This is a genomic window from Shewanella sp. 4t3-1-2LB (assembly GCF_017368415.1).
GTDB classification, from domain to species: domain Bacteria; phylum Pseudomonadota; class Gammaproteobacteria; order Enterobacterales; family Shewanellaceae; genus Shewanella; species Shewanella fodinae.
Genome location: NZ_JAFNJD010000032.1, coordinates 1 through 52,679 on the forward strand (window position 1 = coordinate 1; position 52,679 = coordinate 52,679).

The 52,679-nt window shown below is 49.1% G+C and carries 32 protein-coding genes and 1 tRNA gene; 18 read left to right on the forward strand and 15 right to left on the reverse strand.

The genetic code is table 11. The features are described from left to right. Positions 1-163: 163 nt before the first annotated feature. Complete coding sequence (locus J3L11_RS12440) at positions 164-1,045, reverse strand: DUF3530 family protein (protein WP_207571191.1); 882 nt, start codon at positions 1,043-1,045, stop codon at positions 164-166. A gap of 99 nt (positions 1,046-1,144) precedes the next feature. Further along, positions 1,145-4,051 (reverse strand): RNA polymerase-associated protein RapA, encoded by a 2,907-nt coding sequence (gene rapA, locus J3L11_RS12445; protein ID WP_207571192.1) that lies wholly within the window; start codon positions 4,049-4,051, stop codon positions 1,145-1,147. 305 nt (positions 4,052-4,356) lie between these two features. Here rapA and J3L11_RS12450 point away from each other — a divergent pair, with 305 nt between their 5' ends. From J3L11_RS12450 to J3L11_RS12460, 3 genes are all read left to right on the forward strand, one after another. After that, a complete protein-coding gene (locus J3L11_RS12450) occupies positions 4,357-5,751 on the forward strand; it encodes a PhoH family protein (RefSeq protein WP_133037317.1) in 1,395 nt (464 codons plus the stop codon). 117 nt (positions 5,752-5,868) lie between these two features. Next, positions 5,869-9,561, forward strand: a complete 3,693-nt coding sequence (locus J3L11_RS12455; protein WP_207571193.1) for a response regulator — start codon at positions 5,869-5,871, stop codon at positions 9,559-9,561. A 64-nt stretch (positions 9,562-9,625) separates the two neighbouring features. Continuing rightward, positions 9,626-12,025, forward strand: a complete 2,400-nt coding sequence (locus J3L11_RS12460; protein ID WP_207571194.1) for a zinc-dependent metalloprotease — start codon at positions 9,626-9,628, stop codon at positions 12,023-12,025. Position 12,026: 1 nt separating this feature from the next. On the opposite strand, the gene J3L11_RS12465 is transcribed toward J3L11_RS12460, so the two are convergent. Then, entirely contained in the window at positions 12,027-13,835 is a 1,809-nt protein-coding gene (locus J3L11_RS12465; protein WP_189616929.1) for a protein kinase, read from the reverse strand. A gap of 206 nt (positions 13,836-14,041) precedes the next feature. Between J3L11_RS12465 and J3L11_RS12470 the strand changes: the two genes are divergently transcribed. Then, entirely contained in the window at positions 14,042-14,386 is a 345-nt protein-coding gene (locus tag J3L11_RS12470) for a hypothetical protein (RefSeq protein ID WP_133037313.1), read from the forward strand. 88 nt (positions 14,387-14,474) lie between these two features. Here J3L11_RS12470 and J3L11_RS12475 read toward each other — a convergent pair whose 3' ends face one another. Next, entirely contained in the window at positions 14,475-15,557 is a 1,083-nt protein-coding gene (locus J3L11_RS12475) for a porin (RefSeq protein WP_189616930.1), read from the reverse strand. A gap of 532 nt (positions 15,558-16,089) precedes the next feature. Between J3L11_RS12475 and tcdA the strand changes: the two genes are divergently transcribed. The 6 genes from tcdA (at position 16,090) to J3L11_RS12505 (ending at position 23,283) form a co-directional block, all read left to right on the forward strand. Next, the gene (tcdA, locus tag J3L11_RS12480) at positions 16,090-16,884 is read left to right on the forward strand and encodes a tRNA cyclic N6-threonylcarbamoyladenosine(37) synthase TcdA (RefSeq protein ID WP_207571210.1); all 795 of its coding nucleotides are present in this window, start codon (positions 16,090-16,092) and stop codon (positions 16,882-16,884) included. 93 nt (positions 16,885-16,977) lie between these two features. Continuing rightward, positions 16,978-18,204 (forward strand): peptidase T, encoded by a 1,227-nt coding sequence (gene pepT / locus J3L11_RS12485; RefSeq protein WP_189616931.1) that lies wholly within the window; start codon positions 16,978-16,980, stop codon positions 18,202-18,204. Between the two features lie 132 nt (positions 18,205-18,336). Next, positions 18,337-18,948, forward strand: coding sequence for a superinfection exclusion B family protein (locus tag J3L11_RS12490; protein WP_133037310.1), 612 nt, complete (start codon positions 18,337-18,339; stop codon positions 18,946-18,948). A gap of 569 nt (positions 18,949-19,517) precedes the next feature. Further along, positions 19,518-19,604: transfer RNA gene (locus tag J3L11_RS12495), tRNA-Leu, on the forward strand. Between the two features lie 714 nt (positions 19,605-20,318). Beyond that, positions 20,319-21,293, forward strand: coding sequence for an alpha/beta hydrolase (locus J3L11_RS12500; RefSeq protein ID WP_207571195.1), 975 nt, complete (start codon positions 20,319-20,321; stop codon positions 21,291-21,293). Positions 21,294-21,573: 280 nt separating this feature from the next. Then, positions 21,574-23,283 (forward strand): FAD-dependent oxidoreductase, encoded by a 1,710-nt coding sequence (locus tag J3L11_RS12505; protein ID WP_207571196.1) that lies wholly within the window; start codon positions 21,574-21,576, stop codon positions 23,281-23,283. A gap of 46 nt (positions 23,284-23,329) precedes the next feature. On the opposite strand, the gene J3L11_RS12510 is transcribed toward J3L11_RS12505, so the two are convergent. The 6 genes from J3L11_RS12510 to J3L11_RS12535 form a co-directional block, all read right to left on the reverse strand. Continuing rightward, entirely contained in the window at positions 23,330-24,946 is a 1,617-nt protein-coding gene (locus tag J3L11_RS12510; protein ID WP_207571197.1) for a glycosyltransferase family 39 protein, read from the reverse strand. A gap of 348 nt (positions 24,947-25,294) precedes the next feature. After that, positions 25,295-27,265: a TonB-dependent receptor gene (locus tag J3L11_RS12515; RefSeq protein WP_207571198.1), complete on the reverse strand. Its 1,971-nt coding sequence runs from the start codon at positions 27,263-27,265 to the stop codon at positions 25,295-25,297. A gap of 188 nt (positions 27,266-27,453) precedes the next feature. Then, positions 27,454-28,263: a class I SAM-dependent methyltransferase gene (locus J3L11_RS12520; protein WP_189616955.1), complete on the reverse strand. Its 810-nt coding sequence runs from the start codon at positions 28,261-28,263 to the stop codon at positions 27,454-27,456. Between the two features lie 19 nt (positions 28,264-28,282). After that, entirely contained in the window at positions 28,283-29,035 is a 753-nt protein-coding gene (locus J3L11_RS12525; protein ID WP_189616956.1) for an ABC transporter ATP-binding protein, read from the reverse strand. After that, positions 29,032-30,018 carry an iron ABC transporter permease gene (locus J3L11_RS12530; RefSeq protein ID WP_242695231.1) on the reverse strand — a complete coding sequence of 329 codons (987 nt, stop codon included), beginning with the start codon at positions 30,016-30,018 and terminating at the stop codon, positions 29,032-29,034. Before J3L11_RS12530 ends, J3L11_RS12525 begins: the two co-directional genes overlap by 4 nt. Beyond that, positions 30,015-31,043: an ABC transporter substrate-binding protein gene (locus J3L11_RS12535; protein ID WP_207571199.1), complete on the reverse strand. Its 1,029-nt coding sequence runs from the start codon at positions 31,041-31,043 to the stop codon at positions 30,015-30,017. Before J3L11_RS12535 ends, J3L11_RS12530 begins: the two co-directional genes overlap by 4 nt. Before the next feature lie 432 nt (positions 31,044-31,475). Between J3L11_RS12535 and J3L11_RS12540 the strand changes: the two genes are divergently transcribed. Further along, entirely contained in the window at positions 31,476-34,580 is a 3,105-nt protein-coding gene (locus J3L11_RS12540; protein WP_207571200.1) for an EAL domain-containing protein, read from the forward strand. Positions 34,581-34,715: 135 nt separating this feature from the next. After that, positions 34,716-36,821 (forward strand): TonB-dependent receptor, encoded by a 2,106-nt coding sequence (locus tag J3L11_RS12545; RefSeq protein WP_207571201.1) that lies wholly within the window; start codon positions 34,716-34,718, stop codon positions 36,819-36,821. Between the two features lie 52 nt (positions 36,822-36,873). Here J3L11_RS12545 and J3L11_RS12550 read toward each other — a convergent pair whose 3' ends face one another. The 3 genes from J3L11_RS12550 to J3L11_RS12560 all read right to left on the reverse strand — a co-directional run bounded on the left by J3L11_RS12550 (position 36,874) and on the right by J3L11_RS12560 (position 40,814). Beyond that, entirely contained in the window at positions 36,874-37,575 is a 702-nt protein-coding gene (locus J3L11_RS12550) for a hypothetical protein (RefSeq protein ID WP_189616961.1), read from the reverse strand. A gap of 61 nt (positions 37,576-37,636) precedes the next feature. Continuing rightward, the gene (locus J3L11_RS12555) at positions 37,637-39,274 is read right to left on the reverse strand and encodes an alkaline phosphatase (RefSeq protein WP_207571202.1); all 1,638 of its coding nucleotides are present in this window, start codon (positions 39,272-39,274) and stop codon (positions 37,637-37,639) included. A gap of 16 nt (positions 39,275-39,290) precedes the next feature. Further along, entirely contained in the window at positions 39,291-40,814 is a 1,524-nt protein-coding gene (locus tag J3L11_RS12560) for an alkaline phosphatase (protein ID WP_207571203.1), read from the reverse strand. A gap of 492 nt (positions 40,815-41,306) precedes the next feature. Here J3L11_RS12560 and J3L11_RS12565 point away from each other — a divergent pair, with 492 nt between their 5' ends. The 6 genes from J3L11_RS12565 to J3L11_RS12590 all read left to right on the forward strand — a co-directional run bounded on the left by J3L11_RS12565 (position 41,307) and on the right by J3L11_RS12590 (position 48,690). After that, entirely contained in the window at positions 41,307-41,921 is a 615-nt protein-coding gene (locus J3L11_RS12565; RefSeq protein WP_207571204.1) for a YitT family protein, read from the forward strand. 256 nt (positions 41,922-42,177) lie between these two features. Further along, positions 42,178-43,902 carry a ubiquinone-dependent pyruvate dehydrogenase gene (gene poxB, locus J3L11_RS12570; RefSeq protein ID WP_189616965.1) on the forward strand — a complete coding sequence of 575 codons (1,725 nt, stop codon included), beginning with the start codon at positions 42,178-42,180 and terminating at the stop codon, positions 43,900-43,902. Between the two features lie 293 nt (positions 43,903-44,195). Next, positions 44,196-45,179 (forward strand): MDR family oxidoreductase, encoded by a 984-nt coding sequence (locus J3L11_RS12575; RefSeq protein WP_207571205.1) that lies wholly within the window; start codon positions 44,196-44,198, stop codon positions 45,177-45,179. A gap of 119 nt (positions 45,180-45,298) precedes the next feature. After that, positions 45,299-45,883 carry a class I SAM-dependent methyltransferase gene (locus J3L11_RS12580; RefSeq protein ID WP_207571206.1) on the forward strand — a complete coding sequence of 195 codons (585 nt, stop codon included), beginning with the start codon at positions 45,299-45,301 and terminating at the stop codon, positions 45,881-45,883. 509 nt (positions 45,884-46,392) lie between these two features. Beyond that, on the forward strand, positions 46,393-46,701 hold the full coding sequence (locus J3L11_RS12585; protein WP_207571207.1) for a hypothetical protein: 309 nt from the start codon (positions 46,393-46,395) through the stop codon (positions 46,699-46,701). Between the two features lie 564 nt (positions 46,702-47,265). Next, positions 47,266-48,690, forward strand: a complete 1,425-nt coding sequence (locus J3L11_RS12590) for a M1 family aminopeptidase (protein ID WP_207571208.1) — start codon at positions 47,266-47,268, stop codon at positions 48,688-48,690. A 106-nt stretch (positions 48,691-48,796) separates the two neighbouring features. Here the strand turns inward: J3L11_RS12590 and J3L11_RS12595 are convergent, their stop codons facing one another. Together J3L11_RS12595 and J3L11_RS12600 are read right to left on the reverse strand one after the other, a co-directional pair. After that, on the reverse strand, positions 48,797-51,835 hold the full coding sequence (locus J3L11_RS12595; RefSeq protein ID WP_207571209.1) for a di-heme oxidoredictase family protein: 3,039 nt from the start codon (positions 51,833-51,835) through the stop codon (positions 48,797-48,799). Positions 51,836-52,169: 334 nt separating this feature from the next. Next, positions 52,170-52,679, reverse strand: a 510-nt coding sequence (locus tag J3L11_RS12600; RefSeq protein ID WP_242695232.1) for a phenolic acid decarboxylase, incomplete at its 5' end; no start/stop codon positions are given.

Consider the following 52,679-nt stretch of genomic DNA (forward strand, 5'->3'; position numbering starts at 1 on the left):
GTTTCTTCAACAACCGTCAAGTGTTCGAGTAAGTCCATCAGGGCTGCTAATTGCGAAATGGGCAGCCATTAGATCACAGCATAGAGCTACAACTCAACACGGGCTAAAAAGTACGATCCCGCCCTGAATTATAGACGGCCACAGACATTTCAGCTGTCGCCTTTTAAGGCGATACTGCTTTTGCGGGATTTTCTTTATCAATTGCAACAATGCTGCTGCCCATTTGATTTATCAGATGCAAACATACGTCATAGGCCGTGGCTTGGGTCAAATCCAGCCCCATAAGCAATTGTCGCGAGTGATACCCGGGGTGGCTGTCATACACTTGCTGTCGCTGTGATTGAGTGGCAAGTGAAGCGCTATTCGCGTCTGGTGATTGTAAATCCAGCACTGGCAGCGGCAAATTGGCCAACAGTTTGGGAATTTGCGCATTTGCATTAGCTTCATCGGCATAGGGATTGATCAGTACCAGCAGATCGGGTGCCATAATGTTGTTGTTACTTAGTAAGTTAAGCACTAATGCTGCAGAAGATCCGGCGGCAATCAGCAATTTTTTACCAGCTAACGCTTGTGACGATGCCTGCAATTGTGTCAATCCTTGCTGCAGATAGTGTTGTTGCGATTGTTGTAATTGCTGCCAGTCAGTATCACTGCGCTTGCGGGTGGTGGCGTTGCCACTGTCTTGCACCTTGCCATCACCGGCTTTGTTGACTTCGGTCGCCTCGGTGGTGAAATTGGGTTCCGCTGGTTGCGGTGGTGGCGTGAGACTGATAGTGGTCCAGCCTAACAGATTCAGTTGTTGTCGCAGATACTCCAGCAACCCTGGTGACATGGCATTATCACCTGGTGCAGGAATGAAGATGGCACTGCCACGGTGTATGCGATACTGCCAATCACGGGTCAACACGGTGACGGGTTTACCATCAATTTGAATCTGACTCGTCTGCTGTTCAGCGTCAGCGGTTGGGTTAGCCTGCACTGTGGGCGCAGCGAACAAACCATAAGCCAACATTAATAGCAGCAGTACTCGGATAAACTTCAGCAACACGATATTCCGCCAGTAAAAAACTCATTATAAGTGCATTGTGGCTGAAACACAGTGCGGTGCACTTAAAAACAAGCCCGCATTTGCGGGCCTGTGTTATCAGACATGGCTGACCAGTACTAGCCGGATGGCATCCAAGCGCAGTTGACAGTTGTCCAAATAGCCATTCAGTTCGGCGATTTGCTGCCGTAAAAATAGCAGTTCTTCGTCGCGGATGTTGGGATTGACAGTTTGCAGAGCTTCTAAGCGTTCTAACTCTGCATGCAGACTCGTTTCCATTTGCTGCCTAGCTTGTTGCAGTAAAGCTGTCATGGCAGTCTGGGCGTGTTGTTCACCTTTCGCCAACAGCGGATGCAGTAGCGGTTGAGAGGCATTGACCAGCTTGCTGCCGATATGGCGATTCACTGGACTTAACTGCCGATCCCACTGTTCATAGGCGACTTTTGCGGCCAGATCGTTGCCGTCTTTGTCCAGTAGCACCCGGATCGGGGTCGCGGGTAGATAGCGGAACAGCTGGCTGGCTTTCGGGGCTGAGGCATCGGCGATGTAAATGAGCTCCAGAAACAGCGTTCCTGCGGGTAATGCCTTGTTTTTCAACAACGCTACACAGGTGGTGCCAGTGTCTGACCCCGTGATTAAATCCAGCCCTGTTTGTACCAGCGGGTGTTCCTGAGTGATCAACGCAATATCATCCCGCGATAAAGCGGTATCGCGCTCGAATGTCACGGTCACACCATCTTCTGGCAAGCCAGGGTAGGTGGGAAACATCATATGTTCACTAGGACGCAAAACAATGGTGTGTTCGCCTTTATCTTCTTGGTCGATACCGATGACATCCCATAAACGAATAACCGCACCGATTAGACCGGTATCGCTATCCATTTCTGCCAGTTGCCAGGCCAGCGCTTTAGCGCGATCGCCGCCGTTGGAGTTCAGTTCCAGCAGTTTATCGCGACCTTGCTCCATGGCCTGCTTCAGCTCTTTGTAACGGCTACGAGTATGATTTAGCAGGTTGGTCATGGCTTCGTCGTCTTCATGAACCAGCAATGGCAGCAGTTCTGCAGCAAACTCCTTGAACAGTATGTGACCAACTGGACAGGTTTGCTCAAAGGCATTCAGCCCTTGGTGATACCAGTTCAGCAACCGTGATTGAGCACAGTCTTCAATATAGGGCAGATGAATATTCACATCGTGCTGCTGACCGATACGATCGAGACGGCCGATACGCTGTTCCAGCAGATCGGGGTTAAGTGGCAGATCAAACAGCACCAAGTGACTAGCAAACTGGAAGTTACGGCCTTCGGAGCCAATTTCCGAGCAAATCAATGCCTGCGCGCCACCTTCTTCCTGTGCAAAAAATGCTCCGGCCTTGTCCCGTTCAATGATGGACATGCCTTCGTGGAATACGGTAGTCAGAATCCCTTCGCGGGTACGCAGTGCTTCTTCCAAACTTAACGCTGTGGCGGCTTGAGCGGCGATGATCAGTACCTTTTTACTGCGATGGTTTTTCAGGAAATCGATCAGCCAGTCAACGCGAGGATCAAATTTCCACCAGGCAGCGGATTGCTCATCAAACTGTTGATACAGTTTTTCTGGTGTTAGCGCCAGTCGTGCCTGGGTTTCATCCGGCAGATTGCGATTCATCATCAGGGCTACGCGCATGGCGGTCTGATACTGTTCTGGCATCGGCTGTGGATAAGCCTGAAAAATACGCTGTGGAAAGCCTTTCACTGAGGCACGGCTATTGCGGAACAACACTCGACCAGTGCCGTGGCGATCCAGCAGTTGTTGCAATAGCTCGTCTCTCGCTTGCTGTTGTTGCTCTGGGGTGATGTTGTCGGCTTGGATTAATTTGATGGCTGGAATGATATCTTTTTCGGCCAGTAGTTCGGTCAGCAGCGCAATCACATCATCAGGCAACTTATGACCGCTGGCGATAGCATCAGCCGCTTGAGCCACCTGTCGATAATCCTGTTCTTCCTTGATGAAAGCTGGATAGTCGTAAAAACGGTTAGGATCCAACAACCTTAATCTGGCGAAATGGCTTTCATGTCCTAGTTGGTCTGGCGTGGCTGTCAGCAACATGACGCCAGGTACTACCTGGGCTAAGGCCTCAACTATCTGATAAGCCTTGCTGGGTTTATCGGCGGTCCATTCCAAATGGTGGGCTTCATCCACCACCAATAAATCCCAGTCAGCATCCAGTGCTTGGTCTAGGCGGCGTTTTTGTTTGAGTAAATCCAGTGAGCAGATCACCAGTTGTTCGGTATAAAACGGATTATCGTGATCGGCAAAGGCTTCGACACAACGCTCTTCATCAAACACTGAGAAACGCAGGTTGAAGCGTCGCAGCATCTCCACCAGCCATTGGTGCCGCAGGGTATCTGGCACCAGAATTAATACGCGCTCAGCACGGCCAGTCATCAGTTGCTGATGGATAATTAATCCAGCTTCGATGGTTTTCCCAAGACCCACTTCATCCGCCAGTAAAACGCGGGGCGCATGACGGCGGCCGACTTCTGCGGCAATCCATAACTGGTGCGGAATAAGGCCAACTCTTGGCCCCTGTAATCCGAGCAATTCAGAAGTTGCCAGATGGTGGCGCAAACGCTGTGCCTGATAACGCACGCCGAAGCGATCAAGACGATCCAACTGACCGGCAAACAGCCGATCCTGCGGTTTGTTAAAGCGGATATTGTGATCCAGCAAGGTTTCGCGTAGCGACACGGCTTCGCCGTTGTCGGTATTGGTACCATGGTAGAGGACTAAACCGTCATGTTCCGCAACCGTCTGGATTTCCAGTGTCCAGCCTTCATGACTTTTGACTTTATCACCGGGGTTGTAGATCACGCGGGTTAAGGGGGCATCATGGCGGGAGAAGATGCGGCTTTCTCCGGTTGCAGGAAATAGCAGGGTGACCATCCTACCTTCCAATTGTACCACCGTGCCTAATCCTAGCTCTGATTCCGTATCACTGATCCAGCGTTGACCTAAAGCAAATGGCATTTTTAACTCTTTTCCTCGGTGCCTAGTGAAGGGCGCGTATGTTATACCAAAGCGATTATAATACCAATCCTGCCGAAGGCGGCTGTAATCGACAGAGGTAGATTTTACTAATGTAAAATTGCTGTTAAAAATTCTTAACGCGAAGCGATTGTCATCCCATAGTAATGGTGACAGTATAAAAACTGAACCTGTCACCGGGGGACGCTTGCCATTCATCCAACCACAGGAGCCTCTTATCTGATACTAGGCGTTACCCGCCCGACAAAAACCACAAAGTCATAATGCAATGACGCTATGGAGGCGCTATGGAACAAGACGACAGAAAATTGTTTGTACTTGATACCAATGTTTTATTGCATGAACCCTTGGCGATATATTCGTTTAAAGAGCACGACGTAATAGTTCCTATGACGGTGCTTGAAGAACTGGACCAGATTAAAGACCGCAAACGCGATGTCAGTCGCGATGCCAGAGTGGCCATCAGGGCCTTAGAAGATACGCTTGGCGGCGATATCACCCCGGAACAAATTATTAGCGGCGTGCCGCTACCCGCACGTGAAGGCCACGGCGATGCGACTGGCACTCTCGCCATCTTCCCCGACCACCAGATTGAGTTCACTATTGGTGCATTACCTGGCGATAACAACGATAACCGCATTATCAATACCGCGCTTTATTTGCAGAAGCTACATCACCCTCGACCAGTGGTGCTGGTAACTAAAGATATCAACATGCGTCTCAAAGCCAAAGGGGCGGGGATGCTGATGGTAGAGGACTATCGTACCGACCAACTGATCGACGATATCCGCTTTTTATCCAAGGGATTTCATGAATTTGAAGGGAATTTCTGGGAACATCTGGACCGGGTGGCGACAGAGCGTCATGGCCGCCAGACAGTGCACGATGTACCGCTTAAAGATCTGGGCGATGATATTTTTTACATGAATCAATATCTGTTGGATCAAGACTCCAACTTCTGCGGTCGGGTGGTTGGCCGTACTGACTCCTCGCTGAGTGTGTTAGATCTTGGACGCGAACGGTTATTGAATATGGAAGCTTGGGGGGTTCGCCCGAAGAATATTTATCAAGGCATGGCACTGCAGGCGCTGTTGGATCCGAGCATTGATATGGTGATCCTGACCGGTCCTGCGGGTTGTGGTAAAACACTGCTGGCGATGGCGGCGGCATTAGAGCTAGTGGTGGAACGCAATCAGTATGACAAGGTGATCGTGACCCGTAATACCCCGGAAATTGCCGAATCAATTGGCTTTCTACCGGGAACGGAGGAAGAGAAAATGGCGCCGTGGCTGGCAGCTATCACCGATACACTGGAAGTGCTGCACAAACATGATGTTAACCCCGCGGGTTCACTCAATTACATCATGGATAAGGCCAATATTCAGTTTAAATCCATTAACTTTATGCGTGGGCGTTCGATTCAAAATTCCGTGGTATTGCTAGATGAATGCCAAAATCTGACAGCCTCTCAGATCAAAACCATGATCACCCGCATGGGCGAAGGCACCAAACTTATCTGTTGCGGCAATTTGGCACAGATTGATTCTAACTATCTCACTGCGGTGACTTCCGGTTTGACCTACATCGTGGAGCGGTTCAAGCAGTTTGAAGGCAGTGCCAATCTTTATCTCAATGGCGTGGTACGCTCGCGGCTTGCTGAATTTGCTGAAGAACAGTTGTAAGTCTTTGTAATCCAGTGTAAGGCCTCTGTGGAGGCCTTTGTTTTCCTTGGTAAGCTGCTATCATAGTGAGAGTTTTCCGTGCTGTTCCCTGTATACAGCCGTTGTGCAAGGGCTAGGATGAAACCGACTGAACCTGAACTCCAGCTAAAATCGCCCATTCAGAAAAATTATAACCGTGCCGTGTTTTACACTTACATCGGGGTAATTGTGCTGGCATTACTGACCGCTTGGGGGTTTTATGAGCGGCAGAAAAGTGAGCAGATGCAGCTACGAGAGGAGCAGGTTGACCGGCATGTGATGCAGATAGACCTGTTGCTGGAGTCCAGTATCCGTGCGGTGAAAAGTCTGCGGGATATTGCCGTAGATCACCTGCGGTTGGCGGAACAGGTGCGCAAAGAGCGTTTGCCACAGTATGAAAAGTTTAATGAAAGCGGTCAGTATTTCACTTTAGAACCCACCTATGCCAGAAGTGGCGATCCCTTTACCAATATGGGGCGCATTACCGGTATCGGAGCTTTGGACGGCCGCAGCGAAAAGTTCTATCAAGAATTGGAGATGCTGTTTGAGCTGTCACTGTCGTTTCCGGTAGCGAAGGAGGCGGCACCTAAAGCATCCGCTATTTATTACATCTCCAAACGACGGATGATGTCCTATTATCCTTGGCCATCGGATGATGTACGTTTTCGTGATGAGCTGTTACATCGCAAACAGTTCCAGTTGGCAACCCCAGAGATGAACCCACAGCGTAGCGTGTTCTGGAGTGAAGCTTATGTGGATTCCGCTGGCAATGGCTTGCTGACCACTCTCGGGGTACCGATTTATCTCGACGATGATTTCATTGGTTCTATCAACCTTGATATGACGTTAGCGTCACTGGCAAGGCAGATTCGCCTATATTTTAAAATGCCGGGGACAGTGATCCTGCTGGATCAGGGCAACAACATCCTGTCTCACAGTGATTTTGACACTTCCAGTATTAACCGCGTGTACCACATCAGCCAGCGTATCCCGGCTGAACTGCACTCCTTACCAGAATCTGAGTTGTTTGATGCCCATGAAGGCATGATCCGCAACGGTTATTACATCTACTCAGTCGCGCTGCATAACGCGCCATGGCGTTTACTGTATCTGCAGAACGTAGACGACATGTTTTCCGATTCCTTTGAGAAGCTGAAAGCTACCTTCTTCCTCGTGGTCTTGGCTTTGTCGATTTTGGTGACCATAGTGCATTGGCAGACCCGCCGCTCATTTGTCAGTCCCGCTTCGCGTTTGTTGAATCATCTAGAAGCCTGCTCGCAATCACCGCAAGAACCGCCGAGTAAGATAAATCGTGACTGGCAGCCTTGGTTCCAGTTAGTGAGCCGGATTTTTGATGAAAATCAACAGTACACTAAACATCTGGCTGAACAGAATAAGCGTCTGGATAAACTGGTGGCACGGCGCACTGAGCGTTTGCGGGAAACCACCGAGCGCCGCGAGCAGGAGTTTGCGTTATTGCGATCGCTTTTGGACTCGATTCCCGAAGCGATTGTATTCAAAGATAAAGAAGGCAAATACCTCGGGTGCAATAAAGCGGCAGAGCGGGTACTGGGCTATACCGAAAGCGAAATGATCGGCTTGTCAGATCGCGATCTGACACCTCCCGAATTATCACAACGCATCCGTCATGAAGACGCCAAAGTCTTGCAGGAACGAACGCCATTACGTTACCAGGAAAAAGTGGAACTCGCTGGGAGACCTGTACTGCTCGACACCTTGAAACTGCCGTTTTATAACCGCCGTGGTGAGTTGCAGGGACTGATTGTGGTATGGCGTGATGTCACCCGCGAATATGAATCTGCAGAACAGTTGCGTTTGTCTGAAGAGCGCTACCATCTGGCGATGGATGCAGTAGAAGATGGTTTGTGGGACTGGTATCTGGATTCAGAACAGCTTATCTGTAATCCGTCTTTCTACACCATGCTGGGATATAAGGCCAACGAGTTCCCCGCATTGATGTCCACCATCGATGAGTTGACGCATCCGGATGATCGACTGCGAGTGCAGGAAACCCGCGAACAGTATCTGCGGGATCCCGTTGGAACTTATGATGTGGAATTCCGCATGCTGGGTAAGGGTGGCAATTATCACTGGGTGCTGGCTCGCGGTCGGGTGGTGGAGTTCACTAGCAACGGTGAACCTAAACGTATGCTGGGCACCAATAAGGACATTACCCGCCACAAGAATACCGAGCTGGCATTGTTGGAAGCCAAAAAAGATGCGGAACTGGCTAACCTCTATAAGAGTGAGTTTCTGGCGAATATGAGCCACGAGATCCGTACCCCGATGAATGCCATTATCGGCATGCTGCAGTTGGCTCAGCGTACCAGCCTGACTCCGCAGCAACAGGACTATCTGGAAAAAGCCGGATTCTCGGCACAGTCACTATTACGGATCATCAACGACATTCTCGACTTCTCAAAAATTGAGGCAGGTAAGCTGGAGCTGGAAAAAGTGCCGTTCCAGTTGGATAAAGTACTGGAACATGCGCTAGATCTTAATGCGCTCAAAGCCCAAGAAAAGGGTATTGAACTGCTGCTCTATGCACCAGTGACTGCTGGATTGCTCCTCAAAGGCGACCCATTGCGACTCGGGCAGGTGTTGGTCAATCTGCTATCTAATGCGGTGAAGTTTACCACTGATGGCGAGATTGAACTGGGCTGCGAAGATGTGGGTGAACGCAATCACCGGATGACGTTGAAATTCTGGGTACGGGATACTGGTATCGGCATTGAAAAGACCAAGCAGGCGCAACTATTTGATGCGTTTGCCCAAGCAGATGGCTCGACCACACGTCAATATGGCGGTACCGGTCTTGGTTTATCCATCAGTAAGCATTTGGTCTCCATGATGGGCGGCGATCTACAAGTGCAGAGTGAGCCGGGGGTTGGCAGTATTTTTACTTTCACCGTCAGCTTTGAAATCGCTGAGGAAGCACCCGTTACGCCGTTAACTGTACCGGAACAACTCAATAATCTGCGTACCTTGGTAGTGGATGACAATCCTTCGGCATTACAGATTTATGCCTCGCAATTGCGTGATTTTCATTTTGATGTGGAAACCGCCGCCAGTGGGCCAGAAGCGTTGTTTAAATTGGCTCAGCAACCTGTTGATCTGTTACTGATTGACTGGAAAATGCCGGAAATGGACGGTCGGGACGTGCTGGTGGCGATGGATGAAATGGTCAGCAATGGCAAAATTAGCAAACGGCCAGTGGTGATCATGATGACTGCTTATGCGGCTGAACCAATGGCACAGGAACTGGGCAGTACCAAGGTGTTTGCTTTGCTGCAGAAACCGTTTAAGTCATCGGCGTTGTTCAATGAAATCGTAGCGGCATTTTGTGAAGCCCCCGAACATAATGCCGTGCAAGAGCTGTCAACAACTGACAATAGTGAACTACGTGGGGTGGTGCTGTTGGTGGAAGATAACCTTATCAACCAACAAGTTGCCTGTGAACTGCTTCGTAGCGGCGGTTATGACGTAGATGTAGCCGAAAACGGCAAAGTGGCGCTGGCAATGGTGGCAGAAAAAACGTATGACGCAGTGCTGATGGATATTCAGATGCCCGTTATGGATGGTTTAACCGCCACGCGAGAGCTACGTAAACAATATTCAATGGAACAACTTCCCATTATCGCTATGACCGCTCATGCCATGTCTGGTGATAAAGACAAGAGCTTAGAAGCAGGCATGAACGCCCACATTACCAAGCCGATTATGCTCAATGAGTTGTTTGAAACACTCAGCCACTGGATACACAAAGCTTGAGATAAGCGGATCAATCCCTTAACTTGGATGCACGGAAGCGAAACAAGCACAGGGGATAAGTGGTATGAAGCCATTTTCGGGATTGTTATGGTGGCTGTTGTTGCTAATGCCGCTGACATTATCGGCGGCGGAAGACAGTGCCAGTGTCATACGTAACAGTGATAAAGCCGAAGGTTTTATCAATTTCTACTTTGATAATGGCAGTGGTCAGCTGTATCTGGAAGCCAATCACCTGAATCGCCCCATGCTGTTGCTAACCAGTCTGCCACAAGGTGCTGGTTCTAATGATATTGGGCTCGATCGCGGCCAACTGGGAAATACCCGGATGGTACAGCTGGAACGGCAGGGGCCTTATGTGCTGCTCAAACAACTCAATACCCATTATCGAGCTGGTAGCAACAACCCTTTTGAGCAGCGTGCCGTCGCCGATGCCTTTGCTGATTCCGTATTATGGCAAGGAAAACTGCTGCCAGGAAAGCGTCTGTTAGTACCACTCAACGAGCTGTTGCTGACAGATCTGCATGGCATTACCCAACAGTTAAGCGCCACTGGGCAGGGGCATTACCATCTGGATCAAAGCCGTTCGGTGATCTTGCCTACCTCCGTTAAATCGTTTGAGCGCAACAGCGATGTGGACGTACAACTGACATTTAGCGCCGATAAAGCAGGCGCGCAAGTGGCCGATGTGGCACCTGATGGGCAAGCGCTATCATTGCAAGTACGCTTCTCTTTCATTGCCTTACCAGAGCCTGGATATCAACCACGAGCCTATACGCCGATGAGTGGGTACCTTGCTGACGAATATCGTGATTACGCCACACCCATTGATCAGGAGATGACTAAACGACTGTTGCTTCGCCATCGTCTGCAAAAAGTGCATCCTGGTCCTGCCCCTAGCGAGGTCATAAAGCCGATAGTGTATTATCTGGATCCCGGCGTGCCGGAGCCGATACGTAGCGCATTATTAGAAGGCGGGCGCTGGTGGAGTCAGGCCTTTGCTGCTGCCGGGTTTCTCAATGCTTTCAAGATGGAAATGTTGCCGGATGACGCTGATCCCCAAGATATCCGTTACAACGTGGTGCAATGGGTGCACCGCGCTACCCGCGGTTGGTCCTATGGCGCGGTGGTGACTGATCCACGTACTGGCGAGATCATCAAAGGTCAAGTGACACTGGGCAGCTTACGGGTGCGACAGGATTTACTGATCGCTCGGGGTGTCACTGCTGGGTGGAGTGACAGGGTCGCCGCCGATAATGCGTCAATGGCATTGGCGCTGGCGCGCATCCGTCAATTAGCGGCGCATGAAATTGGTCATACGCTGGGTCTGAGTCACAATTTTGCAGCTTCCAGCAACGGCAACGCTTCGGTGATGGATTATCCACATCCTTATATCCGTGTGCATGAAGGTCAAATTGATATCAGTCAGCCCTACCGCGAAGGCATTGGTGAGTGGGACAAATTTGCTATCGCCTATGGCTATGGCGATTTTGGTGAGCAAACGGCGACCAGAACAGCGTTGGCTGAATTATTACAACAAGTGCAGCAACAGGGCTTGCGCTATATTGCTGAGGCCGATTCTCGGCAGTCTTCTGCCGCAAATGCTTGGGCCAGTCTATGGGATCGTGGCGATGATCCAGTTGTCGAACTGGAGCGCTTGCAGCAGGTACGTAAGCTAGCGTTACAGCAATTTTCCGGCACGGCGTTACTCAATGGGCAACCTTTGGGGGAACTGGCCGATGCGTTAGTACCGGTATATTTGCTGAGCCGTTATCAGTTGCAGGCGGCAGCCAAATTCATTGGCGGGATTGATTACAGTTATCAGGCAGATATTCACGGCGGCAGTTGGCATTATATGGCACCAGAGATGCAACTACGGGCACTACAGACCCTGTTGGCGGCGTTGGACAGCGATGCGCTATACCTGCCCACCAGTCTCTACGCCAAATTGGTGCCCAAGGCTGGCGATTATCAACGCAGCCGTGAAAGCTTTGCTTCGTCACTCGGGGTGGCAAATGATCCTCAGGCCATGGCTGAGGCGCTCAGTCGGCACGTTGTCAGTTTATTGTTGCAGAGCGAACGCCTTAACCGGATAGCGCAACAAGCTAGTCGTGACAACGAACAGTTGTCGCTCAGCAAGTTACTCGATCAGTTAGCCGCCAAGACATTGCTGGCCGATTTGCCGTCGGGTGATAAAGAAGCAGTAGCAATGCGGGTGAATGCGGTGGTATTGGATGCCGTACTGGATGCGATGGAAAATCCGGCCTCCAGCCCAGAGGTCAGAGCACAACTGCGCGCTAAACTCACCTTCTGGCAGCAGCAGTTCAATCGCAAGGAGAAACGAGTTACCGCTTTTGTCGCCGCGCATTATCAACTGATGCAGAGCGTTATTGAACAACAGGCGCAACAGCCTAGTAAGCGAATGATCTTGAATCCAGTCCCCATGCCCCCGGGGGCACCCATTTGAATCAGCTGCGCTTCGGGTTACGTGGAAAAAATCGTTCTGGGCGCCGCTGCAGATGGGAGAACTCTCGGGTGTTTTTATAGGGGAGCTTCATAAAACCCGAGACGCCCTGACCATGAATTTTGTCAACATGCAGCAGGATCCGGTCAAGGCAGGCGCGAAACTGTGCCTGCTTACGAGGATTGAGCAATCGCAGATAGCTATGAATTTTTAAGTGGGTCGGCAAGGCTTCGAAAATAATACAGCCAGTGTGATGGATTAAGTTAAGCCGTTCCAGCTCCGCCATAATTTCTGCTGGCAGCTCTAGATTTTCATCTGGATCTTTACCATCTTCAAAGTAAGAATGCAGGCGTGACTTATCTTCCAGATTAGGTACATCGCCAATTTCAAAGGGTAACTGCTGACCATCATTACAGCTGAAGGGAATAGCAGCAGAGGCGCGTTCCAGATGCAAGGTATCTTTGGCGTTAAAAAAACAGGCTTTGAAGACGCCGATTTTGCTGATCCCGCGCGCCAGCGTCACCATATTATTCACCGCCTGTAAGAGTGCCGGTTTAAGGGGCGCGTCATACAGCGCCAGATTGGAATCGATATATACGCCCTGTGCCCGCCAATGGATAGCCAGTCCACCAACAATTGGATATTGCCCCAGTCGCCCTACCGCAGCGATAAACCCCTTTTCGGTATCGCCCATCCCCGCAAGAAAATTGCGATAGTATTTTTCTAACTGCACATCATTGGGGAATGGTTCGGCAGAGCCAATGTCGCCTTGATGACTGCGCAGAAACGATTTGCGCGAGCTATAGCTGACCGTTTCCACATCACGGCTCTGAGACTGCACCCACACCGGAATATCCGCTGTTACCTCAACCGCCGCCACTGGCGGCAACAGCAGATAATGACTGTAACGCATACTGCGCAGAAAATAATCACCTGCTTGCTGACGTAATTTAGGGTCATCACTTAGCATTCCCTCCAGCGTGCGTGCCAGTTCCTTAGGTAATCCCAAGCTAGTGGGAGGAATGACCTTGGAGCCAAAACGGCTGGCCTGACCGGACGCCAGCGCATATAGCGTGGCTGCGACACCTTGCTCATCAAAACGTGGGTTGGATAAGGCGCCGTTCAGTTGCTCCTCGCCAATAAAATACACATCGCCCATTCTGGCATTGGTATGCTGTTGGTCGCAGGACAATAACTCCATCACATTAGCACTTGCCGGTTGACCGTCTGCTTCCTGCTGAGCAAATACCGCGGAGCCCCAGTCAATCAGTGACAACTTGTCTTGCTGCGGGTCATACACTAGGTTTGATGGTTTAATATCACCATGTACCAAAGGTCTGCCATGGCGCAGATACAACAGCAGATCCGCCAATTGCCGGGCGATACTGATAATTTCATGTACCGGTAGCGCTCCTATTTGGCGGCAGCGTTGGTCAAGATCCTGGCCAGAAGCGCGCGCCATCACCATGATGCCTTGGCGTCCAACCCGTTCAAATTTGATTAATGCAGGAACGTTGGGGTGGTGCACTTGTGATAACACAAACGCTTCTTCTTCTAAGCGATCCTGAATGTGCTGTGGCAAGGTGATACGAGAAAACTTGAACACATGTTCTTCACCGGAACGATTGCGGCCTCCAAAGACAAAACCGTAGGCACCTTTGCCGATAAGTTCAGGCTCTTCATAGCCAAGCTTTATCAGTTGCTGACGACAAAGGCGGATCCAAGCGCGGTGTTTGCGTGCATCATCGGCCCTAAGCAGATAAACAGACTGCTCTTCTGAAATGTAGAAGTGTTGTAATTCCGGTACTTGCAACGACCATCTCCTACCGCAGTGAAGCTTAGATTATCCGCCCATTTAAACAGCAGTCAAAGTAGGGAACAAACCAATATAAGCGAGATCTATATCAGATTTGCATGTTCCTAACGCATCTGATTATCTGACACTTTGACATACATCAAATATAGCGAAAACAGTCAGGGGTAACCTTTGTCCCATAGACATATCTTAGCGGAGGCGTTATGCCTGAGCCTGACAAGCGTGAACTAATCGCGCTATTTGAATACGCCAGACCTAGAGTGATCCAGTCGATGGAGTTACGTCACTGTCCTCATTCCGGTTTTTTTAATGCCGTCGATGAGCAATGCATTTTCTGTCATCAGGGAATGGAATGTATCTGGATGAACCGTAATGACAGCTTAGTCGCCTTGGAAGAAAAATCAGTGGAAGAATTGAAGCAGCAACTGCTAATTGCTGTCGACTTTGTTGATGCCAATCTGACACCGCATCACTTGTCACGACGTAAATGTGATTGTGACAACTGTACTTGGCTCCGCAAAGTGGAAGAAACTCTCGCTAGGTTCTGATGTTTTCAGGTATTGTTGGTCAATTTTGACCTGTTCTTAATAATAAAAAGGCGACCATCAGGCCGCCTTTTTGCATCCTTAAACAGGATTAGAAGTCGTAACGTACACCTACAGAGAATACGTTGTCGTCATCCAGGTCGATTTTGGCACCATCTTGCTTATAGTCACCAGTGTAGTAAGCATAGTGACCGTACAACATAGTGGTTTTAGCAACTTTGTAGTCTGCACCAACGATGAAGTTAGAAACGCTTACATCACTTACAGAGCGAGTAGCCACGGTATCAGCCTTCATGTTAACACCTGAGATGTTTTTGAAGTAGCTACCGAAACCACCATCATCATAGATGTATTCAGCTTTCAGGTTTACACCGTTCAGATTATAAGCAACGTTAACCAGGTAAGTACTACCATCGATGTCGCTGTTCAGTACGTTTTCAGACTGTTGGAACAACGCACCTACTTTGAATTGATCCAGTTTAACCTGACCAACTACACGGTAGGCATCAATACCATTGATGCCTTTGTTGTAGGCTGCTGCTGCGTAGTAGTTCTGCGCTTTGAAGCCTTTGTCACCCAGAGTGGCACTCAGTGCATACTGGCTGCTGCCATCCCCGGCAGAAGTAGTGGCATTGTTATCATCGAACTGATAGTTAGCGTTCAGAGTCAAAACACCAGCAATTTTTGGAGAATAATACCATACACCGTCAGCTACACGGCTTTGAGCCTGCAGTATACGGTCCATATCCGCGTTGGTGTTACCGAACAGGTCGATGCCGCCTTCAGAATTTTTGAATACGGTATCGTTACGGCCGAATACCGCAGTACCGGCAGCAGTTTTGAAACCAAAGTAAGTGTTACGAGAGTTGAATACGGTAGAGCTACCAGTGTTAGAGGTATTTTCAAAGCCCCATTCCGCTTGGTATACGACTTCTACGCTATCAGAAATCTTTTCGGTGCCTTTAACACCTAACCATGAGAAGTTGTTTTCCAGATAAGTACCGCTCTCACCAACAGTAACGCCAGAAGTATCACCCTGCAGGGTTGAACTATTCTGAGAGTTAGTGAGCATCAGGTCGAAACGACCGTAGAAAGATGGACCATCAGCCAGTGCACCGAAAGAGGCGGCTGCCAGAACAGTAGCTACTGACGCAGAGATAAAACTTTTCTTCATGTATGTGCTCCCTAGAACCTAAGTTCTATTCCATTTATTTATGGTTTTGCTTTTCGTGTTCCTGGGCTAATCCCGGGCTTCCTGCTCAAGATAAAGCTGCGCGAATTCTTACAGTTTTAATTTTTTAATATTGTGGCATTGATCACACTTTATGTCCTGGCGCCACGGAACTTTTTCAAAAAAGTGACAAAAACACCTATTAGCGATTAAAAATTCAGCAGTGATTATTTTTAGCGTAACCTCCTGTGGTATGAGCAAAAACGCATTGGCTTATCAGTATGCCAGCCTGTATCCGATCTTGCCGTTCAACTAAAGGATAAATTAGTAATAGTCGATGTTTGAAAAAAGTAAAATTTTTTAATGAATAAAATCTGAGCGTTAAGAGCAAGCTTGTGATACACACAAGACAGAGACCATAAATTTGTGAAACAATTACAAAACGCAAATGAGTTAACCTATTTAAAACGCAGTTTTGCTTTCCCAATTGCAAACTGCGATCTCTGAGTCTAGGAACGTCATCTTGTCAGTAACAATGATTGAAGCAGATGCTTACCAATTACGCTTTGGTGGTATCGCCAGACTATATGGTGTTAAAGCGTTACAGGTATTTTCTCAAGCCCGTGTGATGGTCATAGGTATTGGTGGTGTGGGCACTTGGGTGGCCGAGGCGTTGGCACGGAGCGGTGTTGGTAACATCAGCTTGATGGATCTGGATGATGTGTGTGTTACCAACAGCAATCGGCAAATCCATGCGCTGGCTTCCACCGTGGGACAGTCAAAAGTCAAGGTAATGGCGGAACGTATTAAGGAGATCAATCCGTTGTGTCAGGTCACCGAGATTGAAGATTTTATCTGCGCTGATAATCTTGCTGAATATCTGCTACCAGCAGGTGCGACGGATTTTGTAGTGGACTGTATTGATGCCGTCAAACCTAAAGCAGCATTGATTGCTTGGTGTAAGCGTAACAAAATCCCGCTGGTGACCGTTGGTGGTGCTGGCGGACAACTCGACCCGACATTGGTATCAGTAACTGATTTGGCGAAAACGATTCAGGATCCATTATTGGCGAAAGTACGTAATCTACTGCGGCGGGAATATAACTTCAGTAAGAATCCCCAACGGCGATTTGGTGTGGATGCGGTATTCTCCAGTGAACAGCTGAAATATCCGCAGCCAGATGGCAGCGTATGTAATAGCAAGGAAGGCGTAACTGGCAGTATGCGTATGGACTGCTCGGCAGGCTTTGGTGCAGTGACCTCTGTTACGGGGACTTTTGGCTTTGTCGCTGCTAGCCGGGTGCTATTGAAATTGGCGCAAAAGGCCTAATTCAGCTAACGCCAAAAATATGATCCAAATCTAATGTAATCAAATTGGTTGTGCTAGAATGCAGCCACTTTATTGCACTAGGGTTACAAAACTATGCAAGAAGCTCTGCTCTCTCGGTTTTTGCGTTATGTGCAATCGGATACGCAATCCGATCCTAACAATTCTGCGATTCCCAGCTCAGTTGGTCAGCATAAATTTGCCGTTGCGCTCAAGCAGGAATTGACTGAACTTGGTTTTAGTGACGTTTTTCTTAGCGATACCTGCTGTCTTTATGCTCGCGTTCCTGCGACTGTGGCTGATACTCCTGTGATAGGATTTCTGGCACACCTAGATACATCTCCAGACTATAGTGGCGCTAACGTTAAGCCGCAGATCATCAGTGATTATCAGGGACAGATCATACCGTTAGGGACAATAGAACAGCTTTCACCGGAGCAATTCCCCGATCTCCTGCATTATATTGGTAAGACGCTAATCACCGCCGACGGCTCGACGTTGCTTGGCGCTGATGACAAAGCAGGTATCGCGGAAATTATCACGGCGCTGCATTATCTGCTACTGCACCCTGAAATTCCTCATGGTGAAATCGCCTTGTGCTTTACCCCAGATGAGGAAATTGGTCGCGGCATACAGGGCTTTGATGTAGAGCACTTTGCGGCACAGTGGGCTTACACAGTAGATGGTGGTGCCGCAGGGGAATTACAGTTTGAGAATTTTAACGCAGCAACAGCCGTCATTACCGCCCGTGGTAACACTTGTCATCCAGGCAGTGCTTTTGGGGTGATGGTGAATGCAACAACTATGGCCTGTCGGTTCCATGCCCGGATGCCGTTGAATGATACCCCCGAGCACAGCTCTGGCTACGAGGGCTTTTTCCATCTGGTGTCGATGGAAGGCACAACAGAACAAGCGAAATTGGTTTATCTAATCCGCGATTTCGACAAGCAGCAGTTTGAGCAACGGAAGCAATGGTTGCGGGATCTAGTTGAGAAATACAACGATGAGTTGACCAGTGGCAGTCTGGAGATTGCGATCTCAGACAGTTACTTCAATATGAAAGAAGCCGTGATGCCCACACCATATATTACCGATATCGCTTGTCGGGCAATGGAAATGGCAGGTGTTACGCCCGATATCAAACCCATTCGGGGCGGTACTGATGGTGCCCAACTGTCCTATCGCGGCTTACCATGTCCTAACTTGTTTGCTGGTGGACATAATTTTCATGGTAAACACGAGTTTGTCTGTTTAGAGTCAATGGAAAAGGCGGTAGAAGTCATCATTAATATCGCTCAACTTACTACACAAAGATACGATTAACCGATAATCCCACCGAATCCTCCTTCGTAAAGCCGATGCCATGTCGGCTTTCTCCCTAAATAATACATTTAACAGTGGCATTTTATTTGCTTGTCAGCTGTCACTGTTATGTTTTTGACACCGGGTATCTTCATGAAGCGATTCAGACTGGCATTGCCGAAAAAAATCAGTATGCGTGGACTGCTGCTGAGGCTATCACTGTGGGGTATGTTGTTGACTACCTTACTGTTGTTTGTCCCTTCGCCATTACTACATCTCGTAAGTCTGGATGAATGGACCATCAATAATGGTCATTATATTGGTCTAGGACTTTTATGTTCATTGGCGTATATCGGTGCGTTGGTTGTCAATTTTCTGCTAGATGAAGCAATTAAATATCTGCAGGGCCGACGAGTGGATGACGCGATAGAGGAAAAAGTCCAACTTCTCGATCCTGCTGAACGGGCATTATTGCGAGAATTCTTTCTGCAAGGCAGTTCGGTGCTGACTATGCCTAAAGATGATCTGGTCGTGCAGAGCTTGCTGCGGAGCCACATTCTGGAATGTATCGGCAATGAACGCCACTACGCGATTCAGGGCCCAACTGCTGACTTCAAAATTTCCATGAAAGCCCGTAAGTATCTCAACCGCAGGATCCTCAGATTACCTGCTGGGGAATTAAGCAAAGAAGATATGCAACACCTAATTAAAACTCGGCCGCAGTTTATCAATAACTTAGCGCAAGTTCGCAAACACGCAGCTTAGTTAATATTTTTCGATAAATAAAAAGGGCAGCGCAATGCTGCCCAAATCACTTCTTAGTGTCACCTTCAGAAGAAAATACGAAAACTAACTCTTAGAAGACTTTACAATCAGTACCCAAGATAGGTAACTGAGGAGTCCAACAGTGCCAAGCAGCACGAGAGTAGACAGTAACCCCAGAGGTGTTGTGAACATTACATCTATATCAAGTAATAGTGTCATTCACTTACTCCTCTTATCGTAAAGTCAGTTAAAAAATAGCCAATGTGCAATGCGGGTAAACTGATCGCGATCAATAAACCACCAGAAATGTGGTTTTCGCTCGAAGCGGTGTGGACAGTATCAGAAGCCGATCAAATTTTTGACGATATTTACCATCGTCGAAGGGGTTAGTTTTTGTGTCATCTGGCCACCATAAAAATGCCTAGCGTTGTAAAATTAATCAGTCAGACAGCATTTTATAGTGAGTGCACTGAAAGGGCTTGCGATTGTATGAAGCACAGGTATAATGCCGTCCGTATCGATGATTACCTATCACCGATACGTGTAAAAACGTGAAAAATCAAATCAGTGCCAGAGTGGTGAAATCGGTAGACACAGGGGATTCAAAATCCCCCGCCCTTAAAAGCGTGACGGTTCGAGTCCGTCCTCTGGTACCATCTCTTCTAGAGAGAACATCTAGAAAGAGCTAACCGACGAAAGTCGGTTTTTTTATGTCTGAAATTTGGTGTACCGGCGGGTTTAAGCTTCAATGCTGTGTTGCTAGCAAACCTGCGAGCACAGGGGATTCGCTTTCAATAACATCGGCCCCGCCCTTAAAAGCGTGACGGTTCGAGTCCGTCCTCTGGTACCATCTCCTAGTGAGATAACAGACCGACGATAAGTCGGTTTTTTTGTATCTGTTTCCAGCACTTATCCTCCCTTTGCGCCCCAATATTTTGGGTACAACTGTACGCAGCATTCATCTTCCGATGTGCTGGTCGGCTCCAAACTTTGCATGAGATCTCAGGATGGCTAATAAGATGCTTTGGGGTGTTGTGCGTCCACAGGGTTTTACTCATCTATAAATGCTGTGCTAGAACTCGCCTAAATTCTCAGTGATGTCACTAATTAAATATCCCCATTCAATGACAGGTCTTAGTGCTTGATGCTTAAATTCGGGCCTGAATCTCTGATTGTTTATGGTTGTGCCCCAAAGCTCCAATATTTAGTCCACTCTAATGGCAAACAACTGCTGTTGATTCAGCGTTGCTAGAGCAAAGTCAAACACAGTGAATAATGTTTTTCTTGCCAGAGCAGCAGGTGCATCTGGTAGTTTTATCGCCAATTTCGTACATTGATTTCGCCTGCCATTTAGACAATCGGAGCGTCAAATGAAACACAGCATCGCACTTATGGCTGTCATAGGTTGTTTAATGTTGTTCTCTCTGCAAACTGTGAGTGCTGGGTCATTGTTAGAGCGATTCAAAGAGCGTCGTGCAGAGCGACTTAATCAAGACAATGAAGCCCTATTTACTGAGAGCAGTGATGCTGCAGCGTTTGCCAATGACCATATCACCGTCCGTCATAACATTGCCTACGGTGACGACAAATTACAGCAACTGGACAGCTACGCCCCACGTCAACTTCAGCAACCTGCTCCCGTTGTGGTAGTGGTGCATGGCGGCGCGTGGCGCATTGGCGACAAGGCAAGTAGCAATGTGGTGGTGAACAAAGTGAAACGCTGGGTGCCACAAGGGATCGTCTTTATCTCGGTCAATTACCGTATGTTACCCGATGCCGCACCGGCAGTGCAGGCCGCCGATGTCGCCAAAGCAGTCGCTTATGTGCAGCAACATGCTACAGAGTTTCAGATTGACCCGCACCAACTGGTGTTGATGGGGCATTCTGCGGGGGCGCATTTAATTAGTTTGCTGGCGACTGATGTGTCATTGCAACAACGCTATCAAGTAAAACCCTGGTTAGCGACGGTAGCTTTGGACAGTGCTGCTTACGATGTCGTCGAGATTATGGGGCGCTCGCATTACCGCTTCTATGATGCCGCCTTTGGTAAAGACATGGCCTATTGGCAGCAAAACTCACCGAAGTTACAGATGAAAGGCAAAATCGCGCCATTTTTGGCGGTTTGTTCATCAAAACGCCCAGACAAGCCTTGTGAGCAAGCTGAGGCATTTGTCACCCAAGCTAAGGCGCTGGGCAGCACCGCAACGTTAATGCCTGAGGCGATGACACACAAAGAAATCAATCGTGATGTCGGTGTGGCCATGCCTTATACCACCGACATTGAGCACTTTCTAAGTCAACAGAGCGAGCGTTGGGCGCAACGACTGCAACCACGTAAACCGTAGCAAAATTGCACCTTTGTCACTGGAATTGGGCTTTGATGTGATGACGGTTAAATCGCTGACCATCGCGTTTTTTGTGCAAAAGGGTTGCATTCATTCCATAAGTTTATTCTTATAGATGATGGTTTTTGGGGAAACAATGACAGATTGCTGCTAGCGATTGCAAGGCGGTAGTGTACTTAACCACGCCTTGTGACTTACCGGGTCTAGAGCTTATTTCATTGATTTTAATATTGTTAAAGGTTTATACGGAAATCTTGGTAGCGCAAGATCTGGAGTGGATATGACGAAAATAGTGATTGTCGGTGGTGTCGCTGGTGGTGCCTCAGCCGCTGCGCGAGCAAGACGCATGTCGGAATCGGCGCAGATTATTATGTTGGAGCGGGGAGAGTTTATCTCGTTTGCTAATTGTGGCCTGCCGTATCATATCGGTGGTGATATCGCTGCCAGAGAAGCGCTTTTACTGCAAACGCCTGAAAGTTTTAAAAAGCGTTTTGATGTTGAGGTTCGGGTGTTCAATGAGGTGATGTCGATTGATGCCATCCATAAAACACTACGAGTCAAAAATCTGCTGACGGGCGACAGCTATGAAGATACTTACGATAAATTGCTGCTCAGTCCCGGTGCAGCACCGGTAAAACCGCCGATCCCCGGTATCAACAACCCCCACGTGTTCACCTTGCGTAATATTGCTGACATGGATGCCATTATTGCGGCACTGGCCGCACATAAACCGCAGCATGTGACCGTGGTCGGCGGCGGATTTATCGGTTTGGAAATGGTAGAGGCTTTGCATCAGCGAGGGATCCGCATTTCACTGTTAGAGTTAGCGCCACAGGTCATGGCTCCTGTGGATCCCGAAATGGCTAATGTGTTGCATCGCGAATTAGTTAACAAAGGTGTGGAACTGCGGTTGAATACCGGACTTACTGAAGTAAACAGCCGTGACAATATGCCATCAGAGCCAGAAGCAACCGATGTTTATGACAAGCCTTCTCACCATCACACTGCTCTGGCATTAACACTGTCCACTGGGCAAACCCTAATAACCGATATGGTGATTCTGGCCATCGGCGTTAAACCAGAAGTGTCATTGGCCAATAGTGCGGGTCTGGTTTTAGGGGAGCGTGGCGGCATTAAAGTGGATGCGGGAATGCGCACTTCGGATCCAGATATTTATGCTGTAGGGGATGCCGTAGAAACGCTGGATTTTGTCACTGGCAATGCAGCCTTGGTACCATTAGCCGGGCCAGCAAACCGGCAGGGACGTATTGCCGCTGATAATATGTTGGGTCTGGACAAACAATATCGGCGCACTCAAGCAACGGCCATCTGCAAATTATTTGATTTGGCGATTGCCAGTACTGGCCTCAATGAGAAATCTCTACAGCGGCTGCAATTACCCTATGAAAAAGTCTATGTGCATACCGCGAGTCATGCGGGTTACTATCCAGGTGCTCATCCGGTGACACTGAAACTGTTATTTGATCCCAACAATGGCAAAATCCTCGGGGCACAAGCGGTCGGGATGGATGGCATCGACAAGCGTATTGATGTGTTGGCAGTCGCACAGCGTGCTGGCATGACTGTGCGAGATCTACAGGATCTGGAACTGTCTTATGCCCCTCCTTTTGGTTCTGCCCGTGATGTCGTGAATCAGGCCGGCATGGTAGCAACAAACGTGTTGGATGGTGACGAGCAGATATGCCACGTTGATGAAGTGGCTAGCCCTTCTGCCGAACAAGTTGTGTTAGATGTCCGTAATCCTCCAGAGCTGACGAACGTTGGCGCGTTTCCGCAAGCGCTGAATATCCCCGTTGATCAACTGCGTCAACGGTTAGGCGAATTGCCTAAGGACAAGGAAATCCTAGTCGCTTGTCAGGTAGGGTTGCGCGGACACGTGGCTTATCGCCTGTTGCGCCAGCATGGCTTTAAGGTTCGCAATCTTACTGGTGGATTTAAGACTTTCCAGATGACAATGGCTAAATTCTAGTGACAAAAGCGGCATTCACCAATGCCGCTTTTTCATCCTGTGTAAGCTAGTGGGCGGTAGGCATTAAAGCGATAAAATCTGTAGCCTTAATCAGCAACAATACCCGTCCACGATACGGTTGGCTAAAAAGCGCCTGCTTGCGCATAACCTCGGCAGGTCGCTTGACCGGGTAGATCACTATTGCCTGCGGATGCTGCTTGAGCCAGTCAACGCGCTGATTTATGTCGGTATCCTGCAGTTCCACAATCGGTTGCTGTAATCGACCGGCAAACTGGAACTGGTTGTCGTATTTGTCCCAGAATGCCAGCGTGTTTCCTTTCTGTTGTAATAGCCGTACTTGCCGTGCCGCATCGGTCACATCGTATGCCTCATGTAACGGCTGTTTCACGGCCAAAAGCACGCTGGTCATTAACAGCGGAAATATCAGAAATTGTACCAACGGATTCAAACTGACTTGTTTGAATCGCCACCGCGACAGTGCTAGCAGCACTATGGGCAATAATATCGCCCACAAGGCAATTTTGGGGTCGTGCAGGTTTTTGAACACCTTGTCAGCCCACAATGGCAACGAGCCGATTAACAATACGACAACCATGCAGAGCGCGGTCAGCACATAGCTGCGTCCGAAATTTTCTGGCTTGACGCCAGCGGCAACATACAACGCAATTACCGGCATCAGCGGGCATAGATAGTGGAGCTGTTTACCGCTGATCAGACTGAAACTCAGCAGAATGATAGTGACGTAAAGTACTAAGGCTTTATCACGGTTATTCTGAAAACGGCATATTTGACTGCGCCAGATGCCACTGAGTAGCGGTAGTGGTAGTAACAACGCAGGTAAAAGATATACATACCAGTAAAAAGGCCGAGCGTGAGCAAATGCGGCAACTAAGCGTCCAGCAGTTTGCTTCCAAATGAGCTCCTTTTCGTAAGCTCCGCCGCCAGCTATTACCGCCGGTAATAGCCAGCACGCCAGAAGCAACAGTCCCATGCATATGGCGATAGAGCTACCACGGAAAAACCTGCCGTTACTGATGCTGTTGTTATGTTGCCACCAAGGACGCAACAGCATAAACGGGATCGCGTAAAGCAGCATAACAGGCCCTTTAGTCAGCAATCCCAGACCGACAGCCAGCGCACCAAGGGCAATAAAGCGTCGGTTACCTGTGTCACTGAAACCCAAACAGCTCAGTAGCCACAGCAACACAAAGACGCTCAGCACCAAGTCAAACATGACTGTCGGCAGATAAAAATTCCAACCCGCTAATGCTAATAGCAATACAGGCGCGTACCTAGCCGCAGCATCAGACTGAGGGAAGTACTTCTTAGCTAACATATAGACCAAGCCGAAATTGAGGCAGGAAAACAGCGGCACAGAAAGACGCGCGGACCATTCACTTACACCGAAAACCGTCCAAAACAGGTTAATTAACCAAAACAGTAATGGCGGCTTATGGGCATAAGTTTCACCATTCTGATGTGGTACTAGCCAGTTATGATCGCGCCACATTTCCCAGGCAACCGAGACATAGCGGGTTTCATCCACTGGCATGAGTGGTCGCAGCCACAAGTGCAACGAAACCAGAAGTAATGCCGCCAGATAAGTTACACCGAGAAATATCCGTGGCGTTAGGTACGTTTGGTCAATTAGGCGGTTACTCATCAAGGTTAGGAGTTCCGACTACTTTTGAATACGGCTATGGTGACGGAAAAGTATTAATGAATTATTAACAGTTTCAGATAGTCGGGAACAGTTTCCTGCACCATAAGATGACACTGGCGGCGAATCACCACATTTAGATCTGGGCCTCTAACCAATAGTCGCTGGCATCATGAGGCATTGTTGCTAGGCTAAATGTATAGGTTGACCAGTATTGCTGAACATTTTGCCGAGCTGCAATTGTTGGCGGTAAATATAAAAAAGCCGGTGATTATGACCAGTAATCACCGGCTTTTGCTGGCACAGATGAACAGACGAGGTAACTGGCTGCTGTGCTACAACCGGTATTTTTTACATTCGATATTCGAGTCCCAACCAGAAATTTCGACCCTGCTCGATAAAGCCTTCGGAGTATTCATAACTGCGATCAAACAGGTTGTTAACGGAGGCATTCAGGCTGAGCTCTTTAAATAGCTGATAGTCAGCACGTAGATTAGTGAGAGCGAATCCGGCAGCAATCTGCGAGCCATCGCTATTGCTGTAACTGGAGTCACGGACTTCTTCGGACAATGTCAGGCTTAATGGTGCCCAAGGGGTGACTTTGACCCAAGCATTCGCCATCTGTTTAGGTAAACCGGTGATTTCCCCAATTTCTTCACGTTTTACGTCGGTGTGCGTGTAGCTATAGCTCAGACCCAATTCGGCAATATCCAGGATCTTACCTTTTAATCCGAGATCGATTCCGCTGTAATCAACCTGACCACTATTGCGATTCTGCAGGGTATTGGCGTCAATATTGATGGCAAGAATGGCATCATCTACGCGGTTGTAATAGGCGCTGGCTTCGTAGCTCCATTGCGTATTGATAAGACCACTGTAAGTGATATCAAGTGTGCGTGCCCGTTCTGGTTTTAGCTGCGGGTTTACGAGTGCCACTTGGCCTGTCGCTGGTTTAGAGGTGGTATAGCGTTCTTTTAGTGTCGGGAAGCGGCTACGATCAGAGAAGGAAAATGCCAGTGAATCCGTGTCGTTGACATGGTATTTCAACAATGCCTGCCAGTTAAAGGCGTGTTGATCGTTATCGTCATATTGGGTGATGCTGCCGTCGTCCTCATGCTGCATCCCTTCCAAGCTTTCGCGTTTGTCATAGCTGATGCCAGCAACTGCATCAAATTGTTCAGAGATGGCCCATTGATACTCGGATGCCAGGGAGATAGTGCGATCTTTGTAGCGGTCATAAAGGCCGTCAGGCGCGTCTTTTTCACGGTGTACATCTTCTTTCCAATGTGCGGCAAAGGACAGTTGATCACGCTGCCGCAAATCGGCGCTGAGTTGCAGGCCAGCACCGTTACTGAAGTCGTCATAACGGCTGTAGAAGCCGTTTTTCTGTTGCAGCGCCGATAGCGAGTTGTACATCATCAGTGTGTTGGTAAAGACATCATGATAAACACGACTTTTTAGCGTGAAAATGTCATTTAACCGAGTAAACCCCTGATAGTAGTAACTTTCCTTATTATAATCAGGCCATTGCCAGTAACGTGCTTTCTGCCCACTGTTACCAGCATAAGGTGGATTTTGCTTTTCGCCATCCTGTTTGATGTAGGTAAAAGTGTATTCATCGGTACTATTAGGCGTGATCCCTAACTTGATAATGCCACGCTTGTCATCAGCTTCGGAGTTGATCATTTTGCCGTCACTGCCGGCGACCTGATTATCTGTGCCATAAGGTAATCCCAGATAATCCTGTTTCAGGCGGCTCCCGGTGAACTGCAGGTAGCCAAGCTCACTGCGCATGCCGAGTGACAGATTGGCATCATAGGCATTGCTCTTATTACGAGTGAATCCTTGACGAAAAGCAGCACTGGCTTCAAATGGCTCTTGTGGTTTATGGGTAGTGAGGTTGATAGCACCCCCCATCTGGTTTGGCCCTTGTAACAATGAGGTGTATCCCTTGGAAACCTCTACCGAGTCCAAATTTGAGGACAGGAAGCGTCCGAGATCTAGGTTGCCATCATAAGGAACGTAAACTGGGATACCATCATAAAATACCGGCACCTGACGACTGTCAAAGCCGCGAACTCTGACCTGTAATTCGTTGCGACTGCCAGATTTTTGCAAAGACACCCCTGGAATAACACTTAACGCTTGGGCGACATTGGTCTTTCCCAATTGCTCAAGTGTTTGTTGATCAATGCGGGTGCTGGTATCGGCAACTTGACTGCCCCATATGGTCAGGCGTTCAGTGCTGCTATCATCCGCGATGGCATATTGCTGGCCACTGATGACGAAGCAAATAAATAATGAGAGCTTGTTAAATTTCATAATGAACCTCAATATCGATATATAATTAACTATATAACGATGTCTATGCCAAAAAATGGCAGTAAAAGCTGCCCGTCAGACATCTGAAAGGCGGTGGTTATCATTACGGCAATTGAGGGTTATTGCCGTTATCACTTTACTGTGGCTTGCCGGATGTGGGCCCAGCGGCAAGCCTGGTATTAGTCGGATTACAGTGTTGTGGTTTTGTCCCAATACACCAGTGCCCAATCTCTGGATGGCGGGACGATAGTCTCACCCAACCGACGTTTTTGTTGATAAAAATCAAACAGACGTTGCTGTTCAACGTCATCCAATGCCCCCAACGACCAACTGACTGACTCTGAGAACTGTTCAAATGTATCAGTCTTGTTCTGGCAGTTTGGTCCTCGGATATAATCAACTTTAGGGTTAATGCCCAGCTGATATAGAATATTCACGGCGAAAATATAATTAGGCAACTCCACTACCGGGCGACCAATGGCGCGCTGGACGGCGACATCTACAAAAGATGTGGCTACCGTATGGGTGGTGTAAATGCGCAGACGAGCCTTGTTATTCAGTTTGATGAGCGCCTGACGCAGATCGGCCACCAGCGTAGAGCGAGACGCGACAGCGAGATCGCATTCAGGAATATCAGACCAATCATCTTCCCAAGATTTATTGATCAAAGTGACATTATGCAACCCTAAACCTTGTGCGCGTCTGCCTGCGACTTCCAGCATGCCACGGCTGTAATCAACGCCATAAACTTGAGTTAGTGATGCCGCCAGATTGAGGCATACAGAGCCTGGGCCACAGCCCATATCCAGCAGTGTACTAGCTCCCTGCAGTGACATTTTCTGTTGTAGTTGCAGCAGATAGGGATCTTGTGGGTTAGCGCATACTTCGGCCATTTTTTCTGCGCGGGCATCCCAGTGCTCCGGCGCTTTCGTGCTGCGCCCGGCCTGTTGCATCTGTTGCCGGTAAAGCTCGGCAAAGTCTAACTCGTCCAGTACCATTTACTGATTCCTCATACACTTAAATTTCGATTCCCAGATGATGTCTGATATCGGCTTCTTGCACATCATAGAGCGCTGCCAGCTTCTGTCCTGTGAGCATGGCCGCAGCACTGCCTTGTTGTGCCCCTAACGGGGACAGCAACACCACCCGGTCCGCGATAGCTCGGGCATGAAGCGGGTGATGCGTAGACATCAACAACGTCATACCTTCACTTTTCAACTGACGGATTTTCTTCAGCAGGGTGATCTGACGGCCGAAATCCAAACTGGCTGCAGGTTCATCCATAACCAATAATTTGGGCTGTTGGATCAATGCCCTAGTGATTAGCACCAGTTGCCGCTCGCCACCGCTGAGGGAGGGATATTGTCTGGTAGCCAGATGCGCAATTCCCATGTTTTCCAACAGTTCCAGTGCCTGTTGCCGATCTTTTGCTGATGGCGAGGAGAACGTTTTTAAATGGATGCTTCGTCCCATCAACACCATATCCAGTACGCTGAAAGCAAACGGGCTATCATGTGCCTGGGGAACATAGGCCATCCATTTCGCCAGTTCGTGAGCACGCCAGTCACGGATAGGTCGGCGTTGCAACAGGATGTTACCTCCCTGCAGCGTTAACCGACCCAACAAGCTGCGGATTAAGGTGGTTTTACCACAGCCATTGGCACCGAGCAGACAACAGACCTCTCCCGCTTCAATATTAAAAGAGATCTGCTGCAATACTGGGTGTTGCGGATAGCCGATAGCGGTATTGGCAAATTGCACCAGAGTCACAGCCGCTCCCTCCGCATTAATAGCAAGAGGAAGAAAGGGGCACCGATCATCGCAGTGAGTATGCCTAGCGGCAGTTCTACCGAACTGACGGTGCGCGCCAAGGTATCGGTTACCAGTAACAGAATCGCGCCCACTGCCATCGACATCGGCAACAGTTGCCGATTATTGGCGCCAGTGATGATGCGGCAAATATGCGGCACCACCAACCCGACCCAGCCAATGATGCCTGCAATGGCTACTGCACTGGCGGTTACCAGTGTTGCGCTGACAATAAATATCACCCGCAGACGGGTAACATTGACGCCCATAGCACTTGCTTCCTCATCAGGCAGACTCAGCAAGTTCATACGCCAGCGTAACAACCAAAGTGGCAGTAAGCCCAGTAATGTCAAGGGGGCGGCAACTTGTAAGTCATTGATGGTGATGGTATTGAGCCCCCCCAGCAACCAAAAGGTGATGGATGGCAACTCGGTATAAGGATCCGCCAGCACTTTAATCAGCGAGATCATGGCACCGAAAAGCGTGCCGATGGCGATACCAATTAATACCAGTGACAGCACTGGGTCCTGACGCCGGGTGAAACGGGCGATAACACATACTAGTGCGACGACCAACAGTCCTCCGACAAACGCTAACCCCTGAATATACAGCATGGATAATCCCAGTAGTATCGCCACACTCGCGCCCATACCGGCACCGGCAGAAACGCCAAGAATATCTGGCGATACCAAAGGATTGCGGAACATGCCCTGATAAGTGGTACCGGCCGCAGCTAAACCGGCTCCGATCAGCAATGCCGCCAGCATTCTTGGCATCCGGATCTGCCAGAAGACGATCGACAAACGCGGATCGTGAGGGGGGTTACCTGTCAGCAACTGACTAATATCGCTTAAACCCAACGGGTATTTGCCAGCACTTAGGGCCAATATCATGCCAGAGAGCAGCAATAAGCCAATTATGGCCGTGACGGGAACGCACTTCATATCGTCGGTACCAAAGTGCGGTAGTCATCATCACTGAGTGTGCTGTGAAAAAATTGCTGGAAAAACTGCTGCATTTCCGCTTTAAACGCAGAGCGCAGACCGCTATCAAGATGCGCCTGTAATCTTCTCACGCCCAACAGGCGATTAACGCCTGGCGGCGCATCGAGCCAGCCAAACGGAAAGCGCCGATATAACAATACCTGCTGCTGTTTCACCGCAGTAATCCCTCGCCATTGCGGCGATTGGGTAATATGTTGCCAGGTGGCCTCATCCTGAGTAATGATCAAATCGGGTTGCCACAGGAGTATTTGCTCCAGTGAAACCTGTGCCAGTCCTTTACGATCTGTGTCGCTGACCACATTACGCAAACCCAGTAGTTCTATTGCTTCCGTGTGGAGTGAACCAGTGACTCCGGTTTCCAGTCCTCTGGCTCCCCGTGCAGCGTAAAAGCTAAGATTTTTGCCAGTACTGGCGGCAAAGGTGCGGGCATCACCGAGAATTTGTTCGGCAGTTGCTGCCAGTTGTGCTGCTTGGGAATCAACGCCAAGTACTGCGCCAGTTTGTTTTAATTGTGCGGGCGAGTCCGTCAGTTTGCCACTGACGAGAAGATACGGAGTATTGGTTTGTGTGACCGTCCGCTGTGCCAGCGAGCGGAAGGTATCGCTGATATCTCCGCAATCAATAATCAGATCGGGCTTGAGCGCCAAAAGTTGCTCCAATGATAGGGTACTGGCGCGTCCGGCAAGACGCCCAAGCTTTGGCAACTGTGTGACTGACGGGCTCAACCATTGCGCGCCTTGTCGCAAGTCAAAGCTGGAGAAACCCAACAGCAGCTGTGGTGCTAACGCCAGAAGCAACATATCTGCTGGGGCTCCGGCACTCAGCACTTGGCGTATATTACCTGGCATTGGCATCTTGCCAAACGGCAATAACAACGGCGATTCTGCTCTTGCCAGCGATGGAAATGCTGCTAAGAGCCCACAGCCTGCCAGTCCTTGCATTAATGAGCGACGCGTAACATCCATAAATTCTGTCAATCTCGAAGTAACTTCGTTATATACTATTTTATATAACGGTATGTTATTAAAATAGCGACTACTGTCAAGGTAACTGAATGTGAGCTTAGTTGCATATTTAAAGTTGCGATGATGCTGATATTGGCAAACAGTTATACGGTCAGGACACCTAAAATTCTTAGATTTAGCCACCTAATATGCCAATCGTGATTGAGGAAAACACTGCCTCGCCCTGAAAAAACGACAAATCTATGACAGCCGTCTTAACGCGAATATTATCCGTGGCGAATATTCAATGCCCGTGCTAGGCTGCTGTTTGAATTCTTAAAATAAATTATGTTTATTCAAGTAAATAGAATTTTTTATCTGTAGGGTGGAGAATAGAGTAGCTGTCATCGCAAGGAGTTTCGATCGCTCAATCCACCGTAAAATTAAGGATGAATGATGATTCGCCATTGGATGGGACAACTGAAGGAGTTCAGTGATCGCACTACGCAGTTGCCCGGTATTTTTTGGCTCGCGGTTTATGGGGCGTTGACTGCCACATTAGGTCTGCTGTTTCAGCAGCCATATTCTCTGGTGCATCTGGATGCTGCTGGTGCTTTGGTTTTGGGGTTAAGAAGCATAAATCCTAAACCTTTTATAGCAGATCTATGGATTGTTACCGGGATATTGCTGTTAAGCATTGCCGCCAATATCATTTACTATCATGAGACGCTGCCCAGCGCCATACTTCAGTCAATGACCGTGGTGATACAAGGCCTGCTAGGTGCTTGGTTGTTGTCACTGTTTTTTCTAAAAAAAGTAGACTTTGCCAGCTTTGATGGAATGTTAAAGCTGCTGTTTATCGGCGTTACTTTACCCGCATTATTATGTAGTTGTTTGCCCGCCTTGCTGCCTTATAGCAACTTCGATGAATTTTCCCCGCGCTGGTTCCGATGGTTTTGTAACCTCGGACTGTCAGCATTATTGTTTAGCCCACTGCTTATTTATGGTGTGCTATTACCGCGTAATCGGTTTGCAAAACAGAGTTCACCACTACTTTTACTGTTTTATTGGTTACTGACGTTGGCGGTGACCGAATGGATGGTGACTCATTTCCCTTTCAGCGAGCATAAAATCTCCCTGCAGTTGTTGTTACTGATGTCTATGCTGGTGCTTTATGCTGTCAGTTTTTCTATCAGGTTTAATAGCCTAGTGCTCTGTTGTGTTGGTGTACTCGCGCTGCGCTCACTGCAATTCAATAGCGCTGACAATGATATCCATCAGCGCCTCAACGATTTGGTTTTGCTTACTTTTTTCATCTTAGTGGTCGTTAGTGTCAAACTTGCTGTCTGCATGTTAATAAATGAAAAAAACGTGGCATTTAACAAAAGTCGCCGCAGCCGACAAATGTTTGAAGTGCTCAGTAGCATTAATCAGAACCTTATCGGCTTTGACAGCAGTGAGCGGGAAATTTTCAGCAAAGTCTGCCGCATCATCACGGAAGATATAGGTTTAGAGCAGGCCTGTATCAGTGTTTTTGCCCCTTATATTGGTCGTCCTGAGGCTCCTCACACCTACAAAGTTGCCTGGCGTTATGTGTTTCCGGAACATGATTGCGCTCACGACGGTGGGGCTTTCCCAGTGGATTTAAGCCGGATTTCCGAAAGCCATGGTTATAAGGCGTTTCAACATAGCGGCTGTTGCTCTGGCTGTGACAGAAGTTGCCATTACGACACTAGGGTATCTTTTCCTATTTACCGCTCTGGTCATATTCATGGCGTACTCACCGTCTTCGACAACAAAGGTTTTATCTTTGATGAAGATATGCACCGGTTGTTTGAGGATTTGGTAAAAGACCTCAGCTTTGCTCTGACCTCTTTGGATGATCATATCAAGCTGAAACTCGGGTATGAGGCGTTTGAGTACAGTCAGGAATCGATCGTCATCACCGATCCTCAAGGCAACATGATCAATGTCAATCCGTCTTTCTGCCGGATCACCGGATACTCGGCCGAGGAAGTGCTTGGGCATAATCCGCGGATCCTTAAATCCAACAAACAATCTGACGAATTTTACACTGAGATGTGGCAAACCTTATTGGACAAAGGCAGTTGGTCTGGTGAGTTTTGTAATAAACGTAAAAATGGTGAGTTATATGTGCAGCGCGGCACCATTTCTACCGTGACAGACCAACGTGGTGAGGTGAAACATCTGATTGCGGTGATGGAAGATGTTACCCGTCAGCAGCAAGCGGAAGAATATGCCCGGCGTTTGGCAAATTTTGACACACTCACAGGGTTACCCAATCGCAATAAACTCAACGAGGTATTTTTCAAAAGCAGTAACCAAGCCGAAAAACAGCGGCGTTCGCTGGCCGTTATGTTTATTGATCTAGATGATTTTAAACATGTAAATGATGCCATGGGGCACCAATTTGGTGACGAGGTGCTAAAGGCCGTCTCTAGCCGTTTGCAACAGCAGATTGATTTGGATGACACCTTGTTCCGTTTTAGTGGTGATGAATTCTTGCTGTTAACGCCGTATGACAGTGTCGGTACCATAGAACTGGCTCAGCAATTGATTGCCTCTGTCAGTAAGACGTTTACCATAGGCGGTAAGGTGATCAATATTGGCTGCAGCATCGGTATTGCTATTTCCCCAACCGATGGCCTGACCATAGATCAACTGGTAGGTAGCGCTGATGCCGCAATGTATCGCGCTAAAGGTGTCGGGCGGGGCACTTATGCCTTTTTCTCCGCCGACATGCAGACGGACGCGCTGGAAAAACTCAACCTCAAACATGATCTCGCGCTGGCAATCGATAATGACGAGCTGTGCTTGCATTTTCAGCCCAAGGTTAATATTCAGGATGACACCTTGATTGGGGCTGAAGCATTGGTCCGCTGGCATCACCCAACCCGCGGCGAGTTAGCGCCGGGAAATTTCATTCCCCTGGCAGAAGAATCTGGGCAGATAGTCATGATCGATCGCTGGGTGCTGGAAGCGGTGATTCGTCAACTTAGTGACTGGATCCAAGCGGGGATTGCGCCGCTGCCAATCGCCCTTAACCTGTCACTGCCTATGTTTCAGCGGCCGCAGTTTGTGGATGAAGTGATTTATCTGTTGGAGCGCTATCAGGTGCCCGCAGAGTTGCTGGAACTGGAGGTCACCGAGCGGGTGGCGATGGGCGACCTAGACTATACCGTTAGCACGTTACGGGCATTGAAGCAGGTGGGGGTAAGTATCTCCATCGATGATTTTGGTACTGGGTATTCGAGTCTTGCTTATCTATATGATTTTCCTATCGATACGTTGAAAATTGATAAAGCATTTGTCAGCGATATCACCCATAACCGCAAGAAACAGGGAATTGTCAGCGCCATTGTTTCGCTCAGTATCACCATGGGTCTGAAGACCGTGGCAGAGGGCATAGAAACTGTTGATGAAAAAGCCTATTTGCGTAATCTTCACTGTGACTTTTACCAAGGCTACCTGTTTTCCCGTCCGGTAGCGGCAGACATCTTTTGCGCACGTTATCTCAAGTCCCCGCCACAGCAATAGTTTTTATTGAGTGTTAGGCGTTGTTCACAACTTAACCAGATAGAATTGATAAATCGCATATATTAATTGAAATGATAACTACTATCATTTACGATCTCGAAAAATTTCAATTCCTGCTGTTGCTTAAGGTGTCAAATGCAGCCTCCTTCACTGATTTCTATTGCTGTACTCAGTGCGTTATATGCTATTCCTGGTGTGGCAGAGGAGACGACCTCCGCGGCCACTCCTAATACTAATATTGAGCGCATGACGGTCACTGGCCGAGCACAGTCTTTATACCGTGCGGATGATGGTTCTCTGGCGACCCGTACCAACACCCCGATTGAACGCACACCGCAGTCAATCCAAATTTTGCCAGAAACGTTGATTGAAGATCAGGCGGCACTTGAAGTCACCGATTTATACCGTTCTATCAGTGGCGTTAGCCAATATGCCTACTCGGCGGTCACGTTCCGCGGCTTTCATCAGGACGAAATCCTCTATGATGGTGTGCGCGGTGATCCATTCAACGGTTTTGCTATTCCGCAGCTATTCAATATTCAGCAGGTACAAGTGCTTAAAGGGCCAAGTGGCGCTATTTATGGCGCTGGTTCTCCCGGTGGCTTGATCAACTATGTCACCAAGAAACCGGCATATCAGCACAATAACAGCATCAAGCTGGGCTTAGGCAATGATGATTTTACCAGTGGCAGTGTCGAATTGACCGGGCCAGTGACCGATAGTGGTGACCAACGTTATCGATTGGGCATTTATCAGGATCACGAAAATCCCTACCGTTACAACACCGATGTGCGTAACCGCATCATTGATACTGGCTATGCGTTTGACTTGGGTGACAGCACCACGCTGACGCTGCAACTGACCGATGTGAAACAGAATTACGGCGGCGCCCGGTTGCGTGGCATTCCGGCAGATAAAATGGGCAATTTTCTCGCTAGTACCCGTTGGAATAGTAACGAAAAATCTGATTTTCAGCGGCTGGATGCCACCGTCTATCAAGCACGACTGGATCAGGACATCAACAGTTGGCTCAGCACCAATGTGACACTGCGTTATTTCGAAAATACTGAAGTACAGAAATATCACGAGCCTATCAGCATGGATGATACCGATGGCGACGGCGTTGCCGACTGGGCTGCGCGGCAGTATCGCAATCAGACGCGAGATACCAAGGCCGGTTCTGTGACCGGTAACTTGGTGGCAGAGTTAGGACAACATACCGTGTTGCTCGGGGGCGATTTTTTCCGGCAGAAAGAAGGGTTTTATTACCTGCGTGCCACGGCGTCAGGTGGCGTACTCGGGCTGAGCTACACCGACCCGCAATATGGGGTAACTGACGTTGCTAATTATCAGCAAAAGCTGAACACAGATTCTGACACCACTGCGCTGCGTTATGGTCTGTATCTGCAGGATCAATGGCGTATTACCGATGACTGGGATGTGCTGGCCGGGGTACGTCTGGACGGTTTTGATGACAAAGTTATCGACAATATCAGCGCCAGCCGAGATGACTACGATGACAGCGGTTTCAGTTATCGTATCGGCAGTACCTACAAAATCAATGAACATCTGCATCCGTATGCGACTTGGGCCACGGGCTTTGTACCGCAAGATGCCGCCAGCCAACTGAGCAGCAAGGGCGGCCCATTTGATCCTGAGGAAAGCAAGTTAGCGGAAGCGGGTGTTCGGAGCTTCTGGTTTGATAATGCGATAAATATCAACCTCGCGGCCTATCACATCGTGCGGGAAAATATTCTGCAGACGGATCCGCTCGATACTGACAAGCTGCAAGCGCTGGGCAAGGTCCGTAGCCGTGGCGTAGAACTCGATGTACTGGGGGATCTGACTGAGCACTGGGTACTGAATCTGAGCTACGCCTACAACGATACCGTAGTGAAAGAAGCCACCAGTGGGATCAGCCGCGCTTATGGTGATCGCTTTGCCAACGCGCCGCGCCATCAGTTAGGGCTGTGGAGCCGTTACGATATTGCCGCGATCAATTCCGCCATTGCCTTTGGTGCCGATTATGTCAGTGAGCAGTTTGATCAAGAAGGTGGGCGCATCAAGCCTTATACAGTGTTTGATGCCTCATGGCAGAGTCACTGGCAGAACTGGCAATTCCAGCTCAACATCAAAAATCTGTTTGATAAAGAATACGCGGTCAGTGGCCTGATTAACCGTACCGGATTATTTCCGGGGGATCACCGTCGAGTTTACGCCTCAGTTACCTACCATTTCTGAGAAGTTATAAATGGAGTAAGCCGATGTTAATTCATCGGCTTACTTTGTTGTGTCAATGACTATGGTTACCCAGCGGATTACCGCGACTGTCATAGGCCGCGTGCTCGCTATGTTCGACAAAGCCCTGATTGATCATCTTTGCTAGGAACGGATCCTGTTCATTATCACCAACATCGGCAAAATCGGTGCGTTTATAAGCTTGCCATTGCTGAAAGTGGCCTGTCACGTCGGCACTATTTACAAATTGTTGTGCCTGCCAACGGCTGACTTTACCTTGCACTGTGGTTTCCAAGGTCAGGGGAAGTTGCAGGGCGGTGCTCCACAACATGCGGTAATGCACCTGATGGTAGTCACCTTCGTAGGCTTCGGCCTCAGCACAGTCAGACTGCGGGACTTTCGTCAGTGCTTGGCGTAGATGGTTCGCTGCAAAGCTTTCAATCTCTGCCTGTGACACCTGTACTCCCAGTGTCCTCAAATCACCCATGTAATAGTCAATACGGCGTTTGGCTTCGCCAAATACCCGACTGAACTGTGGATGCTGCGGATTATCAAAGCGCCACCACTCGGCCACTTGGTTCTGCGGATTGTAGAAGGCGGTCTGCGCCTGCTGGCGCAGCAACAGCAAAGTGCCCTGGTGTGCGCCACTGAGCTGATACTGTATGCCCCAGTTTTGGGTTGGCATGCTATTAGGGCAAAAATCCACGGCACTGGCGGCGGTAGGCAGCAGTAATAACAGCATCGGAAGCAATTTCATGATAAGACTCCAAAGAATAAAAGGAACAGCGACTGGCCGCCGCTGTTCCGTTACTGAGGCATCAGTTTTGTGTCTGTGCCGCTTCCGCACGACCTACCAGATTGGCCGCGTAGTTCATCACATGGAACAACATATTCTGTTCCACCGAACCGGTAACCAGCTGGGCACCAGGGCCGGTAGCATAAACGGCAACGTCTTCACCGGCATGGGTTTCACTGCCTAGTGGCACGGTGGCTTCTTGGCGATAGTCCACATCGGTGACGTTATACAGGTTCAGATCGGGACGGTGGTTGTCGGTGTTGACCGGATCGTTACCAAAACCAAAGCCAGGACCGTTGGCATAACCCAGTGTAGTGTAAGGCATGCCATTGCTATCGGTGCTGTAAGTGGTTGCTGGTTCACCACTTTCATTAACCCCACGTACCAATCCCAGAATCGGGTTTCCGCGGACCGGATAACCGGCGATGGTGAACACATGGCTATGGTCAGCGGTGACTAGGATCAGTGTATCTTTATCGGCTTTTTCCATGGCAACGCGTACGGCGTCTGACAACGCCACTGTGTCTTCCAGCGCCCGAGCGGCATTACCGGCATGATGGGCGTGATCGATACGGCCACCTTCCACCATCAGGAAATAGCCTTTATCATTCTGCTTCAGCATTTCCAGGGCGCGGCTGGTCATCTCTGCCAGTGAAGGTTCACCGGCACCATCGCCATCTACGCGGTCAGCTTCGTACTGCATATGGCTGTTTTCGAACAGTCCTAACAGATGTTTGACGCTGCTAGTATCCACACTCATAAACTGTGCGCGGTTCCACACGTAAGCACCATCGCTGTATTTGCTGATCCATTCGGCGGTCAGATCGCGACCATCGTTACGGCGACCGGTGCGACCATATTCAGGATCCGTTGCGGTATTTGGCATAAAGTAAGTCCGACCACCCCCCATCGCCACTTCTGGGCCATCCCCATAAGGGAAGTCGATAAGTTGTGAGGCAATATCCTTACAACCTGCATCCAAGGCGGCTTGTGGCATATCGCTGTCAGCTTCCCAGTTACGCTCAACCGCATGGGAATAGGTTGCAGCGGGCGTCGCATGGGTCAGGCGTGCGGTAGAAATAATCCCGGTACTCATGCCGGCAATTTCTGCCAGTTCCAACGCGGTCATCACTTCATGACCGGCGCTGGTGCTGCACTCATCACGTACTGCGGCATCCGACACCGAAATAATGCCATCTTTGGTCTTCACGCCAGTGACGATGGCGGTCATGGTTGGCGCTGAGTCAGGTGTCTGCTGGTTGGCAGAATAAGTCTTTACCAGACCGGAATAAGGGAAGGTTTCAAAGCTCAGGCGATTCTCTTCACCGCTGTTGCCCTGTTGCTGTCCCTGATAAATGCGCGCGGCGGTTAGGGTAGAAATACCCATGCCGTCACCCACGAACAGAATGATATTTTTGGCTTTACCTGCCGGGTCGCTAATGCTGTTTTTACTGGCGTTGGCAACCGTAGCCTGACCCGCCATAAACCACTCATTGGCCGCGGTGTAATCACGACCATCAGTGCCATTTTGACCATTACTGCCATCGCTACCAGCAGGGCCGGTAGCACCCGTATCACCTTTATCGCCATCGCTGCCACAGCCGGCTAAAGTCAATACCGACAAGGTCATCATGGCGAGCACAATTGCTTTCAATTTCATCTTTGCATCCCTCAAATCAGTACTTGCTGCCACCCAGAGCACCTGCCTGGTTCATGACGTGGAAAATGACGTTCTGTTCGACGCTACCTTGGAACAGCCAGGCACCAGGGCCTGCGGCATAAATCGCCACATCTTCAGCGGCATGGGTTTCACTGCTCAGCGGCACTTGTGCTTGCTGCAAGAAGTCCACATCGGTGGTATCCATTGCCGTCAAATCCTCGCGGGCTCCGGTTTTGGCTCCAGGGCCATTGGTGTAACCGAGCGTGGTGTAAGGCAGACCGTCTGATGCCAGCGATGGCGAGGTGCTGATGGTTTCGTCATTGGGCTCATGCACCAAACCGAGGATTGGATTGCCACGGGCAGGATAACCGGCAATGGTGAAGGTATGGCTGTGATCGGCAGACACGATGATCAGCGTATCCTGTAGATCGACTTTATCCATTGCGGCCTGCACTGCATCAGACAAGGCAACAGTATCGGCCAGTGCGCGCGCCGCATTACCGGCATGGTGGGCATGGTCGATACGGCCACCTTCCACCATCAAGAAATAACCTTTGTCATTTTTCTTAAGTATATCAATCGCCTTGCTGGTCATTTCGGCCAGAGACGGTTCGCCAGCGGTATCGTCAGCACGGTCGGCTTCATATTGCATATGTGACGCTTCAAACAATCCCAGCAGGTGGTCGGTGGTGCTAACATCTACCGCATCAAAGGCTTCCTTGTTCCAGACATACGCAGCGTGGGGGAATTTTTCACCCCAGGCGGCTGTCAGATCATTACCATCGACACGACGCCCCTTGGCGCCTTCACCGTCGGTCACTGTGTTGGGCAGAAAGTAACTGCGGCCACCGCCAAGGGCGACTTCCAGACCGTCACCTGGGGCATCCATTACCAACTGGTAGGCGATATCGTGGCAACCATTGGCAACGGCTTCAGCCGTCAGATTGCTGTCTGCTTCCCAGTCGCGTTCTGGTGTATGGGCATAGGTTGCCGCAGGGGTGGCGTGGGTGATACGAGCGGTGGAGATAATCCCAGTGGATTTGCCCAAATCTTCTGCCAATTCCAGGGCTGTTTTCAGTTCATTACCTTTGCTGGATAAACAGTTGCCCCGGATAGACTCAGAGGACACTGATAACATGCCATCTTCGGTTTTTACGCCAGTGATCATGGCGGTCATGGTCGGCGCTGAGTCCGGAGTTTGCTGATTTACCGAATAAGTTTTTGAAAGCGCACTATAGGGAAAAGTCTCAAAACTCAGACGGTTCTCTTCACCGCTTTTGCCTGCCGCTTGTCCCTGATAGATGCGTGCGGCGGTCAGGGTCGATACTCCCATACCATCGCCGACAAAGAAAATGATGTTTTTAGCCGTACCGGTTTTACGTGCTTCGGCAACTTTAGCGGCGACAGCTTCAGCACCGGCAGTAAACCAGTTGCTTTGGGTCTGTGCAGCGGGCAAAACGGCAGCGTTTGCCGCAGTGCTCACCAACGCGGTTGCGACAGCCGTGGTCAGCACGGCTAGAACCTGGGGTAGGGTTTTCATTGCTATCCTCGCGTTATTTCCTGTTGTGATTGTGGGCCGACAATCATGTCGGTCAGCGCCGATTCTGGGGGATTTAGATGACACTAATGTTGCTGAAAGGTTAAACATTTTTATGCTTATCTTTACCGTGCTTATGCAGCGGTTGTCCCGGCTTAAAATCGCTCTCGTAACCGCATCAGTAGTAACACCACTGTAGCCATTGATGCCTGTTATAAATGCAGTGCTTTATTCAATAAAGCAGTATGTGGAATGTATTGTTTACGAATTATGTTAAGTGTTTATGCGGTTTATAGCGAAAAAATGTTGACTTGTTGATTTCATTGTTCTCAAATATGAACTTTCCATGAGCGCACTATAATGTTACAACTGTGTTCAATTATTTTGCCACTACCGCAGATGACAGTTTTCTGCTGTTGCTATCTTTTTATGCGAGATGGTGACTAAAATGGCGCTTAAAGTGCAAAATTAGTCATTATAATAATTGGTATTTTCATGGAATTTGTTACGGCTCCCAAGCGAGAACACTCCTTGCTCGAGGATATTACTGCCCTGTTTATTGGCAGCTGTTTTGTGTCACTTGGCGTGTTTTTTTTACGTCAGGCGGGTTTACTCACCGGTGGAACCGCGGGTCTGTCGTTATTGCTGACTCATCTGACCCCGTTGTCTTTTGGGCAACTGTTTGTGTTACTGAACTTGCCATTTTTCTGGCTGGCGTGGCGCAAGATGGGGCGGAGTTTTACGTTAAAGACCTTTATCTCGATTGTCGTGGTATCGGTCATGAGTGATCACCTAGACGTGGTGCTGGGGTTCACGCAACTCAACACACTGTATGCGTCGCTAGTGGGCGGCTTATTGTTGGGGATGGGACTGCTGATTATGTTTAGGCATAAATCCAGTCTCGGCGGATTTAATATTTTTGCCCTGTATATGCAGGATAAATTCAATATCCGCGCCGGTAAGTTACAGATGGTTCTGGATTGTGCCATTGTGATTGCCTCTTTTTTTATTATCAGTCCATGGCTGCTGGCATTGTCAGTGTTTGGCGCCGTGGTCACCAATTTTGTGCTCGCAGTCAACCACAAACCTGGTCGCTACTGCGGGTCCTGAACCCTGAGTTTCTCAATCTATGAGAAGTTCATTCCGGCCCTTCATTTGAAGGGCTTTTTTTATGCCTTAATAGAATTCACAGCTATATCGATATAAAAACTTGCCCTAATGACCGAATAAAATTGATCTTGCGCACATTTTTTAACGGAGGGATGATGTGTCTTGTAAGAAAATTTCAATTTATTCAGCTATAGAATTAGCAAATCACTGAATTAATAAGCTGCCATCAGTGATTAAAAACAGTGGAGTGTATTGTATGGGGCAAAGTATTGCGTATTTCATTGCCGATACCCTGAGTAAAGCGGGTGTCAAACGGATGTGGGGCGTTACTGGCGACTCACTCAATGGTATCAGCGACAGTTTACGAAAAATCGGCACCATCGAATGGCTTGGTACTCGTCACGAAGAAACCGCTGCTTTTGCTGCCGGGGCGGAAGCCAGCATCTCCGGTGAATTATCGGTATGTGCCGGTTCCTGTGGCCCGGGTAACTTACATCTGATCAATGGGTTGTTTGATTGCCATCGCAACCATGTGCCAGTGCTGGCGATTGCGGCTCATATTCCTTCTGCCGAAATCGGCACTAACTATTTTCAGGAAACTCATCCGCAGGAATTATTTAAAGAATGTAGCGTGTTCTGCGAGCTGGTGTCTAATCCAGAGCAGATGCCTTACTTGCTGGAAACCGCTATGCGCCAGGCGATACTGCATCGTGACGTAGCTGTGATTGTTCTGCCTGGCGATATCGCGTTAAAACCGATGCCGGAAGGGGTTGAACCTAAATGGAGTTTGCCAAAACCTGCCACCTATCTTCCTGCCATGCCTGACATTGAAACACTGGCACAGCGACTGAATGGCAGCAGCAAGGTAACCCTTCTTTGCGGCGCTGGTTGTGCCGATGCTCATGATGAAGTGGTAGCTCTCGCCGCTAAACTGCAAGCACCTATCGTCCATGCACTGCGTGGTAAGGAATATCTGGAATACGATAATCCCTACGATGTGGGCATGACAGGACTTATCGGTTTTGCTTCCGGCTACCATGCGATGCGCCAGGCTGAGACCGTGCTGTTGCTTGGCACCAGCTTCCCTTATCGGGCGTTTTATCCAGAAAAAGCCAACATATTGCAGGTGGATAACAACCCGGCATCGCTTGGTCGTCATTGCCAGATTGATTTCGGCGTGTTGGGTGATATCAAACACACCATTGATGAATTGTTGCCGCTGATCGATGAGGGGCGTTCCCGTAGCCATCTGGATCAGTGTTTGAAAAACTACCATGAAGCCAGAAAAGATCTAGACGATCTGGCCAGCGGCAAAACCTCTCACAACCTCATTCATCCGCAATATCTGGCGCGGCTGATCAGTGAAACCGCCGCCGAAGATGCGGTGTTTACTGCCGACGTGGGCACACCGACGGTTTGGGCAGCGCGTTATCTACAGATGAATGGCAAACGGCGGCTGATAGGTTCTTTTAACCACGGCTCGATGGCTAACGCCTTGTCACAAGCGATGGGCGCTCAGGCCGAAAACCGCCAGCGGCAAGTGGTCGCCATGTGTGGTGACGGTGGTTTCTCCATGCTGATGGGGGATTTACTGTCGCTGCGACAGTTGAAGCTGCCAGTGAAAATTGTGGTATTCAATAACCGTTCGCTAGGGTTTGTGGCGATGGAAATGAAGGCTGGCGGTTACCTTTCCAACGACACTGATTTGCAAAACCCCAGCTTTGCTGCAATTGCAGAGGCTTGCGGGGTTCGCGGTATCCACGTGGACGATCCTAAAGCCTTGCCGCAAGCGTTGCAGGATGCCTTCGATGATGAAGGGCCGGTAGTGGTGGAAGTGGATACCGCCAAGCAGGAACTGGCAATGCCACCACAGATCAAGTTTGAACATGCCAAAGGCTTTAGCCTGTATATGATGAAAGCCATTATCAATGGCCGTGGTGATGAAATTGTCGAATTGAGTAAGACTAACTGGTTCCGTTAGGCGTTTATCGTCTATCCCAATCAATTAACGACAACCTAGATAATCCGGTGACATCGCCGGATTATTTTTGTGTTCGCTATAACGGAATGCTGCCAGCATGCGTTGTCCTTGTAGAGCTTGAATATCACACCTCATTCCTCATCAATGGTGGCCTTTGTTATAGGGCGATGGCGACAATCCATAACACGTATGATGCTATGGTCTTTTGATGGGACTAATCGCTAACTTCATTTCTGCATAAAAAACTGGTTACACTGCTGGGCACATTTACCGCCTGGATCAGGGAGTTTTAGATGTTCAACGCATTGATAATCAATAAAGATGAACAAGGTTATCGCTGTGAATTACAGCAGCTTGCAGAGGCGCAATTGCCCCCCGAAAATGTGTTGGTGCAAGTAGATTACAGCACGCTCAATTACAAAGATGGCTTAGCGATTACCGGCAAAGGGCCGGTGGTACGAAAATTTCCGTTAGTGCCGGGCATCGATCTCGCAGGGACTGTTATCGAAAGTGCCCACCCAGATTATCAGGCGGGTGACAAAGTGCTGCTGAATGGCTGGGGCGTTGGTGAAAATTACTGGGGCGGCTTAGCACAGTTTGCTCGCCTCAATGGTGATTGGCTGATCCCGCTGCCAGAGGCTTTCTCCACGCGTGATGTCATGGCGATTGGCACTGCCGGTTACACCGCCATGTTATGTATCATGGCGCTAGAAAAACATGGGCTGACCCCCGAAAAAGGTGAGGTGTTGGTGACCGGCGCTAACGGCGGTGTCGGTACTTTTGCCATCGCCTTGCTGGCTGCCAAAGGTTATCAGGTGGTGGCGGCCACCGGGCGTCCTGAACTGGCAGATTCTCTGCAAGCCTTAGGGGCCAGCGCCATCATCGATCGCAGTGAACTGAGCCAACCGGGGAAACCTTTAGCCAAAGAACGCTGGGCGGCGGTGGTGGATTCGGTCGGCAGTCACACGCTGGCTAATGCCTGTGCTGCCACCAAAGCCGATGGTGCCGTGGCGGCCTGTGGTCTGGCGCAAGGCATGGACTTCCCTGCAACGGTCGCGCCCTTTATTTTGCGTGGTGTTAGCCTGCTGGGCATTAACAGCGTCACCCGTCCCAAGGCTGAGCGCATTGCAGCCTGGAAGCAGTTAGCCCAGTGGTTGCCTAAAGCCATGCTCGATCACAACACCCGTGAAATTGGCCTGAGCGAAGCCATTGCTACCGCCAGCGATTTGTTGGCCGGTAAAGTCCAGGGCCGGGTGCTGGTGGACGTTAATCGCTAAGCCTGTGCGGTTGTTTGTGGTTTATGATACATTAGAAAAACATTATGGAAGGCGGCTGTGGCCGCCGTTGTTGTGATCGTAACCCTTGTTATGAGTGTTATAAAAACCAAGGAAGTAGTATGTGGGATGATGTCTACAATGCCGAACTCTATGTGTATGGCAGTGAACCCAACGAATTTTTGCGAGCGCACAGCGCCGATCTGCCCCAAGGGCGGGTGTTGTGTATTGGTGATGGCGAAGGCCGTAACTCTGTGTATCTGGCGCGACAAGGCTACCAAGTCACCGCCGTCGATCTGTCTGCTGTTGGCATTGCCAAAGCGAAGAAGCTCGCGGCGCAATATGGGGTCAATGTTGACTATATTCAGGCCGATCTAGCGGATTTTAGCTTTGGCAACAAGCAGTGGGATGGCATCGTCTCTATTTTTTGTCATCTGCCAGTTGCGCTACGTAAACGTGTGCATCAACAGGTGATTGATAGCTTGAAACCGGGTGGCGTATTTCTGTTGGAAGGCTATACCCCAAGACAATTACAGTTCGGTACTGGCGGCCCCAAGGCTGTAGAAATGCTGTTGGATAAAGATGAAGTTGCTAGCGAATTAGCTGCGCTGAATATCTTGCATCTGCAAGCGTTGGATCGGCAGGTGATTGAAGGTGTTAAACACACAGGCACTGGTGCGGTGTTGCAGCTGTTAGCACAAAAGTGAGTGTTGTGAGCTTGCGTGCTCATGCAACGGCTAAATAGGCGGCGCCTATGCAAACTGCGTTTGCGGAAAGTCGTGGAACTACTCGTTCCACACCTGAGCCAAGGGGCGATGCTCGTCCCTCGAACGACATCCTTGTCTAACGACCAGCTCGCCATCCTTGGCTCACGCTCATAAGCTCACTCATCAAAGATAAGTATTTGCCCTTATAACCCCGACGACGCCCCACGGCGCGAAACGCTACGGGCTTATGGTTTGCCATCTTCGCAAATCGCCGCCAACTCGGAATCCATTCCTCGGCGCGGCTTTAAGGCATCCATGCCTTAATTGCTCAATGGCTGCCCAGCGCACCTGCGCAGCGCCAAGGGGTATTGCCTATTAATTCAGTGTGTTAGCTGAGCTTAAATTGGTGGGTGCCCTCATTTTCTTAAAAACATGTAAAATGCCCAATTTATAGGGCGTGGCGCAGAACTTTTGCCCCTGACTTGGGCTTCAACAACTAGGCTTTAACCATGAAAAATCTCTCTAACGTACAACAAAAACAACAAACGATTGTGCAGACGGTTGCGGATGCCCTTGAAGCCCAAGCCCGTGCGGAAATTCCCGGCATGGTGCAATGTTGGTTTACCGTTGAATATCAGCTATTTCCCGGTTCGTTGCTGTTGTATTTTCAGTTTGAGAATGAACCAGCGTTAGCGGCGGCAGCGCCAGATCTGTTGAAGTGGCAAAAGCGGTTAAGCATAGCGATGCTGAAAAAAGGGGTGGTGCTTAAGGATATGCGGAAGAATTTGAAGTTTACCCTTTTAGGGCCAGAGGATTAGGCTGTTTGATGGCGCGAAACGGCTTCGCGCTTGAACTAGCAGGTTGCGACCTGGCTTGCAAGCTGGCGCTTGCGAAAGTCGTGAGCTTTCGTGCTCACACTACGAGACAAGGGGGCTGGACAGCCTCGCCCCCTTATCGATCCCCTTGCTGCCCCACGTCGCGAAACGCTACGGGCTTATGGTTTGCCATTTTCGCAAATCGCACCGATTCGCCATCCATGGCTCAGCGTTGCTTCTCGGCGTCCATGCCTCGATTGCTCAATGGCTGCCCAACGCACCTGCGCAGCGCCAAGGGGAATTGGTATTGCCTATTAATTCAGTGTGTTAGTTTGAATTAAATTGATGGCTGTCCTCATTTTTTACCATAACGTAATTAAGGCGTCTTTAGGAATAGAGAATTTTTCATTCTTCTTTGGAATCAAAAAGATAGAATCTTACTAAATTTTAACCAATATCACAAAACCGACCATTAACGCTTTCTACTCCATGGGTTACACGTTATTAAAATAATAAGACTGCTCGCCTTTTTTGCATGCCACTATCAAGAATAATAGGAAGTTAAAAATGATCCGGACTGTATTGTGTAATTTATTTTTTATTGTTATTTACAGTCAGGTCGCTTATGCCAGCAATTTTTCTGAAAGGCAATTGCAGTTAGTGCCAACGCATTACCAAATGAATTATCAGATCAATATTAAGCAAGAGGATATCAACGCTTCTGCTGTCATCACGCTTCAGAACATCTCTGACAAGCCAGCCACTCATATCCCTTTGGAACTGTATCGTTTACTGCATGTTGATAGTGTTACAGATATTGCACAGACACCGTTGTCATTTTCTCAACAAGTGCTGGTTGATGAAACTTGGCCAGCAATGCAAACAAACTATGTCGAGATTAGCTTGCCAGAGCCTTTGGCACCTCAAAAAAGTTATAGCGTAAAGGTGAGTTTTAGCGGGAAAATTCTCGGCTATGTTGAGACAGGAATGGCTTATACGCAGGATAGCATTAACGAACAATTTTCGATTATCCGCCAAGATGTGTATGCCTATCCCATTCCGCTTTACCCGAACGATGATGTGAACCGTAAAGCCAAATGGTGGCTTAACCATTTTGATTATGATGTGACTGTAGAAGTCCCTCAGGGTTACATCGTTGCTAATATGGGAAAATTAATCTCTACAGAGCAACACAAAGAGAGGGTGGCTTATCGTTATCAAAATAAGCTACCCGCTTGGCGTATGGATTTTGCGATAGCAAAATATCAGAAGTTCTACAAAGGTGATGTCACATTATATTCTTTTGAAGATAAGCAATTTTCAGAACAGTTATTAAATAAAAGCAATCAGGCAGTTGAATTATATCGTAAGTGGTTTGGTGAGTTAGACAGCACATCGGGTTATACCATGATTGAAATACCCAAAGGATACGGTTCCCAAGCCGACCGTACCGGTATGCTGATTGTGGCGGATGGTTTTATTGACCATTCGCAGATCTACCATGAAATTAGTCACCAGTGGAACGTGAAAGCAAATGAATTACAAGCACCTCGCTGGAATGAAGGATTAGCAACTTTCTTACAATATTTTGTGGCGGAAAAACTTGATAAACCCGGAGTGTTGGCCCAAGAAACAGAAAAAAGTTTGAGTTATGTAAAACGTTTGTTAACCAACAAGCCGCTATATAGTAAAACCACTTTTCTTGATTATGGTAAACACGGACTTAGTGCTTATGAAGTAGGAATGCTGTTTTTCCATCTGCTATACGACATTACGGGTGAACAGGACTTTAATAAGATAGTTGGTGGATACTATCATCAGTATTATCAATCAGGCGGCACTACTTTGCAGTTTATTAACTATGCTAAAAGTCATAGCCATAAAGATTTAACTCAATTGATGCAGGAGTGGGCATTTTCATCCCAATATGCCGATAGGATCCTTGCATCGCCTAATTATAACGCCTTATTGGCTAACTATTTACACTCTTGATAGTCAGGAAAGCCAACGACCAAAAATGGGGACAGCCCCCAATTTTCCCTTCGTAAGTTATCTGGCCGACATGTCGCCAGCCGGATAACTTATCGCACAACCATTGTTACAGCGATTTAAGGAATGCCAGCAAGTCCTGTCGTTCCTGCGAGGTGAGCGCGGCGAACCGTTGTTTACTGGCTTCCCCTTCGCCGCTATGCCATAGGATCGCTTCGGTTAGATTGCGCGCGCGGCTGTCATGCAAGTAGCCCACTGGCGTGCCAGCGGCGACATATTCGGTGTAGCCGATGCCCCACAACGGCGAGGTACGCCACATGTTGCCGCTTGCCAAACCTTCTTCAAAATTATCGGCCAGCTCGTTACCCATATCGTGCAGCAGCAGGTCGGTATAGGGTTTGATGGTTTGGTTACGTACCTCGGCAAACTCTGACGTGGCACCAGTTTGCAGTTCTACCACATGGCAACTGTTACAACGGATATCAGTAAACAGCTGCTCCCCTTTGGCAATAGACTCAGGATTGACATCCAGATAGGCCAGCGGCGTAACGCCTTTGGGGAAACCGCTAACAAGGCTACGCTGGGCTGGAACGCCCAACAGCTGCAAATACTGCGTCATACGTTCTACCGCTTCTGCGGAGAGACCAACTTCGCTACCATCAGTGGCGTTGCAGTGTGCAGAGCCTGCCAGACACTGCCGATTAGGATAGGCTGCTGAGGTGACTGACATATCGAGTAGTGCCGCATTGGTGACCTGATGGCGCAAACTCACTTTACTGGCCTTCCAACCATAACGGCCTAAATGTACCGCGCCAGTTTCTGGGTCATAGCTGTAGTTCGCGACACCTTGCACGCCATCTTCATCAGGCGTGCTGCGTACGCGGGATAAAATCTCCGCATCGGGGATGGCTTCCAACAGCCCCATGCCGATCATCGGCTGCGCCGAACGTACCGAATACACCGTTGGGGTGGGGCCTTCAAACGCCACTTTGGGTTTACGTAATTCCACCACCGTACCGTCGCCCAGCACGGCAGAGGAATACTCAAATCCCGCTAACCACACGCCTGTGCCCCAGTTTTCGGCTGCGCCAGAGGTGGTAGAACGGGCGTTCATCTGCACCGCAACACCATAATGGCTGTCCGGCCAATAGGTGCCAGCTTCGGTTGACGCTGCCGTGCGCACCGCCATGGTATCTAGCCGCTGGTTGATTACGGTAGGCGCGGCACTGCGGCCATTATTGATGTGGCAGCCAAAGCAGGAGGATTGGTTAAAGCGTGGCCCTTGCAGATGCATGCCGGCATCATTGCGATCGTTATCCGCTTCATTATGTTCACCTGTCCATAAATTAGTATGGATCCAGCGTCGTCCTTCCACGAAGCGCTGCATGTTTTCCATACCAATGGTGGTGTGCGGTTGTTGAAACATAAATGCGGCGTTATCGGCGTAATCGTAGGAGATTGAGCCTGTGCCACCTTGTAACGTTGCCGCTGGTAACGGCTGGTTTTTCAGGCGTGGTTGTACGCCATACCAAGGGCTTAATCCTTGCCCCATCACGTAGGTCATTTCATTGGTGTAATAGCGATAGCCGTGACTGTCACCTGCCGCGTCCATAATCTCACGAGTGCTAAAAAAGGAACTGGAAAACTCCAATACATCGCCTTTGACCAATGGGCGGGCGTCAATGGTTTTGCCATTAGGTGCCATGACACCGTTGGCATCAGGTGAATTGTCACGATAGCCGGGAAAGGTATCAAACAACACGCTACAACCATCATTAGCGCCAATAACACCGTTGTAGCCGCTGTCGGGGCGTAATAATACGCCATTGGCGGGCTTGGCAACCACCGGACAGGGTGCGCCATCGGTCAGATAGGTGGAATCATCCAACAAATCACCGGGACTCATCCAGCCATATCCGGTCACATAGGGATTATCAAAACCGCGCACAAACACATGTCCGCCGCCTTTTTGTGGCTGCTGAAAGTATTGGTTAATCACTAACTTAGGATGGCGCACGCCAGCGACATTACTATCGTCGATGATCTCTACGCCCCAAGTGCGTAGCTGAAAATAGTTAGCCACAAAATTGAGGTGCGCCCCGGGCCCTTTATCGCGTGGATTCCCTGCCGCATCGACAGTATCATTCACGCCATAGCCCATTTCATTCCAGTCTTCACCGCGTTCCCGCGCGTGGCGAGAACGACCCACCATACCAAAGCGCGTTACCAAGCGGCCATCGGGCAGGGAAAGCTGTGTCGACTCAATCGGTTCCGCAAACTGTGGCAATGGCGTTAGCCCAGCACCAGACATCGGGAAAGACACTGCGGAGGTTGCCAACGGCAGCAGTGAATTATCAGCCGCAGGTGCACGGAACTCCGCCTCAAATAGCGAATAACCATATTGCGTGGCGCGGCTTATTCCCTGTAAGCGGATATATCGGGCATAGATGCCTAAATTGTAGAACTGCTCAGTTTCGCCTGGAGAATCGACAACATAACGCAATTGATACCAGGTCTCGGCATCATCAGAGATGTAGATGGCATATTCCGTTGCATGGGCGCGTTCCCATAGCAGCTTCATATAACCAATCGCTGTTTTACTGCCAAAATCAAACTGCAACCACGCCGCGTCAGGGGCAATCGCGGTGTTATTCCAGGCACTTTCCCAGCGAGTTTCTACATCGCCATCAATGGCTTTGGCAGCGATGTTCGTATCATTTTCATCGCCAGAGGAGGTTGCCGCCACTGGCGTGAGCAGCGTCGCATCCGTTGCTGCAATCACTGCACTTCTGCCGGTCGATTTAACTTGTTGGCGCTGCTGCCCCATGTCAAAGTCGGCGGGCAAGCGCAAGCTCGCAGGCGGTGGCGGTAATGAGGGCGCATCTGCGCGAGGCAAGGGCACAGCACTGGTCAGTGCAGGCGCTTCTAACGGCGGAGGATTTTCATCTTCAGGCACTGGCGTTACCGGTGTATCACCGGGTTCAGGCTCAGGTGTACTCACGGGCGGAGTGGGGGACGGCGCAACCTCGGTAGTGTCTTCACCGTCACCACAACCACTGAGTAGTGTACCGAGCAAGGGCAGAATGATCGCCCAATGGGTTTTGGCGCGAAGGTAAGCTTGATATCTGGTACGCAAATGCAGTTCCATTGTTATTGTTCCTTCCCAGTAAAATCAGCGGGTGTATTTAGGCTTATTTCATTAGGCGGTTAGTGGCTGAGGTTAATGACGCTGTTAACCGCAATCCCCATTACCATCGCAATCTTTGCTTTGCAGCATACAGCAGAACTTCAATTAATATTAGCGACCTAAAATGTAGATTTATTGACTTAAGTATTGTGAAATTTGTTTTTATTGCTGGAGCCAATCATAGGTGAGGGACATTGGTGTGCGCGAAATGTTGGCGCAAAAAACGCCTCTGGGAAGGCGTTTTTACTTGCTGGGTTATCATTCGCCGGAATGATATTATATTTCTAATATCCTGTTATTTCAGGTTATTAGGAAAATCCTTTGGTAATTCGCTGGCTGCGCAGTTAATCACTTCTTCATTATTTTCGCCGCAGTCACGTACAAAGGTGATGGTGGCGAATTCGTCGATTACGACAGTTGGGTACGCTGGCCCCGCATCACGGTACGCATTCATCTGTGCAATATGGTCATTTTGGAAGCAGACGGTTTTTTCTGGATTATTAATAATCCAACGTGGGAAGAAGATGGTGCCGTGGAATACTTTGTCTGCCAAGTTGACGATTAAGCTAACATCGGTGCCAGTTGGCTCCGTCCAGGAGATTTTATACACATCGCTGGCAACGCGTACCAGATAGATTTTTTGGTCTCTGACCCAACGATTACCAACGATACCACTGTGGATGCGGTAGTCCATGGTGTTGGCATTTTTTACATAAATTTCGTAGTTCCAGCCATTGTCATAGGTATACACCAGATGTTTGCCTACAAGACCGCTTACATCATTTTTATCAAACATATTCTTACC

Coding starts and splice junctions, on each gene's coding strand:
- rapA (WP_207571192.1), bottom strand. CDS start 4,051: ATGCCATTTGCTTTAGGTCAACGCTGGATCAGTGATACGGAATCAGAG.
- J3L11_RS12450 (WP_133037317.1), top strand. CDS start 4,357: ATGGAACAAGACGACAGAAAATTGTTTGTACTTGATACCAATGTTTTA.
- J3L11_RS12455 (WP_207571193.1), top strand. CDS start 5,869: ATGAAACCGACTGAACCTGAACTCCAGCTAAAATCGCCCATTCAGAAA.
- J3L11_RS12460 (WP_207571194.1), top strand. CDS start 9,626: ATGAAGCCATTTTCGGGATTGTTATGGTGGCTGTTGTTGCTAATGCCG.
- J3L11_RS12470 (WP_133037313.1), top strand. CDS start 14,042: ATGCCTGAGCCTGACAAGCGTGAACTAATCGCGCTATTTGAATACGCC.
- J3L11_RS12475 (WP_189616930.1), bottom strand. CDS start 15,557: ATGAAGAAAAGTTTTATCTCTGCGTCAGTAGCTACTGTTCTGGCAGCC.
- tcdA (WP_207571210.1), top strand. CDS start 16,090: ATGATTGAAGCAGATGCTTACCAATTACGCTTTGGTGGTATCGCCAGA.
- pepT (WP_189616931.1), top strand. CDS start 16,978: ATGCAAGAAGCTCTGCTCTCTCGGTTTTTGCGTTATGTGCAATCGGAT.
- J3L11_RS12490 (WP_133037310.1), top strand. CDS start 18,337: ATGAAGCGATTCAGACTGGCATTGCCGAAAAAAATCAGTATGCGTGGA.
- J3L11_RS12500 (WP_207571195.1), top strand. CDS start 20,319: ATGAAACACAGCATCGCACTTATGGCTGTCATAGGTTGTTTAATGTTG.
- J3L11_RS12505 (WP_207571196.1), top strand. CDS start 21,574: ATGACGAAAATAGTGATTGTCGGTGGTGTCGCTGGTGGTGCCTCAGCC.
- J3L11_RS12510 (WP_207571197.1), bottom strand. CDS start 24,946: ATGAGTAACCGCCTAATTGACCAAACGTACCTAACGCCACGGATATTT.
- J3L11_RS12515 (WP_207571198.1), bottom strand. CDS start 27,265: ATGAAATTTAACAAGCTCTCATTATTTATTTGCTTCGTCATCAGTGGC.
- J3L11_RS12520 (WP_189616955.1), bottom strand. CDS start 28,263: ATGGTACTGGACGAGTTAGACTTTGCCGAGCTTTACCGGCAACAGATG.
- J3L11_RS12530 (WP_242695231.1), bottom strand. CDS start 30,018: ATGAAGTGCGTTCCCGTCACGGCCATAATTGGCTTATTGCTGCTCTCT.
- J3L11_RS12535 (WP_207571199.1), bottom strand. CDS start 31,043: ATGGATGTTACGCGTCGCTCATTAATGCAAGGACTGGCAGGCTGTGGG.
- J3L11_RS12540 (WP_207571200.1), top strand. CDS start 31,476: ATGATGATTCGCCATTGGATGGGACAACTGAAGGAGTTCAGTGATCGC.
- J3L11_RS12545 (WP_207571201.1), top strand. CDS start 34,716: ATGCAGCCTCCTTCACTGATTTCTATTGCTGTACTCAGTGCGTTATAT.
- J3L11_RS12550 (WP_189616961.1), bottom strand. CDS start 37,575: ATGAAATTGCTTCCGATGCTGTTATTACTGCTGCCTACCGCCGCCAGT.
- J3L11_RS12555 (WP_207571202.1), bottom strand. CDS start 39,274: ATGAAATTGAAAGCAATTGTGCTCGCCATGATGACCTTGTCGGTATTG.
- J3L11_RS12560 (WP_207571203.1), bottom strand. CDS start 40,814: ATGAAAACCCTACCCCAGGTTCTAGCCGTGCTGACCACGGCTGTCGCA.
- J3L11_RS12565 (WP_207571204.1), top strand. CDS start 41,307: ATGGAATTTGTTACGGCTCCCAAGCGAGAACACTCCTTGCTCGAGGAT.
- poxB (WP_189616965.1), top strand. CDS start 42,178: ATGGGGCAAAGTATTGCGTATTTCATTGCCGATACCCTGAGTAAAGCG.
- J3L11_RS12575 (WP_207571205.1), top strand. CDS start 44,196: ATGTTCAACGCATTGATAATCAATAAAGATGAACAAGGTTATCGCTGT.
- J3L11_RS12580 (WP_207571206.1), top strand. CDS start 45,299: ATGTGGGATGATGTCTACAATGCCGAACTCTATGTGTATGGCAGTGAA.
- J3L11_RS12585 (WP_207571207.1), top strand. CDS start 46,393: ATGAAAAATCTCTCTAACGTACAACAAAAACAACAAACGATTGTGCAG.
- J3L11_RS12590 (WP_207571208.1), top strand. CDS start 47,266: ATGATCCGGACTGTATTGTGTAATTTATTTTTTATTGTTATTTACAGT.
- J3L11_RS12595 (WP_207571209.1), bottom strand. CDS start 51,835: ATGGAACTGCATTTGCGTACCAGATATCAAGCTTACCTTCGCGCCAAA.